The 54,920-nt window shown below is 68.9% G+C and carries 55 protein-coding genes (1 of these 55 running past the window's edge); 34 read left to right on the forward strand and 21 right to left on the reverse strand.

Annotated elements, in window-relative coordinates:
- Positions 1-9: 9 nt before the first annotated feature.
- Together dnaA and V5740_RS00010 are read left to right on the forward strand one after the other, a co-directional pair.
- Complete coding sequence (gene dnaA, locus V5740_RS00005) at positions 10-1,485, forward strand: chromosomal replication initiator protein DnaA (RefSeq protein ID WP_347304543.1); 1,476 nt, start codon at positions 10-12, stop codon at positions 1,483-1,485.
- Between the two features lie 23 nt (positions 1,486-1,508).
- Positions 1,509-2,258 (forward strand): HesA/MoeB/ThiF family protein, encoded by a 750-nt coding sequence (locus tag V5740_RS00010; RefSeq protein ID WP_347303054.1) that lies wholly within the window; start codon positions 1,509-1,511, stop codon positions 2,256-2,258.
- Positions 2,259-2,400: 142 nt separating this feature from the next.
- On the opposite strand, the gene V5740_RS00015 is transcribed toward V5740_RS00010, so the two are convergent.
- On the reverse strand, positions 2,401-3,102 hold the full coding sequence (locus V5740_RS00015; protein WP_347303055.1) for an NAD-dependent deacylase: 702 nt from the start codon (positions 3,100-3,102) through the stop codon (positions 2,401-2,403).
- Positions 3,103-3,137: 35 nt separating this feature from the next.
- Between V5740_RS00015 and dapB the strand changes: the two genes are divergently transcribed.
- From dapB to V5740_RS00035, 4 genes are all read left to right on the forward strand, one after another.
- Complete coding sequence (dapB, locus tag V5740_RS00020) at positions 3,138-3,866, forward strand: 4-hydroxy-tetrahydrodipicolinate reductase (RefSeq protein ID WP_347303056.1); 729 nt, start codon at positions 3,138-3,140, stop codon at positions 3,864-3,866.
- The gene (nth, locus tag V5740_RS00025; RefSeq protein WP_347303057.1) at positions 3,863-4,543 is read left to right on the forward strand and encodes an endonuclease III; all 681 of its coding nucleotides are present in this window, start codon (positions 3,863-3,865) and stop codon (positions 4,541-4,543) included. The genes dapB and nth overlap by 4 nt, the downstream gene beginning before the upstream one ends.
- 27 nt (positions 4,544-4,570) lie before the next feature.
- Positions 4,571-4,990 carry a hypothetical protein gene (locus V5740_RS00030; RefSeq protein ID WP_347303058.1) on the forward strand — a complete coding sequence of 140 codons (420 nt, stop codon included), beginning with the start codon at positions 4,571-4,573 and terminating at the stop codon, positions 4,988-4,990.
- A 62-nt stretch (positions 4,991-5,052) separates the two neighbouring features.
- On the forward strand, positions 5,053-6,060 hold the full coding sequence (locus V5740_RS00035; protein WP_347303059.1) for a cation diffusion facilitator family transporter: 1,008 nt from the start codon (positions 5,053-5,055) through the stop codon (positions 6,058-6,060).
- On the opposite strand, the gene thiD is transcribed toward V5740_RS00035, so the two are convergent.
- The 3 genes from thiD to glmM are packed head-to-tail and all read right to left on the reverse strand — an operon-like array spanning position 6,032 to position 8,366.
- Positions 6,032-6,802 carry a bifunctional hydroxymethylpyrimidine kinase/phosphomethylpyrimidine kinase gene (thiD, locus tag V5740_RS00040; RefSeq protein WP_347303060.1) on the reverse strand — a complete coding sequence of 257 codons (771 nt, stop codon included), beginning with the start codon at positions 6,800-6,802 and terminating at the stop codon, positions 6,032-6,034. The genes V5740_RS00035 and thiD overlap by 29 nt on opposite strands.
- Positions 6,799-7,029, reverse strand: coding sequence for a DUF1272 domain-containing protein (locus V5740_RS00045; protein ID WP_347303061.1), 231 nt, complete (start codon positions 7,027-7,029; stop codon positions 6,799-6,801). Before V5740_RS00045 ends, thiD begins: the two co-directional genes overlap by 4 nt.
- Positions 7,026-8,366, reverse strand: a complete 1,341-nt coding sequence (glmM, locus tag V5740_RS00050; RefSeq protein WP_347303062.1) for a phosphoglucosamine mutase — start codon at positions 8,364-8,366, stop codon at positions 7,026-7,028. Before glmM ends, V5740_RS00045 begins: the two co-directional genes overlap by 4 nt.
- A gap of 85 nt (positions 8,367-8,451) precedes the next feature.
- On the opposite strand from glmM, the gene V5740_RS00055 reads away from it, so the two are divergent.
- Complete coding sequence (locus V5740_RS00055; RefSeq protein WP_347303063.1) at positions 8,452-9,729, forward strand: cation:dicarboxylase symporter family transporter; 1,278 nt, start codon at positions 8,452-8,454, stop codon at positions 9,727-9,729.
- Here the strand turns inward: V5740_RS00055 and V5740_RS00060 are convergent.
- Genes V5740_RS00060 through V5740_RS00070 form a run of 3 tightly spaced genes read right to left on the reverse strand, consistent with a single transcriptional unit; the run spans position 9,726 to position 11,877 of the window.
- On the reverse strand, positions 9,726-10,901 hold the full coding sequence (locus tag V5740_RS00060; RefSeq protein WP_347303064.1) for an AI-2E family transporter: 1,176 nt from the start codon (positions 10,899-10,901) through the stop codon (positions 9,726-9,728). The two genes, V5740_RS00055 and V5740_RS00060, sit on opposite strands and share 4 nt — an antisense overlap.
- Before the next feature lie 20 nt (positions 10,902-10,921).
- On the reverse strand, positions 10,922-11,548 hold the full coding sequence (locus V5740_RS00065; RefSeq protein WP_347303065.1) for a sigma-70 family RNA polymerase sigma factor: 627 nt from the start codon (positions 11,546-11,548) through the stop codon (positions 10,922-10,924).
- Positions 11,545-11,877, reverse strand: coding sequence for a NepR family anti-sigma factor (locus V5740_RS00070; RefSeq protein ID WP_347303066.1), 333 nt, complete (start codon positions 11,875-11,877; stop codon positions 11,545-11,547). The genes V5740_RS00065 and V5740_RS00070 overlap by 4 nt, the downstream gene beginning before the upstream one ends.
- 113 nt (positions 11,878-11,990) lie before the next feature.
- On the opposite strand from V5740_RS00070, the gene V5740_RS00075 reads away from it, so the two are divergent.
- The 10 genes from V5740_RS00075 (at position 11,991) to yihA (ending at position 20,046) form a co-directional block, all read left to right on the forward strand.
- Positions 11,991-13,748 carry a CHASE domain-containing protein gene (locus V5740_RS00075; RefSeq protein WP_347303067.1) on the forward strand — a complete coding sequence of 586 codons (1,758 nt, stop codon included), beginning with the start codon at positions 11,991-11,993 and terminating at the stop codon, positions 13,746-13,748.
- 37 nt (positions 13,749-13,785) lie between these two features.
- Complete coding sequence (modA, locus tag V5740_RS00080; protein ID WP_347303068.1) at positions 13,786-14,565, forward strand: molybdate ABC transporter substrate-binding protein; 780 nt, start codon at positions 13,786-13,788, stop codon at positions 14,563-14,565.
- Position 14,566: 1 nt separating this feature from the next.
- Complete coding sequence (gene modB / locus V5740_RS00085; protein WP_347303069.1) at positions 14,567-15,262, forward strand: molybdate ABC transporter permease subunit; 696 nt, start codon at positions 14,567-14,569, stop codon at positions 15,260-15,262.
- A complete protein-coding gene (locus V5740_RS00090; protein ID WP_347303070.1) occupies positions 15,252-15,890 on the forward strand; it encodes an ATP-binding cassette domain-containing protein in 639 nt (212 codons plus the stop codon). The genes modB and V5740_RS00090 overlap by 11 nt, the downstream gene beginning before the upstream one ends.
- A 67-nt stretch (positions 15,891-15,957) precedes the next feature.
- Positions 15,958-16,755: an N-acetylmuramidase domain-containing protein gene (locus V5740_RS00095; RefSeq protein WP_347303071.1), complete on the forward strand. Its 798-nt coding sequence runs from the start codon at positions 15,958-15,960 to the stop codon at positions 16,753-16,755.
- Between the two features lie 89 nt (positions 16,756-16,844).
- Positions 16,845-16,979: a 50S ribosomal protein L34 gene (gene rpmH / locus V5740_RS00100; protein ID WP_347303072.1), complete on the forward strand. Its 135-nt coding sequence runs from the start codon at positions 16,845-16,847 to the stop codon at positions 16,977-16,979.
- A gap of 19 nt (positions 16,980-16,998) precedes the next feature.
- On the forward strand, positions 16,999-17,373 hold the full coding sequence (gene rnpA, locus V5740_RS00105) for a ribonuclease P protein component (protein ID WP_347303073.1): 375 nt from the start codon (positions 16,999-17,001) through the stop codon (positions 17,371-17,373).
- A gap of 5 nt (positions 17,374-17,378) precedes the next feature.
- Positions 17,379-17,591, forward strand: a complete 213-nt coding sequence (yidD, locus tag V5740_RS00110; RefSeq protein WP_347304544.1) for a membrane protein insertion efficiency factor YidD — start codon at positions 17,379-17,381, stop codon at positions 17,589-17,591.
- Between the two features lie 51 nt (positions 17,592-17,642).
- Positions 17,643-19,385: a membrane protein insertase YidC gene (gene yidC, locus V5740_RS00115; protein WP_347303074.1), complete on the forward strand. Its 1,743-nt coding sequence runs from the start codon at positions 17,643-17,645 to the stop codon at positions 19,383-19,385.
- A 1-nt stretch (position 19,386) separates the two neighbouring features.
- Positions 19,387-20,046, forward strand: a complete 660-nt coding sequence (yihA, locus tag V5740_RS00120) for a ribosome biogenesis GTP-binding protein YihA/YsxC (protein WP_347303075.1) — start codon at positions 19,387-19,389, stop codon at positions 20,044-20,046.
- A 9-nt stretch (positions 20,047-20,055) separates the two neighbouring features.
- Here yihA and V5740_RS00125 read toward each other — a convergent pair whose 3' ends face one another.
- Positions 20,056-21,894: a GGDEF domain-containing protein gene (locus V5740_RS00125; RefSeq protein ID WP_347303076.1), complete on the reverse strand. Its 1,839-nt coding sequence runs from the start codon at positions 21,892-21,894 to the stop codon at positions 20,056-20,058.
- 284 nt (positions 21,895-22,178) lie between these two features.
- On the opposite strand from V5740_RS00125, the gene V5740_RS00130 reads away from it, so the two are divergent.
- From V5740_RS00130 to V5740_RS00140, 3 genes are read left to right on the forward strand one after another with little or no spacing between them, the layout of a single operon-like run.
- Positions 22,179-22,838, forward strand: coding sequence for a glutathione S-transferase family protein (locus V5740_RS00130; RefSeq protein WP_347303077.1), 660 nt, complete (start codon positions 22,179-22,181; stop codon positions 22,836-22,838).
- Entirely contained in the window at positions 22,808-23,983 is a 1,176-nt protein-coding gene (gene dapE, locus V5740_RS00135) for a succinyl-diaminopimelate desuccinylase (protein ID WP_347303078.1), read from the forward strand. Before V5740_RS00130 ends, dapE begins: the two co-directional genes overlap by 31 nt.
- Complete coding sequence (locus V5740_RS00140) at positions 23,980-25,302, forward strand: dicarboxylate/amino acid:cation symporter (protein WP_347303079.1); 1,323 nt, start codon at positions 23,980-23,982, stop codon at positions 25,300-25,302. Before dapE ends, V5740_RS00140 begins: the two co-directional genes overlap by 4 nt.
- On the opposite strand, the gene mutM is transcribed toward V5740_RS00140, so the two are convergent.
- Positions 25,299-26,114: a bifunctional DNA-formamidopyrimidine glycosylase/DNA-(apurinic or apyrimidinic site) lyase gene (gene mutM, locus V5740_RS00145; RefSeq protein WP_347303080.1), complete on the reverse strand. Its 816-nt coding sequence runs from the start codon at positions 26,112-26,114 to the stop codon at positions 25,299-25,301. The genes V5740_RS00140 and mutM overlap by 4 nt on opposite strands.
- A gap of 66 nt (positions 26,115-26,180) precedes the next feature.
- Here mutM and V5740_RS00150 point away from each other — a divergent pair, with 66 nt between their 5' ends.
- The 7 genes from V5740_RS00150 to V5740_RS00180 are packed head-to-tail and all read left to right on the forward strand — an operon-like array spanning position 26,181 to position 33,482.
- Positions 26,181-27,098: a DMT family transporter gene (locus tag V5740_RS00150; protein ID WP_347303081.1), complete on the forward strand. Its 918-nt coding sequence runs from the start codon at positions 26,181-26,183 to the stop codon at positions 27,096-27,098.
- 10 nt (positions 27,099-27,108) lie between these two features.
- Positions 27,109-27,855 carry a class I SAM-dependent methyltransferase gene (locus V5740_RS00155; RefSeq protein WP_347303082.1) on the forward strand — a complete coding sequence of 249 codons (747 nt, stop codon included), beginning with the start codon at positions 27,109-27,111 and terminating at the stop codon, positions 27,853-27,855.
- 10 nt (positions 27,856-27,865) lie between these two features.
- Complete coding sequence (ubiB, locus tag V5740_RS00160; RefSeq protein WP_347303083.1) at positions 27,866-29,425, forward strand: 2-polyprenylphenol 6-hydroxylase; 1,560 nt, start codon at positions 27,866-27,868, stop codon at positions 29,423-29,425.
- On the forward strand, positions 29,422-30,588 hold the full coding sequence (locus V5740_RS00165) for a hypothetical protein (protein WP_347303084.1): 1,167 nt from the start codon (positions 29,422-29,424) through the stop codon (positions 30,586-30,588). Before ubiB ends, V5740_RS00165 begins: the two co-directional genes overlap by 4 nt.
- Positions 30,585-31,829, forward strand: a complete 1,245-nt coding sequence (gene coaBC / locus V5740_RS00170; protein ID WP_347303085.1) for a bifunctional phosphopantothenoylcysteine decarboxylase/phosphopantothenate--cysteine ligase CoaBC — start codon at positions 30,585-30,587, stop codon at positions 31,827-31,829. Before V5740_RS00165 ends, coaBC begins: the two co-directional genes overlap by 4 nt.
- Positions 31,822-32,280: a dUTP diphosphatase gene (dut, locus tag V5740_RS00175; RefSeq protein ID WP_347303086.1), complete on the forward strand. Its 459-nt coding sequence runs from the start codon at positions 31,822-31,824 to the stop codon at positions 32,278-32,280. The genes coaBC and dut overlap by 8 nt, the downstream gene beginning before the upstream one ends.
- Before the next feature lie 8 nt (positions 32,281-32,288).
- Positions 32,289-33,482 carry an NAD(P)/FAD-dependent oxidoreductase gene (locus V5740_RS00180; RefSeq protein ID WP_347303087.1) on the forward strand — a complete coding sequence of 398 codons (1,194 nt, stop codon included), beginning with the start codon at positions 32,289-32,291 and terminating at the stop codon, positions 33,480-33,482.
- Positions 33,483-33,542: 60 nt separating this feature from the next.
- Here V5740_RS00180 and V5740_RS00185 read toward each other — a convergent pair whose 3' ends face one another.
- From V5740_RS00185 to secB, 4 genes are all read right to left on the reverse strand, one after another.
- The gene (locus tag V5740_RS00185) at positions 33,543-34,244 is read right to left on the reverse strand and encodes a DUF4136 domain-containing protein (protein ID WP_347303088.1); all 702 of its coding nucleotides are present in this window, start codon (positions 34,242-34,244) and stop codon (positions 33,543-33,545) included.
- Positions 34,245-34,412: 168 nt separating this feature from the next.
- Positions 34,413-35,426: a tryptophan--tRNA ligase gene (gene trpS / locus V5740_RS00190; protein ID WP_347303089.1), complete on the reverse strand. Its 1,014-nt coding sequence runs from the start codon at positions 35,424-35,426 to the stop codon at positions 34,413-34,415.
- A gap of 25 nt (positions 35,427-35,451) precedes the next feature.
- The gene (murJ, locus tag V5740_RS00195) at positions 35,452-37,056 is read right to left on the reverse strand and encodes a murein biosynthesis integral membrane protein MurJ (RefSeq protein WP_347303090.1); all 1,605 of its coding nucleotides are present in this window, start codon (positions 37,054-37,056) and stop codon (positions 35,452-35,454) included.
- Between the two features lie 26 nt (positions 37,057-37,082).
- Entirely contained in the window at positions 37,083-37,607 is a 525-nt protein-coding gene (secB, locus tag V5740_RS00200) for a protein-export chaperone SecB (protein ID WP_347303091.1), read from the reverse strand.
- 231 nt (positions 37,608-37,838) lie between these two features.
- Between secB and V5740_RS00205 the strand changes: the two genes are divergently transcribed.
- The 3 genes from V5740_RS00205 to V5740_RS00215 all read left to right on the forward strand — a co-directional run bounded on the left by V5740_RS00205 (position 37,839) and on the right by V5740_RS00215 (position 40,451).
- Positions 37,839-38,504 (forward strand): Tim44/TimA family putative adaptor protein, encoded by a 666-nt coding sequence (locus V5740_RS00205; protein WP_347303092.1) that lies wholly within the window; start codon positions 37,839-37,841, stop codon positions 38,502-38,504.
- A gap of 27 nt (positions 38,505-38,531) precedes the next feature.
- A complete protein-coding gene (locus tag V5740_RS00210; RefSeq protein ID WP_347303093.1) occupies positions 38,532-39,092 on the forward strand; it encodes a Smr/MutS family protein in 561 nt (186 codons plus the stop codon).
- A gap of 135 nt (positions 39,093-39,227) precedes the next feature.
- Positions 39,228-40,451 carry a cation:proton antiporter gene (locus V5740_RS00215; RefSeq protein WP_347304545.1) on the forward strand — a complete coding sequence of 408 codons (1,224 nt, stop codon included), beginning with the start codon at positions 39,228-39,230 and terminating at the stop codon, positions 40,449-40,451.
- A gap of 18 nt (positions 40,452-40,469) precedes the next feature.
- On the opposite strand, the gene katG is transcribed toward V5740_RS00215, so the two are convergent.
- From katG to aroC, 5 genes are all read right to left on the reverse strand, one after another.
- Positions 40,470-42,689 carry a catalase/peroxidase HPI gene (gene katG, locus V5740_RS00220; protein WP_347303094.1) on the reverse strand — a complete coding sequence of 740 codons (2,220 nt, stop codon included), beginning with the start codon at positions 42,687-42,689 and terminating at the stop codon, positions 40,470-40,472.
- Positions 42,690-42,866: 177 nt separating this feature from the next.
- Positions 42,867-44,465 carry an alkyl hydroperoxide reductase subunit F gene (gene ahpF / locus V5740_RS00225; protein ID WP_347303095.1) on the reverse strand — a complete coding sequence of 533 codons (1,599 nt, stop codon included), beginning with the start codon at positions 44,463-44,465 and terminating at the stop codon, positions 42,867-42,869.
- Between the two features lie 121 nt (positions 44,466-44,586).
- Positions 44,587-45,153 (reverse strand): alkyl hydroperoxide reductase subunit C, encoded by a 567-nt coding sequence (gene ahpC / locus V5740_RS00230; RefSeq protein ID WP_347303096.1) that lies wholly within the window; start codon positions 45,151-45,153, stop codon positions 44,587-44,589.
- 135 nt (positions 45,154-45,288) lie between these two features.
- Positions 45,289-45,927, reverse strand: coding sequence for a hypothetical protein (locus tag V5740_RS00235; RefSeq protein ID WP_347303097.1), 639 nt, complete (start codon positions 45,925-45,927; stop codon positions 45,289-45,291).
- Positions 45,928-46,023: 96 nt separating this feature from the next.
- Positions 46,024-47,097, reverse strand: coding sequence for a chorismate synthase (aroC, locus tag V5740_RS00240; RefSeq protein ID WP_347303098.1), 1,074 nt, complete (start codon positions 47,095-47,097; stop codon positions 46,024-46,026).
- 212 nt (positions 47,098-47,309) lie between these two features.
- Between aroC and ruvA the strand changes: the two genes are divergently transcribed.
- Complete coding sequence (ruvA, locus tag V5740_RS00245) at positions 47,310-47,912, forward strand: Holliday junction branch migration protein RuvA (RefSeq protein WP_347303099.1); 603 nt, start codon at positions 47,310-47,312, stop codon at positions 47,910-47,912.
- A gap of 4 nt (positions 47,913-47,916) precedes the next feature.
- The gene (gene ruvB / locus V5740_RS00250; protein WP_347303100.1) at positions 47,917-48,948 is read left to right on the forward strand and encodes a Holliday junction branch migration DNA helicase RuvB; all 1,032 of its coding nucleotides are present in this window, start codon (positions 47,917-47,919) and stop codon (positions 48,946-48,948) included.
- Between the two features lie 59 nt (positions 48,949-49,007).
- Here ruvB and acnA read toward each other — a convergent pair whose 3' ends face one another.
- Positions 49,008-51,680: an aconitate hydratase AcnA gene (gene acnA, locus V5740_RS00255; protein WP_347303101.1), complete on the reverse strand. Its 2,673-nt coding sequence runs from the start codon at positions 51,678-51,680 to the stop codon at positions 49,008-49,010.
- A gap of 238 nt (positions 51,681-51,918) precedes the next feature.
- Here acnA and V5740_RS00260 point away from each other — a divergent pair, with 238 nt between their 5' ends.
- A complete protein-coding gene (locus tag V5740_RS00260) occupies positions 51,919-53,322 on the forward strand; it encodes a L,D-transpeptidase family protein (RefSeq protein WP_347303102.1) in 1,404 nt (467 codons plus the stop codon).
- A 121-nt stretch (positions 53,323-53,443) separates the two neighbouring features.
- On the opposite strand, the gene V5740_RS00265 is transcribed toward V5740_RS00260, so the two are convergent.
- Positions 53,444-54,001 (reverse strand): murein L,D-transpeptidase catalytic domain-containing protein, encoded by a 558-nt coding sequence (locus tag V5740_RS00265; protein WP_347303103.1) that lies wholly within the window; start codon positions 53,999-54,001, stop codon positions 53,444-53,446.
- Positions 54,002-54,182: 181 nt separating this feature from the next.
- On the opposite strand from V5740_RS00265, the gene V5740_RS00270 reads away from it, so the two are divergent.
- The gene (locus tag V5740_RS00270; protein ID WP_347303104.1) at positions 54,183-54,701 is read left to right on the forward strand and encodes a hypothetical protein; all 519 of its coding nucleotides are present in this window, start codon (positions 54,183-54,185) and stop codon (positions 54,699-54,701) included.
- Here V5740_RS00270 and V5740_RS00275 read toward each other — a convergent pair.
- Positions 54,680-54,920, reverse strand: partial view of a histone deacetylase gene (locus V5740_RS00275; protein WP_347304546.1) — the end only. The gene runs 647 nt beyond the window's last position; 241 of the gene's 888 nt are visible here — the last part of the coding sequence; the start codon falls outside the window, past its right edge; the stop codon is at positions 54,680-54,682. The two genes, V5740_RS00270 and V5740_RS00275, sit on opposite strands and share 22 nt — an antisense overlap.

A 54,920-nucleotide genomic window follows, 5' to 3' on the forward strand; every position in this document is an offset into this window, starting at 1 on the left:
ATGATCAGGATGGGACCGCAGGCAGGCCGCGCGACGGGTGCGGCCGACCGGGCGGCGAGCGGGAGAGACGCGGTGGAGGATGCCGAGGCGGTGGCGCTGGCGGCGGACTGGGCCGACATCGTCTCCGGCCTGCGCAAGGATCTGGGGCACCAGCTGTTTACGCAATGGATTCGTCCGATCGAGCTTGGCCCGCTATGCAAGGCGACCGGCACGCTGGACCTGTACCTGCCGACCGAATTCTCCGCCAACTGGGTGCAGGACCGCCTGCAGGACCGGCTGGCGCTCGCCTGGAAGATTGCCCGCGCCGAGGTGCGGACCGTGCGGATCGCGGTCCATCCGGGCCGGCGCAAGGCGGCCGACCTGGAGCTGCGCACCGGCGAGGACGGCCTGGGCCATCGCGCTGCCAATGACGGCCTGCGTCTGGTCACCCCCACCATTCCGGAAGAGCCGACGACCAACGCCCCGGTCGGACTCGATCCCACGCTGACCTTCGCCGCCTTCGTCACCGGCACCGCCAACATCCTGGCGCGCAACGCGGCTGAGCGCATGGCGGCGGCGGAGCAGCCGCAGTTCTCGCCCCTGTATCTCAAGGCCGCGACGGGGCAGGGCAAGACGCACCTGCTGCACGCGATCGGCCATGCCTTCACCCAGACCCATCCGCGCGGGCGCATCTTCTACTGCTCCGCCGAGCGGTTCATGGTCGACTTCGTCCAGGCGCTGAAGAGCGGTGAGATGATGGCGTTCAAGACCCGGCTGCGCGGGTTCGACCTGCTGCTGGTGGACGACCTCCAGTTCATCATCGGCAAAGCCAGTGCGCAGGAGGAACTGCTCTACACGATCGACGCGCTGCTGGCAGAGGGCAAGCGGCTGGTCTTCGCCGCCGACCGGGCGCCGCAGGCGCTGGACGGCGTGGAGCCGCGCCTGCTGAGCCGGCTGTCGATGGGCCTCGTCGCCGATATCCAGCCGGCGGACATCGAACTGCGCCGCCAGATCCTCCATTCCAAGCTGGCCCGCTTCGCGCCGCTGGCCGTGCCGGAGGATGTGATCGAGTTCCTCAGCCGCACGATCAGCCGCAATGTGCGCGAGCTGGTGGGCGGGCTGCACAAGCTGATCGCCTACGCCCAGCTGACCGGGCAGGACGTGTCGCTGCAGCTGGCGGAAGACCAGCTGACCGACATCCTGTCAGCCAATCGCAAGCGGATCACCATCGACGAGATCCAGCGCACGGTCTGTTCCTTCTACCGGATCGACCGCAGCGAGATGGCGAGCAAGCGCCGGGCGCGGGCGGTGGTGCGGCCGCGGCAGGTGGCGATGTACCTCGCCAAGGTGCTGACGCCGCGCTCCTATCCGGAGATCGGCCGCAAGTTCGGCGGGCGGGACCATTCGACGGTGATCCACGCTGTGCGCCTGATCGAGGATCTGCGCGCCCGCGATGCCGAGATGGACGGCGACGTGCGCAGCCTGCTGCGGCAACTGGAAGACTGATCGCGCCGCCCCACATACCTGCAATGCTGGAACCCGATCGCCTGCAGCGCTTCGCGCGCCATATCGTGCTGCCTGAGCTGGGCGGCGTGGGTCAGCAGCGGCTGGCCGATGCGCGCGTGGTGCTGATCGGGCTGGGCGGAATCGGCAGCCCGGCGCTGCAATACCTCGCCGGTGCCGGGATCGGGCACCTGCTGCTGGTGGATGACGACCGCGTCGATCCCACCAACCTGCAACGCCAGACCATCTATACCGAGCGGGATGTCGGCCATTTGAAGGTGGTCGGGGCCAAGCGCTGGACCACCAACTTCGACGCGGCGCTCGACATCGAGCTGAGTGACGAGCGGATCAGCCGTGACAATGCCGGGGCGCTGGTAGCCGGTGCCGATCTGGTGGTGGACGGGTGCGACAACTTCGCCACCCGGCTGGCCGTGTCGGACGCCTGCGTTGCGGCCGGCGTGCCGCTGCTGAGTGCGGCCGTCGGGCGGTTCCAGGGGCAGGTGGCGGCCTTCAAAGGCGCCCCCTGCTACCGCTGCTTCGTGGGCGATGCCTTCGATGCGGAGGATTGCGACACCTGCGCCGCCGACGGCATGCTGGGGGCGATGGCCGGGTGGGTCGGCACCTTCGCCGCATTGCAGGCGGTGCGTATCCTGACGGGCACGATGGGCGACCCGCAATGGGGCCGGCTGCACCTGCTGGATGGGCTGGCGCCGGGGATGCGCAGCATCGCCATCGCCGCCGATCCGGGCTGCTCCGCCTGCGGCGCTGCGCGCTGAAAGTTGACACTAACTTGACACCTGAATCGGCCCGCCGGCCGACGCGTTAATGTGCCCGTGAACCGGCGAAACGTGAGATGCGGTGGGACAAGGCATGGCATGGGCCTGCCATGACAGAGGTGAGCGATGTAGGACAGCGGCGCTATCGTCGCAGCACCCCAGCCACCCAGTCCGGCACCAGCACGCTGGCAGGACCGAGGCGCGTCTCGTCGAACAGGCGCGAGCCGAGGCTGCGATCGAGGTTCAGCTCCAGCGTCGCCGCGCCGGCGTCCCGCGCGGCCTGCACGAAGCCGGCGGCGGGGTAGACCGCGCCCGACGTGCCGATGGAGACGAACAGGTCCGCATCGGCCAGCGCGGCGAAGATGCGGTCCATTTCATACGGCATCTCCCCAAACCAGACGATATCGGGCCGGAGGGCCGGGGACCCGCAGGCCGGGCACGGCGGATCGCCCGACAGCGATGCCGTCCAGCGGTGCCGCGTGTTGCAGGCGGTGCACCACGCCGACAGCGCCTCCCCATGCATGTGCAGCACGCGCGCGGCGCCTGCCCGTTCGTGCAGATCGTCGATGTTCTGGGTCACGATCAGCAGTTCGCCAGTCCACTCCCGGTCCAGCCGCGCCAGCGCCGCGTGCGCGGGGTTCGGTTCCGCCGCCAGGACCGCCGCGCGGCGCAGGTCGTAGAAGCGCTGCACCAGCGCCGGGTCGCGGGCGAAGGCCTCGGGCGTCGCCACATCCTCCACCCGGTGATCTTCCCACAGCCCATCCTCCGCCCGGAAGGTGGCGAGGCCGGACTCGGCGCTGATCCCGGCGCCGGTCAGGATCACGATGTTGCGAATGGCTGTCATGGTCGCCATGAAGCACGGGCAAGGGAGGGACGGCAATGGCGCGGATCGGCATCATCGGCAGCGGCGGACGCATGGGGCAGGCGCTCGCCCGCGCGATCGAGGTCGCGGGGCACGAGCTTGCGGGCGGCACGGACCGCGGCGAGGACCCGGCCCGGCTGGCCGATGCGAGCGATGCGCTGGTCGACTTCTCCGTACCCGCGGCGCTGGAGGCGAACATCCACGCGGCGGTCGGCGCGGGCGTGCCGATCCTGATCGGCACCACCGGGCTGGAGCCGGTGCATCACGCCCTGATCGAGAGCGCGGCGGGGGCGATCCCGGTGCTGCAGACCGGCAATACCTCGCTTGGCGTCACGCTGCTGGCGCATCTGGTGCAGGAGGCGGCCGCGCGACTGGGGCCGGACTGGGACGTGGAGGTGCTGGAGATGCACCACCGCATGAAGGTCGATGCGCCCAGCGGCACCGCGCTGCTGCTGGGCGAGGCGGCGGCGGCGGGGCGGGGGATCGATCTCGCCGAGCACAGCGAGCGCGGGCGGGACGGGCATACCGGCGCGCGCGCATCGGGCGCGATCGGCTTCGCCGCCCTGCGCGGCGGCACCGTGGCGGGGGAGCACAGCGTGATCCTGGCGGGCGAGCATGAGCGCATCGTGCTGTCGCACAGTGCGGAGGACCGGATGATCTTCGCCCATGGCGCGATCCGCGGCGCCGGCTGGCTGATCGGGCAGCCTGCGGGCCGGTATTCCATGGCGCAGGTACTGGGCATTTGAAGCGCGACCAGATCTTCGAGTTCTTCCGCCGGCTGGCCGAGAATGACCCCGACCCGGTCACCGAACTGGAATACGGCAATACCTACCAGCTGCTCGTCGCCGTGGTGCTGAGCGCGCAGGCGACCGATGCCGGTGTCAACAAGGCGACCCGCGCTTTGTTCAAGGAGGTAACCACGCCGGAGCAGATGCTGGCGCTGGGCGAGGACGGGCTGAAGGCGCACATCAAGACCATCGGCCTGTTCAACGCCAAGGCGGCGAACGTGATGATCCTGTCGCGGCAATTGGTGCAGCGGCATGGGGGCGAGGTGCCGCAGACCATGGACGAACTCGTCGCGTTGGCGGGCGTGGGGCGCAAGACCGCCAATGTGGTGCTGAACTGCGCCTTCGGGGCGGAAACCTTCGCGGTGGACACCCATGTGTTCCGCGTGGGCAATCGCACGGGTCTGGCGCGGGGCAAGACGCCGGAGGCGGTCGAGGCGAAGCTGGAGAAGCGGGTGCCGCAGCCGTTCCGCCGCAATGCCCATCATTGGCTGATCCTGCACGGCCGCTACACCTGCAAGGCGCGTCTGCCCGAATGCTGGCGGTGCCCGGTGACCGATCTGTGCGCCTACCGCCCCAAGGTGCTGGAACGGCCGGCAAAGCGCCCCGTTGGCAAGGGTGTGGCGCAGGCCGCCTGACGCCCCGCCGCAGCCGGAGACCTGCCGATGCGACCGCTTGCCCTGTCATCCCTGCTGCTCCTTGCCGCATGTACGGTGGCGGAGGATGCCGCGACTGGAACGGCGGCCGATGCCGATGATGTGCCCGCCGCCCGCGTGCTCGGCCCGGGTGAGCGGTGCCTGCAGGCCAGCCTGATCCAGAATACCGATGTGCAGGGCGCGCAGGTGATCGATTTCCGTATGCGCGACGGGCGCACCTTTCGCAGCACCCTGCCGGCATCATGCCCCGGGCTCGCGTTCGAGCAGCGCATTGCCTACGACGTCAGCGTCGGCCGGCTCTGTCATACGGACACGGTCACCGTGCTGCACTGGGGTGGCGGTAATACGGTACCCGGCGCGCGCTGCCGTCTGGGCGAGTTCGTGCCGGTCGAACTGATCGAACCGGACCGGGACGGCACGCTGGACTGAGGGTGGCCCTGCTTGGCGGACGGCGAGATCGGCGCTAAGGGCCGCGTTTCCGGTCAGGCACCATGAACAACGATTTGGCACATCCAAACGGCGGCGAGCGGTCGCCCCTAACCGTCGCAGAGACGGCCAGCCTGACCGCGCGGATCACCTGGCTGTCCGTCGGGGTGGGCGGTACGCTGATGCTGGTCAAGGCGGGCGCCTGGTGGGTCAGCGGGTCGGTCGCGCTGCTCGCCTCCGCCGCCGATTCGGCGCTGGACTTCGTGGCGGCGCTGGTGACGTTCTGGGCGGTGCGCGTCGCCGTGCTGCCCGCTGACGCGGAACATCGTTACGGCCATGGCAAGGCGGAGGCATTCGCCAGCCTGCTGCAGGCCGGCCTTGTCTTCGCCTCCGCCGCACTGGTCGGGCAGCAGGCGATCCATCACCTGCTGGAACCGCAAGCCGTGGCGGCGGAAGGGCTGGGCGTCCTGGTCATGGCGCTGTCGATGGGGCTGACGCTGGCGCTGGTGCAGGCGCAGGCGCGGGTGATCGCGCGGACGAGTTCGGTCGCCATCAAGGGGGACCGGGCGCATTACCTGGCCGATCTGGTGTCCAATGCCGCCGCCATGGTCGGTCTGGCGCTGGCGCAGGTCACTGGTAATACGCGCTGGGATGCGCTGGCGGCGCTGCTGGTGGCGGCCTGGCTGGTGAAGGGCGCGGTCGAGGTGCTGCGCGCCGCGGCCAACGAGCTGCTGGACCGGGAGGTCGACGATGCGGAGCGCGAGGCGCTGCTGGCATTGGCGCTGGACGATCCGCAGGTGATGGGCGTCCACCAGTTCCGGTCGCGCCGGTCGGGACCGATCCTGCACGTGCAGATGCATATGGAACTGGAGCCGACCCAGCCGCTGATCGCCGCGCACGACGTGGTCGAGGCGGCGGAGCGGCGCATCCTGGCCGCGTTTCCCGGTGTGGACCTGGTGATCCATGCCGACCCGTTCGGCCATTCCGAAGACCATGACGAGGATTTCGACGGGCTGACAGTGGGTCATGCCGCCGACCGGGTGGTCAATCCGAAGGCGCGTTCCGGGCGGTAGCCCCGGCGAACAGGCCCAGCGGCCCGTTGCCGCCGCCGAGCCCTGGCGCGGCGAGCAGCGCGCGGCGGACAAAGGCCCGCGCCTCCACCGCGGCAGCTTCCAGCGGCAGGCCACGGCCGAGCAGCGTGGCGAGCGCGCTGGCCAGCGTGCAGCCGGTGCCGTGCGTGTGGAGGGTGACGATCCGCTCGTCATGCCAGGCGATGTCCGGATGACCGGGCTGCACCAGACGGTCCTCGATCATGTCGCCCGCTGCGTCGCCACCCTTGGCCAGATAGCTCACGTTGCGGGCCGTCATCCCCGCCGCGCCGCCGAGCGCCGCCAGTTCGGGCACGTTGGGGGTGGTCACGGTGGCGAGGCGCATCAGCCGTTCGAAGGCGGCGATGGTGTCGGTATCGGCCAGGATCGCGCCGGTGGTCGCCACCATGACCGGGTCGAACACGACCGGCAGGCCGCTGCCTTCCAGCCGGTCGGCGACGGCGTGGGCGATGGCGGGGCTGCCCAGCATGCCGATCTTCACCGCGTCGGCGCCGATATCGTCCAGGCAGCTGGCGACCTGCGCCATCACGAAGGCGGCGGGCATCACCTCCACGCCTTGCACGCCCAGCGTGTTCTGCGCCGTCAGCGCGGTGATGGCGCTCATGCCGTAGCCGCCCAGCAGGGTGATCGCCTTGAGATCGGCCTGGATGCCGGCGCCGCCGGAGCTGTCGGACCCGGCGATGGTGAGGATGCGCGGCGGCGTCATGCGGGCGTGTGGCGCCGGTGGGAGGAGGGGGGATGCGCGTCCAGCCAGCGCTTGGCGCGGGTCGGCCGGTCGGTCAGTTCCCCGCCGCATTCCGGGCAGCGATCGTCCAGCGCCTCCGCGCACTCCGCGCAATAGGTGCATTCGAAGGAGCAGATGAAGGCGCCGGGCGATTGCGGCGGCAGGTCGGTGCCGCAGCGCTGGCAATCGGGCCGCATCTCCAGGCTCATGCCGCGGCCGCCCGCACGGCGCCGCAGATCGCGTCCACCACCCGGTCCACCGCGCGGGCATCGTCGCCTTCGGCCATGACGCGGATCTTCGGCTCCGTGCCCGACTTGCGGATCAGCACCCGGCCGCTGCCGGCGAGCGCAGCCTCCCCATCCCTGATCGCGGCCTGCACCGATGCGTCGGCCAGCGGGTCGCCGCCGGCGAAGGTCACGTTCTTCAGCACCTGCGGCACCGGATCGAACAGATGCAGCAGGCGGCTCGCCTTCTGGCCCGTCTGCACCAGCGCGCCCAGCACCTGCAGCGCGGCGATGCAGCCGTCGCCGGTGGTGGCATGATCGGTCAGGATCATGTGGCCCGACTGCTCCCCGCCGACATTGTAGCCGCCGGCACGCATCGCCTCCAGCACATGGCGGTCGCCGACCTTGGTGCGGATCAGTTCCAGATCGTGTCGGGCGAGCAGGCGTTCGAGGCCCAGATTGCTCATGACGGTCGCCACCACGCCGCCGCCGCGCAGGCTGCCCGCCTCGTTCAGGCGGAGGCCGATCAGGGCCATGATCTGGTCGCCATCGACGGGTACTCCGCGCTCGTCGATCACGATCAGGCGGTCGGCGTCGCCGTCCAGCGCGATGCCGATGTCGGCCTTCTCGGCGATGACCCGCTGGCGGATAGCGTCCAGGCTGGTCGATCCGACGCCGTCATTGATGTTGAGGCCGTTGGGCGCGACGCCCATCGCCACCACCTCCGCGCCTAATTCCCAGAACGCCTCCGGCGCGACGGTGTAGGCGGCGCCGTGGGCGCAATCGACCACGATCTTCAGCCCGTCGAGCCGGACGTCGCTGGGCAGCGACTGCTTGATAGCATGGATGTAGCGACCGCGCGCATCCTCGATCCGGCGGGCGCGGCCGATCGCATCATTGGTGGCGAGCGGCTGGTCCGCCTGCATCGCCGCCTCGATCGCCGCCTCGTCCGCGTCGGACAGCTTGAAGCCGTCCGGCCCAAATAGCTTGATGCCGTTGTCGGCGTAAGGGTTGTGGCTGGCGGAGATCATGACGCCGAGATCCGCGCGCATCTCCCGCGCGAGCAGAGCGACGGCGGGGGTGGGCAGGGGGCCGGTCATGATGACGTCCATGCCGACGCTGGTGAACCCGGCGGCGAGCGCGGTTTCCATCATGTAGCCGGACAGGCGCGTATCCTTGCCGATCACCACCCGGTGCCGGTGGCTGCCGCGCAGGAAGTGGCGGCCGGCGGCCTGGCCCACCTTCATCGCGGTCGCCGCGTTCAGCAGCGTGCCATTGGCCTGCCCGCGAATACCATCTGTGCCGAAATATGCGCGTTCCATGCCGCTCCATGTACCGGGAGTGATTGTCAGACGGGACCGTCCATGCCGCTTGCACAAGGCATTGTCACGCCTACAGAATGGCGCGATGCCTCCCGAACCCGTCAGTGCCGGCGCGCACTCCCCCGACAATGTCGACCCGCCGATCGTGCAACTGCCCGCCGGCTGGACCTTTGCCGCACTGATCGCGGGTTTCGGCGCAGGCTGGCTGCTGTCGGACAGCGCGGCCGCCGCGCCATTGCAGGCCATCACCGGCCCGATCGGCAATCTGTGGCTCAGCGCGTTGCAGATGACGATCATCCCGCTGGTCGCCAGCCTGCTGGTCACCGGCATCACCGGCATGGTCGCGACGGCCCGCGCCGGGGCCACCGCCCGCCGCACCCTGCTGGCGTTCTGGGCGGTGCTGACCGGCGGCACGCTGGCGGCGGCGTTCCTGACCCCCATCCTGCTGGAGGTGTTCCCGATCCCCGCCAGCGCGGGGCAGGCGTTGCTGGCGGGCGCCGCCCCGCCGGGGGAGGTGCCGGGCATCGGCAGCTTCGTCGAATCGCTGGTCACGCCCAATGTGGTCGCCGCTGCGGCGGATACGGCCATGCTGCCGCTGATCGTGTTCTTCGTGGCGCTGGCCTTCGCCCTGACGCGGCTGGCGCCGGTGCGGCGGACCCCGCTGATCGAGCTGTTCGCCGGGCTGGGCGATGCGATGCTGGTGGTGATCGGCTGGGTGCTGTGGCTGGCGCCGGTGGGCGTGCTGGCGCTGGCCGTCGGGGTCGGGCTGCGGAGCGGCGGCGGCGCGCTGGCCGCGCTCGCCCACTACATCCTGCTCGTCTCGTCCCTGGGCGGGATCGTCATGGCCGCCGCTTACGTGCTGGCGCGGCTGGGCGGGGGGCTGCCGATCGGCCGCTTCGCCCGCGCCGTGCTGCCGGCGCAGACGGTTGCGCTCTCCACGCAGAGCTCGCTCGCCAGCCTGCCGGCGATGCTCGGTACCTGCCGTGCGCTGGGTCTCAGGGAAACGAGCGGCGACTTCGTCCTGCCCCTGGCGGTGGCGCTGTTCCGGGCCACGGGGCCGGCGATGAACCTGGCGGTGGCGATCTATGTGGCCGACCTCGCCGGCATTACCCTGACACCGCTGACGATGGCGGTGGGCGTCCTCGTCGCGCTGGTCACGACGGTCGGTTCGGTCAGCCTGCCCGGCGCGGTCAGCTTCGTCACGGCGATCGGCCCGATCGCGATCGCGATGGGCATCCCGGTGGAGCCGCTCGCCTTGCTGGTGGCGGTGGAGATGGTGCCGGACCTGATGCGGACGGTCGGCAACGTCACCATGGACGTGGCGGTCACGTCCTACGTCGATCGGTCAGGCGGCGATCGCTAGACCGGCGGGTCCTCCGCCACCGGATCGGTGGCGGGGAACAGCGGCTCCCCGAAGATGAAGCCGATGACATTGGGTCGACCGAGGTGGTCGAACAGGGCGGTCAGCGCCAGCAGGATCGGCACGGACAGCAGCGCGCCGAATACGCCCCAGATCCAGGTGAAATAGCTGAGCGCCAGCAGGATCATCACCGGATTCATGGTGAACCGCGCGCCCAGGATCGCCGGCGTCACCACATTCGCCTCCACCGCATGCAGGCCCAGATAGGCGGCGGCCGGCATAAGCCCCACCAGCGGCACATCCGCCGTACCCAGCCCGAACAGCGCCAGCAGCGCCATCATCGCCAGTGGCCCCAGATAGGGCACGAAGTTCAGCAGCGTGGCGAGGCCGCCCCACATGACCGGCGCACCCAGGCCCAGCACCCATGCGCCCAGCGCCACCACCACCCCGACGCCCAGATTGATGAGCGCGACTGTCAGGATGTACGCCGCGACCCGGTCCTGCACGTCGCGCATCACCCGCGCGGCCTTCAGGCTGGCGCCGAAATGCTGCCGGTCCAGCAGCAGGCGACGGCGCAGCCGTACGCGCGCCTCGATCATGAAGAACGCCATCAGGAAGGTCAGCAGGACCTCCAGCAGCACGGACGGGGTGGCGAAGGCGAGCTGTTCCAGCATGGAGGGGGTCGCCAGCACCACCTGCTGCCCGTCAGCGCCACCCACGATGGCGGCGATGCGTTCGTTCAGGCGGGAGAACCAGACGAAATTGCCCTGCAGGTGGCGGAAATGCTCGCCCACCCGCTCCACCATGGCGGGCGCCGCTTCGAACAGGGTGACGGCAGGGCGTAGCACCACGGCCAGCGCCATCGCGACCACCGCGAAGAACAGCAGCAGCGCGGCGAAGCTGGCCAGCGCGTTGGGGAGCCGCCACAAGGCCAGCCGGTCCGCCACCGGCGACAGGACGATGGTGAGCATGATCGCTGTGACCAGCGGCAGGAACACCACGGACCCGATCGACAGTACGAAGGGCAGCGCCAGGAACAGCCCGGTCGCCAGCAACACCACCAACGCGGAGATCAGCCGCAATTCCTGCGCGGCAAAGGTCATCCGGTTGCCGGTGCCATCCGCCGGGGCGAGTGATGCCGGTTCGGGCGGCAGAAGCGGATCGGTGCCGATCATGCCGCCCTGTAGCGCGGTTGCTACTTGGTGGGAACGGCGCGGCCGCGCCCGGCGGCAACTTCGTCCAGTTCCTCCAGGATGGCGCGATGGGCGATCGGGTCGCCCACTGCACGATCGGGGATGGAGCCTTCCTCGATCATGGCTGTCAATGCGGCGCGGGCGCGGCCCACGCGGCTCTTGATCGTGCCGACCGCACAGCCGCAGATCGTCGCCGCCTCTTCGTAGGAGAAGCCGCCTGCACCCACCAAGAGCAGCGCCTCGCGCCGTTCGGGCGGCAGGGTCAGCAGTGCGCGATGCATATCGGACAGATGGATCGGCTCCTCCTGCCCGGCGGGTGCGGTCAGGATCCGTTCCGCTGCGGTCTCGTCATACTCGCCGCGGAAGCGGTTGCGACGCATGTCGGTAAGATAGGCGTTGCGCAGGATCACAAAGGTCCAGGCGCGCATTGAGGTGCCGGGCTCGAACCGGTCCTGCGCGGCCCATGCCTTCAGCAGGGTCTCTTGCACCAGATCGTCAGCCATGTCGGGGCGACCGCACAGGCCGCGGGCGAAGGCGCGCAGGTGCGGGACCACGCCTTCCAGCTCCCGCTTGAAGGCCTTCTTGTCGTCAGCGCTGCGCTTGGGCAGCTCGCGTACTTCCGTATTCATTTGCTGGCGTCGTCGAGCTTGGAGAGCAGATCCTTGAAACTGTCGGGGATCGGTTCGTCCACCACTTGGTCATACAGCTGCTTCAGCCCGGTTGCCCAGACAGGATCGCCCTTGCCGCTTTTCATCGCCCGGTGCGTTCCGTCCGGCGATGCCCGATCAGCCGCAGGCATGTGCTTTTTCTCAGCGCCAACCATTCCTTCAACCACCCCGCCCCGACACAATGGACCACCCCGCGTCCCGGCGCGGATCCGGCGATCAAGCTGGATTGTACGCAGGAACGATCGGCGGAAAAACTTTCCGCAGACGTCCAGGAACGGAATGGGTGACATCCGGTTCCCATACCAATCGGGAAAGCGGTTACCGGGCTGTGGCCGGCGCTCCACCGGGTCAAGATGTTAGGGCAAGTGCTGGGGACTGCCAACACGGCGCAATGATGGGTTGGTTGAACAGCGCCCTTGCACAGCTGCAACAGCGATTTGGCCAGCCCGGCCGGGATAAAGCCGGGCGGCGCAGCAAGCTTGCCGCCGCTGCCGGGCGCCGGCAGGCGACGCAACGCTGGCTGATCCGTTATCCGCGGGCGGTGCCGGTCGCGATCTTCCTATTGATTGGCGCGATCACCATCATCGCCGTGACCGCCATCCAGCGGGGGGAGGACGGACGCGCCGCGGCGCAATTGCGCGTGCGGGCCGGCGGCATCTCCGCCGCGCTGGAGCGGCGGGCCAATTCCAGCAGTGCGTATCTGCGTGCCGGTGCCGCCCTGATGGCGAGCATGGACGATGCGGGCTCCGCCTCGCAATTCCGTCGCTTCGTCTCCGAATTGCGGCTCGATGCCGATTATCGCGGCGCCGACGGGATCGGGTGGGCACCCGTGGTCCGGCGCGCGGAGATCCCGGCGTTCAATGAGCTGGTCAGCCTGCAATCGCCAACCCCGGTGCAGCTGCATCCCGCACTTAGCCCCGACCAGCTGTTCGCCGTGCCCGTGACCTTCCTGCAGCCCGATACGGAGCGTAACCGGCGCGCGCTCGGCTTCGACATGTTCTCCGAACCGGTGCGGCGCGCCGCCATGCTGGAGGCGGAGCGGACCGCCCGGCCCACCGCGACCGACAAGGTGGTGCTGCAACAGGAACAGTCCGGATCGAAGGGGGCGGGCTTCCTGATCTACATGCCCGTGTTCGAAGGGGCGGTGGGCGGCCGGCAATTGCGCGGCTTCATTTACAGCCCGTTCAATGCGCAGGACTTCCTCGCCGGCGTGCTGGAGCAGGAGGAGGCGAGCATCGCCAGCATCCAGCTGTTCGACGGCACCGCCGCGCCCGAACACCTGCTGGCTGCCGCCGGCCCGCCGGACGCCGACGGCGAGACGGTGACGGAGATAGTATCCATCGCCAACAATCCCTGGGTGCTGGAAGTGCGTGCCGCCGACAAGCGCGGCCTGTCGCTGCTGTCCATGGCGACCATCATCTTCGGCATGATCATCGCCGGCATGCTCGTCCAGCTGGTGCGGCTGCTGACCCGCCAGGCGCTGGAGGACGAGGCGCGGCTCGCCTGGTTTGAGGAGCAGTCATCGATCCGTATGTCGCTAACGCGTGAGTTGAATCACCGGGTAAAGAACACGCTGGCCAATGTGCTGTCGATCATCGCCCTGACGCGGCGCCGCGCGACCGAGCTTAACGATTTCGCCGACGGGCTGGACGGCCGCATCCGTGCCCTGTCCGCCACGCACGACCTGCTGACCCAGTCCGAATGGGGCACGACGCCGGTGCGCGCGGTCGTGGAGGCGGAGCTGTTGCCCTATGCGGACGCCAGCGATCACGAGATCGATCTGGCCGGGCCGGACATCGCGCTGGCGCCGAACGAGGCATTGTCGCTGGGCCTTGCCATGCACGAACTGGCGACGAATGCGGCGAAGTATGGCGCGCTCAGCCGCGCCGGCGGTAAGGTGCGGGTGCACTGGCGCCTGGTGGCGGACGCGCTGATCCGGATCGACTGGCAGGAAAGCGGCGGGCCGCCGGTTGCGCAGCGGCGCAATCGCGGCTTCGGGTCGGACCTGATCGAACGGATCGTCGCGGCGGAGCTGAAGAACCCGGTCAAGCTGACCTTCGACCCGGCGGGCGTGCAGTGCATGCTGACCATTCCCGTTCGGCAACCGACCGAATTCGCACTGCGCGCCAGTCGTGCGCGTTCGCTGGCCCCGGCGGCCTGACACTGGACCGACTATATCCGGTCGAATATAGCGGGGCATGACTTTCCGCACCGCCAGCCGATCACTGCTTTCCGCTGTCGTCGGCATGCTGCTCGCCGGGTTGCTGGCCGCCTGCTCCGCCGAGCGGGACGGGACGGCGGGCGGGGGCCCCGTGGTGCTCGCCGCGGCCAGCCTGCAGGAGGCGCTGAGCGATGCGGGCGCTGCCTGGGCCGCACAGGGCCATCCGGCACCGCGCCTGTCCTATGCCGGGTCTAGCGTGCTGGCCCGGCAGGTGGAGGCGGGCGCGCCGGCCGACCTGTTCGTGTCGGCGGACGAGCAATGGATGGACTATCTGGAGGAACGGCGCCTGCTGCGCCCCGGCACGCGGGTGACGATCGCCAGCGGTGAACTGGTCCTGGTAGCTCCCACCCGGAGCATGGCGTCTGGCCTCGTGGCGCTGGCGCAGGGGCAGGTCGCCATGGCCGATCCCGTCGTGGTTCCTGCCGGTCGCTACGGCAAGGCGGCGCTGGAGCAGCTGGGCCTGTGGGCCGGCGTGGCGGATCGGGTGATTCCGGCGGAGAACGTCCGGGCGGCGCTGGCGCTGGTGGAGCGCGGCGAGGTGCCGCTGGGCATCGTCTACGCCACCGATGCCCGCGCGTCAGACCAGGTGAAGGTCATCCACCGCTTCGCGCCCGGCAGTCATCCGCCGATCCGCTACCCCGCGGCTGTGCTGGCAGGGGCAACGCATGCGGATGCGGCGGCCTTCCTGCAATTCCTGCGATCGCCGGCTGGCCAGCGGCTGCTGGCGGCGCGCGGTTTCGGCCCGGCTGCCGAGTGACATGTCCCTGACCGCCGCCGAATGGGCGGTGATCGGCCTGTCGCTGCGCGTCAGCTTGGTCGCGACCGCGCTGATCCTGCCGCCGTCCTGGGTCATCGCCTGGCTGCTGGCGCGGCGGCGCTTCCCGGGGCGGGCATTGCTGGACGCGGCGGTGCACCTGCCACTGGTGCTGCCGCCGGTGGTGACCGGCTGGCTGTTGCTGCTGCTGTTCGGACGGGCAGGCCCTGTCGGCGGCTGGCTGGAGGCGCAATTCGGCATCACGCTAGTATTCCGCTGGACCGGGGCCGTGCTCGCCGCCGGAATCATGGCCCTGCCGCTGACCGTACGGGCCATGCGCCTGTCGATCGAGGCGGTGGACCGCCGGCTGGTCGAAGCGGCGCAGACCCTTGGCGCGTCGCGCGTCCGCGCCTTGCTGACGATCACCCTGCCGCTCAGCACGTCGGGCATCGCCGCTGGGGCGACACTCGGCTTCGCGCGCAGCCTGGGGGAGTTTGGTGCCACCATAACCTTTGCCAGCAATATCGCCGGGGAGACGCGCACCCTGCCGCTGGCCATCTATACCGGGCTGCAATTGCCGGGCGGCGAAGGCGGCGTCGCCCGGCTGGCGATCGTGTCCATCCTGCTGTCGCTGGGAGCGCTGGTCCTGTCGGAATGGCTGGTGCGGCGTGCCGGCGAAGGGCGCGCCCATGCGCTTTGACATCAGCCTGCAGCACCCGTTCGGCGCGCTGGCGAGCGGCGTGAGGCTGCACAGCGATGCACGGCTGACCGCGATCACCGGCCCGTCTGGCTGCGGCAAGACGACGATGCTCAACTGCATCGCCGGCCTGGTGCGCCCGGCGGCGGGTCGGATCGTGGTGGACGGCACCGTCCTGTTCGACGCGGCGGCCGGGATCGACCTGCCGCCGCATCGCCGGCGCGCCGGCTACGTGTTCCAGGACGCGCGGCTGTTTCCGCATCTGACCGTCGCGGGCAATCTCGCCTATGGCGCCCGACTGGCAGCGCCAGGGAACCGGTGGATCGGCCAGGAAGAGGTGATCGATCTGCTCGGCATCGGCCTCCTTCTTCACCGCCGCCCGTCCGGGCTGTCCGGCGGGGAGGTGCGGCGGGTGGCGATCGGCCGGGCGCTGCTGTCCGCACCCCGCTTCCTGCTGCTGGACGAGCCGACCGCGTCGCTGGACAGCGCGCGGACCGGGGTGCTGCTGGCCCTGATCGAGCGTATCCGCGATTCGCTGCCGGTCCCCATCCTGCTGGTCAGTCACGCCGCGGCGGAGGTGGAGCGATTGGCCGGACATCGGTTTGTGCTTGGCGAACAGGCACCTGCTTAGCAGGGCAAGCAATTGCCGATAGGCGGCAACAGGCGTAAACTGGCGCTCCTTGGCGGGGAGGGCGAGCATGAGCGAGTTCATCGGCAGCGGCGACACTTTCAGCGATGGTGCGATCGAACAGGCGGCGAAGGCACTGGGCTGCCAGGTTGCTGCGGTCCGGGCGGTGATCGATGTGGAGAGCCGGGGCGGTTACCTGACGGACAAGCGGCCCAAGATCCTTTTCGAACGGCATTATTTCAGCCGCCTGACAGGACGGCGGCACGATGCCAGCAATCCCGACATCTCCCACCGGCGCTTCGGCGGCTACAAGGGCGGGGCGCGGGAATACGACCGGCTGAACCAGGCCATCGGGCTTAATCGCGAGGCCGCGCTGCGTTCCGCCAGCTGGGGCGCGTTCCAGATCATGGGCGACAATTGCAAGGCGTGCGGGTTCGACGATGTGGATGACTTCGTCTCCGCCATGGTCGAATCGGAAGACCGCCAGTTGCAGGCTTTCGTCGCGTTCGTGAAGGCGAACCGTCTGGATGACGAGCTGCGGCGACTCGATTGGGAAGGGTTCGCCCGCGGCTATAATGGCCCGGCGTTCCGGGCGAATAATTACGACAAGAAAATGGCTGCCGCCTTCGCCTTCCACGCCGCCGGGCCGCCGCGCACCTCCGCGGGGCGGCCGCTGCTGAAGATGGGCGCCACGGGCGAGGACGTGGAGGATCTGCAGGAGGCGCTGGGCCTGAAGGTGGATGGCGATTTCGGTCCGGCGACGAAGCGGGCAGTCATCACCTTCCAGCAGGCGCGCGGCCTGGAGGCGGACGGAATCGTCGGCGCCGGCACGTGGGAAGCGCTGGCCGACAAGCTGGACCGTGCTTGACTCGACCTGGCGGTTTGCGTAACCGCGCCGCCTTGTTCGGCTGCCGTTTTCGCGGCGGCCTCATCATGTTTTGACGATCGGGATTAGAAATGAAGCGCACTTTCCAGCCGAGCAACCTTGTTCGTGCGCGCCGTCACGGCTTCTTCGCGCGCAAGGCGACCCCCGGCGGTCGCAAGGTGCTGGCTGCGCGCCGTCGCCGCGGCCGCAAGGTCCTTTGCGCCTGAGATCGATCGGGCGGGCGCCATGTCCCGCTCCATCACCGTACTGACGCGGCGCGCGGACTTCGTCGCCGCCAACCGGGGCCTGCGTGTCGCGCGCCCCGGTTTCGTGCTGCTCAGCCGCCCCAATGGCGGGCACGGCATCCGTTACGGCATCACCGTCACCAAGAAGATCGGCAATGCCGTGGTCCGCAATCGCATGAAGCGCCGGTTCCGCGAATTGCTGCGGGCCGCGCTGCCGGCCGGTGGCCTGCCGGATCATGACCATGTGCTGATCGGCCGGGACGGCGGGGTGGAACGCGACTTCACCCTGCTGGGTGCCGAACTGGCCGTGGCGCTGGAACGCGCCGCCGCCGGCAAGGGTGATCCCCCGCGCAAGCCCCGCGCCGCCCGCCGGTGAGGCAGCTGCCCGCCCGCCTGCTGATCCTGCTGGCGCGTGGCTGGCAGCTCGGCCCATCGCTGATCCTGCCGCCCACCTGCCGTTACCAGCCATCGTGCAGCCAGTACGCGATCGAGGCGCTGGGCCGCCATGGCGCGATCAAGGGTGGATGGCTGGCGGCCAAGCGGCTAATGCGCTGCCATCCCTGGGGGGGACACGGCCACGATCCGGTGCCCTGATGCACCGTCAACAGGCGGCTGCCTGCCCGCAAGTGAAAGCGATTCTGCGTCTTGAACAATCAGCGTAACCTGATCATCGCCGTGGTGCTGAGCCTCGTGCTGCTGCTCGGCTTCGACTTCGCGATGGGCCGCTTCTATCCGGAGGCGCCCGCCCCCGTGACCCCAACGGCCGACACGCCGGTGCAGCGCGCCGCGGTGGAGGCCGGCGTGCCGGAGCCGACCACCGGCGAGATGCGGGTGCGCGACGTCGCGACCGCGCTGACCAGCGCCGGGCGCGTGCGGATCGACGCGCCGGAGGTTGCCGGCTCCATCAACCCGGTCGGCGCGCGGGTGGACGATATCGTCCTCAAGACGCACCGCCAGACGGTGGACCGCGACAGCGGCCCGGTGCGCCTGTTCGCACCGGCCGGCACGCCGACGCAGCAATTCGCCCAGTTCGGCTGGGTCGGGCAGGGCGTCGCCGTGCCGGGCGCCAACACGGTGTGGCAGGCGAGCGGCGGGCCGCTGGCGCCGGGTCGCCCGGTGACGCTGACCTGGAACAACGGGCAGGGTCAGGTCTTCACGATCCGCTTCGACATCGACGAATTCTACATGCTGACCGTGCGGCAGACGGTGGGCAATGCCGGCAACGGTTCTGTGGCGCTGCGTCCCTACGCCTTCGTCAACCGGACCAGCCGGACGGCCAGCGCCGACACCTGGAACGTCCATTCGGGCCCGATCGGCCTGTTCGACGGCGCGGTCGATTTTGCCTGGAACTATGACGACGTGGACGAGGCGGAGACCGCCGATCCGGCCGGAGCCACGGGCTGGATCGGCTTCACCGACATCTACTGGCTGTCGGCGCTGGTCCCGCAGGATGGCGCGCGTGTCACCGGCACCTTCCGCGCGCTGGGCGACACCGATTATCGCGCCGACCTGATCTACGACCCCGTGACGGTCAATCCCGGGCAGCAGGCCAGCCGTACCACGCGGCTGTTCGCCGGCGCCAAGGAAAGCGAGGTTCTCGACCATTACGAGGATGCCGGCGTCACCAATTTCGGCCTGGCGATCGACTGGGGTTGGTTCCGCTGGTTCATGAAGCCGATCTTCTGGCTGCTGCGCACGCTGTTCGACCTGACGGGCAATTTCGGCGTGGCCATCATCCTGCTGACCTGCATCATCCGCGGCCTGATGTTCCCGGTCGCGCAGAAGGGCTTCGCCTCCATGGCGCAGATGCGCGCGGTGCAGCCCAAGATGAAGGCCCTGCAGGAACGCCACAAGGACGACCGCGCGACCCTGCAGCAGGAGATCGGCAAGCTGTACCGCGAAGAAGGCGTGAACCCGGTAGCGGGCTGCCTGCCGCTGCTGTTGCAGATCCCGGTGTTCTTCGCCCTGTACAAGGTGCTGCTGATCGCGATCGAGATGCGGCACAAGCCGTTCGCGCTGTGGATTCGCGACCTGTCCGCGCCCGATCCCGCCACGATTCTGAACGGCTTCGGCCTGCTCGACTTCCAGCCGCCCAGCTTCCTGGCGATCGGCGTGCTGGCGGTGCTGCTGGGCTTCACCATGTGGCTGCAGTTCCGGTTGAACCCGCAGGCGCTGGATCCGATGCAACAGCAGGTGTTCTCCATCATGCCGTGGGTGCTGATGTTCGTGATGGCGCCGTTCGCGGCCGGTCTGCTGCTGTACTGGATCACCAGCAACATCCTGACCGTGGCGCAGCAGCGTTACCTCTATTCGCGGCACCCGCAGCTGAAGGCCGCGATGGAGGCTGACCGGGCGGAGAAGGCGCGCGCCGCGGCGGCGCAGAAGTAGGATGGAGACGCCCGCCCCGCCCGAGCTGCCGCCGGAGTTGGTGGAACAGGCGCGCCGCCTGTTCGCCGGCCGGGTGGAGTTCCTGCTGTCCGCCCCGCAGCTGCAATTCCTGCCGGAGCCGGACTTTCCGGAAGTCGCGTTCAGCGGCCGGTCCAACGTGGGCAAGAGCAGCCTGATCAACGCCGTGACTGGGCGCAAGGCGATTGCCCGCGCTTCCGTCACGCCGGGCCGGACGCAGGAGCTGAACTTCTTCGAGGTGGGTGACCCGGTGCAGATGCGCCTGGTCGACATGCCCGGTTATGGCTTTGCCAAGGCGCCCGTGAAGGTGGTGGAGCGCTGGAAGCAGCTGGTCCGCACCTTCCTGATGGGGCGCACGGTGCTGCGCCGGACGCTGGTGCTGGTGGACAGCCGGCACGGCATCAAGCCGCCAGATCTCGAGATGATGAAGATGCTGGACGAGGCGGCCGTCGGCTATCGCCTGGTGCTGACCAAGGCGGACAAGGTGAAGGCGAGCGAGCTGGAAGCCACCCGTGCCGCCGTCGCGGCGGAGGCGCGCAAGCATTCCGCCGCCTACCCCCAGCTCCACGTCACCAGCGCGGAGAAGGGCATGGGCATCGCGGAACTGCGCGCCGCCATCCTGGCCGACGCGCTACAGCGCTGACCGCCCGCGTCAGCGCGGCGCGCGGGTCCGGCCCGGCGTGGTCGCGAAACTCGCCACCGCGGGTTCGGCGAGGAAACTGCTGCGCAGCGACTGCGTGCCCGTTAGTGCCGGATCGCCCCGGCGGTTGACCCGCTGTGCCAGCAGCGCCGGCAGGCTGATCCGGTGCAATCCCTCCACACTGGCCTTGGCCGCGCTCTTGCCCTCCGCCAGCGCGCCGACGATCTCTTCCGGCGTCAGTTCGGGCCGGTCGGCCGGCAGATGCAGCAGCACCGCGGCGGCGCGGATCAGCGGGAAGAAGCGATGTTCGCCGAAGCGGTCCTTGGCGCGGAAACCGCCGGCGGAACGGTGCTCCTCGCTGTAATGCGCCTCCGCCCGCAGGCGGAAGGCATTGACCGTCTGCCGGGTCAGGCTTTCGGCGGCATCTTCCGTCACCGGGAAGCAGGCAAAGAAGTCGTCCCCGCCCACATGCCCGACGAAGCCGCCGCTGTCGCGTGCGGCGGCCTGCAGCACGTCGGCGAAGTGGAGGATGATGCGGTCACCTTCCGTGAAGCCATAGGCGTCGTTGAACGCCTTGAAATTGTCGAAGTCGAAGAACACCACACTGTGCGGATGACCCACGGCGGAGCGTAGCAGGAACCGTTGGATCGAACCGTTGCCGGGCAGCCCCGTCAGCGGATTGCGATCACGCGCTTCCTCCACCGCCCGCTCGCTGCTCAATTGCAGCACGTGCTGGCTGCTCAGCATTCCGGCGAGCCGGCCGTCCACCGTCAGGACGATGCCGCGCGCATCGGGCGCGGCCATCGCGCTTTCGATGATGGCCTCCACCGTGGCGGTCGCCTCGGCCGTGGGGCATGGGGCGGCGAGGTCGCCGGCGGTCTGCCGAAGGCCGCGGTTCTCCACCAGCGCGGCGCCGTATCCGCTGAACAGGAAAGCGTTGAGCGCGGCCTCGTACAGCGCGCCCATCACATGCCCGCCGGCATCCACCACCGGCAGCATGCCCAGCGCAACGCCCTGCCGGAACCGCGCCACCGCGTCGGCCAGTGGGGTGGTATGATGCAGCGGCTCCACGGCGATGACCATGTCCGCGATGCGTCGCGGAATGCCGCCATCACGGCGCAGCCTGCCGGCGACACCCGACGTGTCCGCCATTTGCGGGATCCGCGTCGGTCGCCCGGTCAGGAAACCCTGCGCCATGTCGCAGCCCAGTTCGCGCAGGGTGCGGAAATCGGCCTCTTGTTCGACCTGGACCGCCACCGACGGAATGCCCAGCGCGTGGCCGAGCCCGATCAGCTTGGCGACGACCGCCTGCGCCCGGGTGTTGCGCGCAACGCCGGATGTCAGGTCACCATCCAGCTTCAGGTAATCGGGGCTGGTGCCCAGCAGGCACGCGATGTCGCCGGCGCCGTTGCCGAAGCCGGATAGCGCGACCCGCAGGCCGTGCTTCGCCATGATGCGCAGCAGATCGGGCGAGAGGCGGCGATCGGTCCCGCACAGCTCCACCACCAGGCTGCCCGGCGCGATGCCGGCGTCGCGCGCCAGTGCCGCCAGGCGGAGCGGCAGGTGCTCCCCTTCCTGCAGCAGACGAGGGTCGATATTGCAGAACAGGCGGGTGCCGGGCGGCAGCTCCTGCTCCGCGAAGCTGGCCACTGCGGCCGCTGCCAGCGCTAGGTCGACCTCGATCAGGCGGCCTTCGCTGGCGGCAAGGTCCAGCAGATCACACGCGGTGGCCGGATCGTGCCCATCGGGCAGGCGGGCCAGCGCTTCGAAGCCCTGCGGCTCCAGCGTGCCCATGGCCACGATCGGCTGGAACGCGAACTGCAACCCCGCGGCATCGACCAGCCCGGCCATGGGGCGCTTGCTGGGGCGCGGCATACCTGACCTGTGCAAGTTCATCGACCGTCCCCGTCGCCACACCGGCCGCATGTTGCCATCGCCGGGGTAAACGGGCCGTTAGCGAACCGGCATGAATCAGCCGTTCCGCAACTTTACGGCTCCGTCACCCCGTTACGCGAACAGAGTTCCGCCTCGACAAGCTGCAATCTGACTGATTAGGAGGGGCGGCACAAGCCGGCTGGCAAGGGGTTGCCGGCCCGGATACCCGCGCGGGGGCGCACAATGCAGCGGAGGCCTGCGTGAAGCTGATTATCGGCAACCGGAATTATTCCAGCTGGTCGCTGCGTGGCTGGCTGGCGGCGCGCCAGTCCGGCCTGCCGTTCGAGGAGTTGACCGTCCATATCGACGGCGATGACTGGCAGGCGACCAAGCGGCTGGACGGCGAGTTCCAGCCTTCCGCCGGCAAGGTCCCGGTCTTGTGGGACGGCGACGGCGTGGTGTGGGATTCGCTCGCCATCCTCGAATACCTGGCGGACAAGGTCGGACGCGACCGCTTCTGGCCGAAGGAGCCGGCCGCGCGCGGCATGGCCCGGGCGATGGTGGCGGAAATGCACAGCGGATATCTTCCGCTGCGGCGCCTGTGCCCCATGAACATCCGCCGCCGCATCACGGGCCTGACCCTGACGGAGGAGGCGCGGGAGAACATCGTGCGCATCCTCAGCCTGTGGGCGGAGGCGCGGGCGCGGTTCGGCGCGGGCGGGCCATTCCTGTTCGGCACCTTCAGCGCGGCCGACATCTTCTACGCCCCCGTGGTCAGCCGCTTCGTCACCTATGGCGTCGGCGTGCCCGGCTTTGCCCAAGCCTACATGCAGGCGGTGTGGGATCACGCCTGGATGCAGGAATGGATCGCCGCGGCAGAGAACGAGGAATGGGTCATCGAACAGTTCGAGGTGGCCTGATCACCCCGTCTGCCCATCGGGGGCCTGACGCCCCGGAACTCGCCGCCCGGCTGCTCGCCTGTGCCAGCGTGACGCCGGCGCGCGGGGCCGTGTTCGATGCCCTGGCCGCCATGCTGGAACCGCTGGGCTTCACTTGCCACCGCTTCATCAGCGGGGGAGAGGTGGAAAATTGCCTCGCCATCCGGCCGGGGCCGGTCGGCAGCCGCCATTTCGCCTTCGCCGGCCACCTGGACGTGGTGCCCGCCGGTGACGGCTGGACCGGGGACGCCTTCCTGCCGGAGGTGCGTGGCGACCTGCTCTACGGCCGGGGTGCGGTCGATATGAAGGGGGCGATCGCCTGCTTCGCCGCGGCGTGCGCGGACATTCCGCCGGATGCGGGCACGATCAGCCTCATCATCACGGGTGACGAGGAGGGGGAGGCGATCCACGGCACCCGCGCCCTCATCACCTGGATGGACGAACACGGCATTTGGCCGGACCTGTGCCTAGTGGGCGAACCCACCAGCGTCCACCGGCTGGGCGACACGATGAAGGTCGGCCGCCGCGGTTCGGTCAACATTTGGCTGGAGGTGGCGGGCCGCGAGGGGCACGTCGCCTATCCGCACCTGGCCGACAATCCCGCGCCCAGGCTGGTCGCCATGCTGGCGGAGCTGAACGCGCTGGTGCTGGACGAAGGGACCGAGTGGTTCCAGCCGTCCAACCTGGAGATCACCGATATCGCCATCGGCAATCCTGCCACCAATGTCATTCCGGGCCGGGCCACCGCGCGCCTGTCCATCCGCTTCAACGACCGGCATACCGGCGACGCGCTGGCAGCGGAGGTATCCGCCATCGCCGCGCGGCACGGCGGCACGGCGCGCGCGGTCATTTCCGGGGAGCCGTTCCTGACCCCGCCGGGCGCCTTCTCGCGGCTGGTGGCGGACGCCGTCGAGGCTGAGACCGGCCTCACCCCCGAATTGTCCACCAGCGGCGGCACGTCCGACGCCCGGTTCCTGAAGTCGGTTTGCCCCGTCATCGAGCTCGGCCTGCTGAACGCCACCATGCACAAGCGTGATGAAGCGGTGGCAGTGGCGGATTTGGATGCCCTGACCCGTATATACCGGCGTGTCGCGATCGCGGCCCTGACCCTTGGAGTAGCTGAATGAGCACCGATGCCGAACAGATGGCGGCCGAAGCCGCGCCGATCGGGCATGGGAAGCTGCAATGGCGCATCCTGATCGGCTTCGTCGCCGGGTTGGCGGCGGGGCTTGCCGCCTACACGCTGACGCCGGGGGCGGACTGGATCGGCACGGTCGTCACCTACATCACCGGGCCGATCGGGCAGGTGTTCCTGCGGCTGCTGTTCATGCTGGTGATCCCGCTGCTGTTCAGCGCGCTGGTGATCGGCGTGGCGGAGATGGGGGAAATCCGCTCCCTGAAGCGCATTGGTCTGCGCACGCTGGCCTACACGGTCGTGGTCTCGGCCATTTCCGTCGCGCTGGCGCTGCTGCTGGTCAACGTGCTGCGCCCCGGTGACGGCGTCGACCCGGTCGCCGCGCGCGAATTGCTGGCGCAGGGCGGGCAGGGCGCCGCCAGCATCGTCGCCGCCAGTTCGGAAACACAGCCAGGCGTGGCGCAGCTGATCGCCATCGTGCCCAGCAACATCGTCGCCGCCATGGCCGACAACGACATCTTGGCGGTGATGTTCTTCGCGCTGGTCTTCGGCATCGGCATGCTGCTGGTGCAGACGCGCCGCACCGCCGCGCTGAAGGACGGGATCGAGGGCTTGTTCGAGATTGCGATGCGGCTGATCGGCATCGTCATCCAGTTGGCGCCGATCGCCATCTTCTGCTTCATGTTCAACCTGTCCGCCCAGTTCGGGTGGGACCTGCTTTTCAAGCTAGCCGCCTACGTCGGTGTGGTGGTGCTGGCGCTGGCGCTGCAAATGTTCGGCGTGTTTTCCGCCATCCTGGCGTTCGTGGCAAAGAAGAGTCCGATCGCCTTCTTCCGCGAGACGCGGGAGGCCAGCATCATGGCCTTTTCCACGGCCAGTTCCAACGCGACGCTGCCCACCGCGCTGCGGATCGCCGATACGGAGCTGAAGCTGCCCGGCCGCGTCGCCCGCTTCGTGCTGACGATCGGGGCCACCGCCAACCAGAACGGCACGGCCATGTTCGAAGGCGTGACGGTGCTGTTCCTGGCACAGTTCTTCGGCGTGGACCTGTCGCTGGGCGATCAGTTGTTCGTGATGCTGGTGGCGATCCTGGCCGGCATCGGCACTGCCGGCGTGCCGGGCGGATCGCTGCCGGTGGTGGCGCTGATCCTGGCGAGCGTAGGCGTGCCGCCGGAGGGGATCGGCCTGATCCTGGGCGTCGACCGTTTCCTCGACATGTGCCGCACGGCGCTGAACGTCGTGGGCGATCTCGTCGCGGCGCAGACCATCTCCTCCCTGTCGGAGAAGGATGCGGTCGCGACCGCCGACTAGCGCTGGCAGCGGGGGCAGTACCAGGTGCTGCGCCCGCCCTGCACGATGCGGGTGATAGTGCCGCCATCATCGCGCAGGCACGGCTCGCCCTCCCGGTCGTACACGGCGAAGGAGCTGGCGAAATAGCCGAGTTGCCCGTCAGGATGGGCGTAGTCGCGCAGCGACGATCCGCCTTGCTCGATAGCCAGTTCCAGGACAGCGCGGATCGCCGGGACCAGCCGCACCAGCGCCGCGCGCGACACCGCGCCCGCCGGCTTCAGCGGGCTGATCCGCGCCCGGTGCAGCGCCTCGCACACATAGATGTTGCCGAGGCCCGCCACGATCCGCTGGTCCAGCAGCAGCAGCTTGATCGCCTGCTTGCGGGTCGTGAACGCGGCGTGGAGATGCGCAGCGGTCAGGTCCGGTCCCAACGGTTCCGGTCCCATGGCGGCAAAGGCCGGGTAATCGTCCAGCCCCGCCGTGTCCGCCAGGGCGACGAAGCCGAAGCGGCGCGGATCGCACAGCGCCAGCAGGTGATCGCTTGTGCCCAGCAGCAGGTGGTCATGCGTGCCGATCGCGTCCGGGTCGATCCGCCAGCGCCCGCTCATGCCCAGGTGGAAGATCAGCGTCCGATCCCGGTCGGTGTGGATCAGGCCATACTTGGCCCGGCGGCCCAGGCCGATGACGCGCGCACCGGTCAGCGCCTGCACCAGATCGGGCGGGAAGGGGAAACGCATGTCGGGCCGGCGCGGCTCCACCCGATCCAGCCGGGCGCCGTCCAGCACGCGGGTCAGCCCGCGCACCGTCGTCTCTACTTCGGGAAGTTCGGGCATAGATCAGGCAGATAGGCGGCGGCCTGCCTGTCGCCAAGCCGTGCGCCGGGCGCTAGGGGCCACACCATGTCGTCCGCATGGTCGTCCGAACGCCGCCAGTTCCAGGCCTTCGCCCTGCTGGGCCTCGTCATGGTGTTGTGGGCGGGCAATTCCATCGTCGCGCGGGCGTTCAGGCTGGACATCCCGCCCTTCACCCTGGCGCTGGGTCGGTGGGTGATCGCGTCGGCCATCATCCTGCCTTTCGCCTGGGGTCAGTTGCGGCAGGACCGGGCGGCGCTGCTACGCAGTTGGCATGTCGTCCTGCTGCTGGGGCTGCTGGGCATCGGCGCGTTCAACGCGCTGCTCTATACTGGCCTGCAATATTCCACGGCCACCAATGCGCTGCTGCTGCAGGCGCTGACCCCGGCGCTGGTGACCGTGCTGGACCGGGTGCTGTTCGGCACGCGCACCACGCCACTCAGGGTGCTGGGCATCGTGGCCTCGATCGCTGGCGTCGCGACCATCGTGTTCGCCGGCGATCTTGCAGCCGCCATGCGGCTGGCGTTACGCCGGGCGGACCTGTTCCTGCTGGGTTCGGCGATGGTCTGGACGTTCTACACTCTGCTGCTGCGGCTGAAGCCGCCGGTGGCGGGCACCAGCCTGGTGGCGGTGACCTTCGTCATCGGCATCCTCGCCATGGCGCCACTTGCCATGTGGGAATGGGCACGGGGCCTGACGGTGAACTGGTCCGGCGGGGTGGTCGGCGCCTTCCTGTATGTCGGCATCCTGCCCTCGCTCGTCTCCTACCTCATCTACAACTGGGCGGCGGGCGTGGTCGGGCCGGCGCGCGCCACGCAGACGCTGACGCTGATGCCGCTGTTCGGCGCCATCCTGTCCGCTGCCTTGCTGGGGGAGGCGCTGCACCCGTACCACTTCGCCGGCATGGCGCTGATCGTCGCGGGCATCGGCCTGTCTGCCCTTGGCGCGCGGCCTTCGGCATCCTAGAGGACGAAGCATGAGCGATATGCCCCCCGCAGAGCAGGTTTCCTTCGGCTACCAGGATGTCGCGCCGGAGGAGAAGACCCGGCGTGTCGGCGCCGTCTTCAGCAACGTGGCGGCGAAGTACGACGTCATGAACGACGCCATGAGCGCGGGGATGCACCGCCTGTGGAAGGACCGCTTCGTGCGGCGGGTAAAGCCCCGCAGCGGGGAGGCGATTCTGGACATGGCGGGCGGCACCGGCGACATTGCCTTCCGCATGGCAGCCAGCGGCGCGGCGGTGACCGTCGCCGACATCAACCAGGACATGCTGGACGTCGGCGTGGAACGCGCGGTGGAACGCGGGATCGACACGCTGGTCTGGTCCCGCCAGGACGCATCCGCGCTGACCTATCCAGACCGCGTGTTCGACGCCTACACCATTGCCTTCGGCATCCGTAATGTGACCGACGTACAGGCGGGCCTGAACGAGGCTTACCGCGTGCTGCGCTATGGCGGGCGGTTCTTCTGCCTGGAGTTCTCGACCACCACCTGGCCGGGCTTCAAGGAAGCGTACGACCTTTATTCGCATCAACTGGTGCCACGCATCGGGCAGGCCATCGCGGGCGATGCGGAGAGCTACCGCTACCTTATCGAATCGATCCGCCGCTTCCCCTCCATGCCGGAGTTCGAGGGCATGATCCGCAAGGCGGGCTTCGTGCGGACGAAGGTGGAGCCGATCCTGGGCGGGGCGGTGGCGATCCATTCCGGGTGGAAGGCCTGACCGCCGCTTCATGACCGCACCTGCCACGCACATCCTGCGCCTGCTCGGCTGGGGGCGCACGCTGGCGCGCCATGGCGCGCTGCGCCCGATCGAGCGGAATGCGAATACGCCCGGACCGGTCCGCCGGCTGGTCCGCGTTGCGCGGTTTGGCACGCGTCAGCCGGCGGAGCCCGACTTCGCCGCGGCCTTCCGCGCGATCGGGCCGGCGGCGATCAAGCTTGGCCAGTCGCTCGCCACCCGGCCCGACATCGTGGGCGACGATGCGGTGCGAAACCTCCTCAGCCTGCAGGACAACCTGCCGCCCGTCCCGTTCGAGGCGATCCGCGCGCAGATCGAACGCAGTTTCGAGGCGCCGCTCGACCGGCTGTTCGCCTCCGTCGACCCGGTGCCGGTCGGTGCCGCCTCCATCGCGCAGGTCCACAAGGGCGTCACGCTGGACGGCCGCACCGTCGCCATCAAGGTGCTGCGCCCCGGCGTTCGCGAACGGCTGGCGCGCGATATCGACACCTATGAATGGGCCGCCGCCCATCTTGAGGCGCTGGGCGGGGAAGCCGGTCGCCTGCGCCCGCGTCTCACCATCGCGAATTTCAAACGCTGGACCAATCGGGAATTGGACCTGCGCCGCGAAGCCGCCAGTGCCAGCGAACTGGCCGAGGCGATGCGCGGCTTCGGCGGGTATAATGTGCCCGCCATCGACTGGGACCGGACCAATGGCCGGGTGATGACGGTCGAATGGATCGATGGCATCAAGATCGCCGACATCGCCGCCCTGCGCGCCGCCGGCCACGACATGCCGGACCTCGCCCGCCGGCTGGTGCTCGCCTTCCTGACGCAGGCGATCAGCGGCGGGTTCTTCCATGCCGACATGCACCAGGGCAATCTGTTCGTGCGCGCCGATGGCGGCATCGTGGCGATCGATTTCGGCATCATGGGCCGCATCGACCAGCGCGCCAGGCAATGGCTGGCGGAGATCCTGTACGGTCTCACCACCGGCAATTACCGGCGCGTGGCTGAGATCCATTTCGAGGCGCAGTACGTGCCCGGCCACCATTCGGTCGAGGAATTCGCCACCGCCCTTCGCGCGGTGGGCGAACCGATGCGCGGCAAGCCGGTGAGCGAGCTGAGCGTGGGCCAGATGCTGGACGGCCTGTTCGCCATTACCCGCGACTTCGACATGCAGACCCAGCCGCATCTGCTGCTGTTGCAGAAGACCATGGTGATGGTCGAAGGCATCGCCACCCAGCTCGATCCCGGCATCAACATGTGGGATGTCGCGGCGCCCTTCGTGCGCAGCTGGATCCGTGACGAGTTGGGGCCGGAGGCGGCGCTGGCCGACCGCATCCGCACAGACACCGAAACGCTGCTGCGCATCCCGGCGCTGATCCGCCGGCTGGAGGAGCAGTACCCGCCCCGTGGCGGCGCGCCGGAGGCGCCGCCGCTGCCCAAGGTGGGCCTCCTGTGGGAACGGCGGGGCCAAGGGCGCGGCCGGTTCTGGCCGGGCTACCTGCTGGCGGCGATCGGCGGCGGGCTGCTGGTCTGGGCCGGTGCCGTGACCGGGTGGCTCGCATGATGCTGGGCACGGTGATCGGCCCGCGCGTGCAGCCGCTGACGCCGCTTGGCCGGTGGGAGGTGCTCGGCCGTCCGCTGCGCGCCCTGCGGCCCGGGCCGGCGCTCGCCGGTCTGCTGCTGTTGCTGCTCGCCCTGGTGTGGAGCGGCGTCGCTATGCAGCGGTTCGAGGAGGTCAAGCAGGCCCGCGCCGCCGAGGTCATGAAGAAGCGCAAGATGGGCCGCAAGGGTGACATCGCGCTGTACCAGCGGATCAACGACCGCTTGGCCCGCGGGCAGGACTACTACACCGTCGCGCTGGATGAGCAGCGCAACAACCATTATCCGGTGAAGCCCTTCGTCACAGTGCGCATGCCGACGCTGGCCTGGTCTTCGCTGCTGCTGGGGCCAACGGCGTGGAAGTGGCTCGGCATGGGGCTGCTCGCCGCCGTCGCGCTCGCCTGGGCGACCCATCTGCGCCAGCTTGCCTCCGCGCCGGAACGGCTGCTGGTGCTGGGGGTGACGGTCGCCGCCGGATGGCAGGCGCTGATGCCGCAGATCGGGCTGAAGCACGACGTGGTGGCCGGCCTGCTGCTGTCGCTCGGCTTCGCGCTCTACCGCCCGCAGCGCTGGTGGCCCGCATGGTTCGCGGTGCTGCTGGCCGTGCTGGTGCGCGAACTGGCAGTTCCGTTCGTGCTGGTCTGGGCGGCGGTCGCGCTGCTGGGCCGTCGCTGGACGGAACTGCGCGCCGTGCTGCTGCTGCTCGCGCTGTGTATCGCCGCCATCGCGCTCCACGCCTGGAACGTCCATGCCGCGCAATTGCCCGGCGATCCCGCGTCCCCGGGCTGGAGCGAGCGGCTGGGCCTGCCGCTGGTCTGGGGCAGCTTCGCCGACGTCACCCTGCTGCGCTACCTTCCGGCGTGGAGCGCCGGACCGCTCGCTTTGCTGGCGCTGGTCGGCTGGGCCGGGATCGGCGGGCGCACCGGGCTGTTCGCGCTGGCGTGGTTCGGCGGGATGAGCGTCGCGGTCGCCCTGTTCGCGCGGGCCAACACCTTCTACTGGGTACTCGTCATGCTGCCGGGGTACTTCGTGGGTCTGGCGCTGGCGCCCCGCGCGCTGGCCGACTGGATACAGGCGGCGCGCGGCCGCATCCGCCGCCCGCGCCACGGCACGCTGCTGGGCGCATGAGCGGGCAGCGGCGCATCCTGCTGATCGTGGGCGGCGGCATCGCGGCCTACAAATCGTGCGAGCTGGTCCGCCTGCTGGCCAAGGCCGACGTCGCTGTCACCTGCGTGCTGACCGATGCCGGGGCCGAGTTCGTGACGCCGATGACGCTCGCCACCCTGTCCGGCAATCGGGTCCACACATCGCTGTGGGACGCGGGCGAGGAGGCGGAGATCGGCCACATCCAGCTCAGCCGCGCGGCGGACCTGGTGGTAGTGTGCCCGGCGACGGCGGACCTGCTGGCCAAGATGGCGCACGGCCTGGCGAGCGATCTTGCCACCACGCTGTTGCTGGCGACCGACACGCCGGTGCTGGCGGTTCCGGCGATGAATGTCCGCATGTGGCAGCACCCTGCCACGCAGCGGAACCTCGCCACCCTGCGCGGCGATGGCGTGACGGTTATGGAGCCGGACGAGGGGCCGATGGCCTGCGGCGAATACGGCCCCGGCCGCCTGCCGGAGCCGGAGCAGATCGCGGCGGAGATCGCCCGCCTGCTGGGCCGGGTGGTGGCCGATCCGCTGGCCGGCCAGCCGGATTTCGCCCCCGCAGCCCCGCGACCGCTGAATGGCCGCCACCTGCTGGTGACCGCCGGGCCGACGCACGAAGCGATCGACCCCGTCCGCTTCATCGCCAACCGGTCGAGTGGGCGGCAGGGCTTCGCCATCGCCGCCGCCGCCGCCGATGCGGGCGCCCGCGTGACTCTGGTGGCGGGGCCGGTCTCGCTATCCACTCCGCCGGGTGTCGACCGGGTCGATGTGGAGAGCGCGAGCGAGATGCAGGCGGCGGTGCACGCCGCGTTGCCGGCGGATGCCGCCGTGATGGTGGCCGCCGTCGCCGACTGGCGCCCGGCCGCCGCCGCCACGGCCAAGCTGCCCAAATCGGGAATCGCCGACAGCGGCATCCCGTTGGCCGCCAATCCCGACATCCTCGCCGAACTCGCCCGCGATCCGCAGCGCCCGCGCCTGCTGGTCGGCTTCGCGGCCGAGACCGGCGACCCGCTGGCAAGCGCGACCGAGAAGCGCATCCGCAAGGGCGCGGACTGGATCGTCGCCAACGACGTGTCGGGTGACGTGATGGGCGGCAGCGCCAATCAGGTCCACCTCGTGACCGACAGCGGGGTGGAAGACTGGCCGCATCTGCCCAAAGAGGAGGTCGCCCGCCGCCTCGTCGCCCGCATTGCAGAGGCACTCGCCACCGATGACTGATCCCGTTCCCGTCCGCATCCTGCGCCTGCCGCACGGCGCCGGCCTGGCGCTGCCAGCCTATGCCACGGCAGGGGCCGCCGGGATGGACGTGCTGGCGGCGGAGGACGTGACGCTGGCGCCAGGCATGCGCCATGCCGTGGGCACCGGCCTCGCGCTGGCGATCCCCGCCGGGTACGAGATCCAGGTTCGCCCGCGGTCCGGCCTGGCGCTTATGCACGGTATCACCGTGCCCAACACCCCCGGCACGATCGACAGCGATTATCGCGGCGAGCTGAAGGTCATCCTGATCAATCACGGGGCCGAACCCTTCGCCATCCAGCGCGGCGACCGCATCGCTCAACTGGTGCTCGCGCCCGTGGTGCAGGCTGCGTGGATGGAGGCGGAGACGCTGGACGAGACGGCGCGCGGCGCCGGCGGCTTCGGCTCTACCGGCGGCCACCTGCGCCTCTGACCCGGACCGTGCCAGCCGCCCCTTACGATGCCATCGTCCTCGGCGCGGGAGCGGCGGGGCTGATGTGCGCCGGGGTTGCGGGGCAGCGCGGACGCCGCGTGCTGGTGCTCGATCATGCGGCCCGGCCGGGCAACAAGATCCTGATCTCCGGCGGCGGGCGGTGCAACTTCACCAATATCGGTACCGCGCCCGATCGGTTCCTGTCCGCCAACCCGCATTTCGCCCGCTCCGCGCTCGCCCGCTACACGGCCGCGGACTTCGTGGCGCTGGTCGATCGGCATGGCATCGCCTGGCACGAGAAGACGCTGGGGCAATTGTTCTGTGACGGTTCCGCCCGGCAGATCGTCGATCTGCTGCTGGCGGAATGCGACGCCGCGGCGGGCCACAGTGGGCAGGTAGAGGTGCGCTGCGGGGACGCGATCACCGATGTCGCTCATGCGGACGGCGTCTTCCGGGTCACGGCGGGCAGGCAGGAGCATCACGCACCGGCGCTGGTGGTGGCCACCGGTGGACCATCCATCCCGAAGCTCGGCGCCACCGGCTTCGCCTATGACCTCGCCCGCCGGTTCGGTCTGAAGGTGGTGGAGCCGCGCCCGGCGCTGGTGCCGCTGACCCTGCCGGGGGAGGAGCTGCTGTTCCGCCAGCTTTCCGGTATTGCGGCGCCGGTCGTCGCCAGCACCGGGAAGACGAGCTTCGCGGAGGCTGCCCTGTTCACGCACAAGGGGCTGTCTGGGCCGGCGATTCTGCAGGTCTCGTCCTATTGGCGGCACGGGCAGGCTGTCGGGATCGACTTCCTGCCTGACGCGCCCGCCGGTTGGCTGCGCCAGGCGAAGCGCGATGCCCCGCGCCAGACGGTGCCGCGCCTGCTGGCCCGCCACCTGCCGGACCGGCTGGCGGAGGCGCTGGGCGAACGGCTCGCGCTTGGCGGCGATCTGGGGAACCTGCCCGATGCGAAGCTGGCGGCGGCGGAGCAGCGTCTGTCCGCCTGGCAGTTCACACCGTCGGGCAGCGAAGGCTATGCCAAGGCGGAGGTTACGGCGGGCGGGGTCGCCACGGCCGGCCTGTCGGGGCAGACCATGGCGGCGCGCCATCTACCGGGCCTGCACTTCATCGGGGAGGCGGTGGATGTCACCGGCTGGCTCGGCGGGTATAATTTCCAATGGGCCTGGGCCAGCGGCTGGGCCGCCGCGCAGGCACTATAGAAAAGGCGGCGAACCCTTGCCGGGCCGCCGCCTGTTTCTGTTGTCGCTGGAGCGCCGCCGTCAGCGGTTGTCGCGACGGACCGGCTGATCCTCCGGCGCGATGGAGATGCGCAGCGTCTCGCCCGAATTGCCCGGGAAGTCGGTGAACATCGCCTCGACCAGGTTGGGCACCAGGTACTGCAGCCGGTTGCTGGTCGACACGGCCTGCGCACTGCCTTCGAACAGACGCTGACCATCGGCCACGCGGTCGATCTTCACGTCGATGCCGCTGGTGTAGATGGTGTAGCTGCGGACATCGTTGCCCCAGCCGCCGCCCCAGCCGCCCCAGCCGCCGCCGTAGAAGCCCGGATGGAAGCCGTAGCCCCAGCGGCTGAACCGGCCGAAGCCGCCACCCCAACCGCCCCAGCCGCCCCACGGACCGAAGCCGGCCGACGGGTAGGAGCGGACGCGTTCCCGACCGTTGTCCACGCCATAATCGAACCGGACCAGCAGCGTCGCGCTGTCGGGGGAGGCGGCGCGGGCATAGCCAAGCTGCCCCATCTCCGCCGCGATCCGCTCGGCATAGGTGCTGAATTCGAGACTGTTGGCGAGGGCCGGATCCTCCGGCACGATGGCAAAGCTCTGGCCCGTGGGGGCAGGCAACTGCGCCTGGAAGCGGGATACATCCGCGTTGAACGGGGTCGCACAGGCGGCAACCCCGGCCAGCAGCAGCGGGGCACTGACCAGCTTGGCGCGGTGGGTTAGTCGTGACACGAACGACATGCGATTCTCTCCAGCGATGCTGGGCCGGCACGCCAGACGCGGGAATGCGACCCGTCTGGGATATAGGGGACGCCCGGCCCCAATACGATAGCCCGCGCTATATGCGCGACGCGGTGAACGGCGATTGAATGGATCGCCGTCCTAAACCGTTGCAAAACAACCGTTTGTTTATCGCACCATGCCCAGCGCCTGGTAGGTCCGCTCCAGCGTCGGTCCGGCCAGCGCGCGCGCCTTCGCCGACCCGTCCGACAGCACCGAGTCGAGCGCCGCACGATCTTCCAGCAATTGCGTGAAGCGCGTGGTGATCGGCGCCAGCACCTCCACCAGCAGCTCGCCCAGCTTCGGCTTGAACGCGCCAAAGCCTTGCCCGGCATGCTCCGCCAGCACCGTGTCCACGCTGCTGTCCGCGAGCGCGGCATAGATGGTGACGAGGTTCAACGCCTCAGGCCGGTCAGCGAGGCCGGCCTTCTCACCCGGCAGCGGCTCGGGATCGGTCTTCGCCTTCTTGACCTTCTTCATCACCTCGTCCGGCGCATCCGTCAGGTTGATCCGGCTCATGTCCGATGGGTCGGACTTGCTCATCTTGGCGCTGCCGTCGCGCAGGGACATGATCCGGGCGGCGGCTGGCGGGATGATGGGATCGGGCAGGGTGAAGACCGGCGCATCCTCCGATGCGAAGTCGTTGTTGAATTTCTGCGCGATGTCGCGGGCCAGCTCCAGATGCTGCTTCTGGTCCTCCCCCACGGGTACATGCGTCGCCTGGTACAGCAGCACGTCCGCCGCCTGCAGCACGGGATAGGTGAACAGGGCGACGCTGGCGCCCTCCCGGTTCTTGCCCGACTTGTCCTTGAACTGCGTCATGCGGCCGAGCCAGCCCATGCGGGCGGTCCCGTTCAGCAGCCACTGCAGCTCCGCATGCTGGGGCACCTGCGCCTGGTTGAACAGGATGGAACGCGCCGGATCGATCCCACAGGCGACCAGCGCGGCGGCCAGCTCCAGCGTGCCGGCGCGCAAGGCAGCGGGATCGTGCGGCATGGAGATGGCATGCATGTCCGCCAGGAAGAACAGGCATTCGCCGCCTGACGGCAGATTGTCCTGCATCCGCACCCAGTTGCGGATCGCGCCGAGGTAATTGCCGAGGTGGAGCTGCCCGGTGGGCTGGATGCCGGAGACGATACGCATGGGGCGTGCCCCTACCACATCGCCCCTACTCGGCAAGGTCGACGGGCTTCTGCGGCCGGCGTCGGCGCAGCTGCGCGATGAGATCGCGGTCGATCGCGCCGATCGCCCAGGCGACGACAAAGAACGCCGCCGCCCCGCCACCAACCAGCACCGCCAGCGACCAGACCCGCGCGCCCACGCTGCCGCCGAAATATGGGGAGAGCCAGGGCACCAGCCAGACGAGCAGCGCGCTCATCACCGCGGTCGCCACGATCTGCCGGGCAACCCGCCCGCCCAGCTTGGTGGTGAAGCGGAACCAGCCGCGCCATTGCAGCACCGCATACAGCGTCAGCACGTTCAGGGTCGCAGTGAAGGCGGTCGCCGCCGCGAGCCCGACGATGCCGTATCGCGGCACGACGTAGAAGTTGAGCGCGATGTTGATCGCCAGCGTGCCGGCGGCGCACCACACGGGGGTGCGCGTGTCCTCCCGGCTGAAGAACGCCGGCTGGAACACCTTCACCAGCACATAGGCGGGCAGGCCGCAGACCAGCGCCACCACGATGTCCGCCATGATCGCGCCGTCCGCGGGCGTCATCCGCCCGCCGACGAAGAAGGCGGTGACGAAGGCGGGCGCGCAGATGGCGAGCGCGGCGGCGGCAGGCAGGGTGAGCAGCGTCGCCACCTCCACCGCATTGGTCTGCAGTCGCTGCGCCTCCCGTGCGTCGCCGCTTTGAATATGGCGTGCCAGCATCGGCAGGATCGCGGTGCCCAAGGCGATGCCGAAGATGCCCAATGGCATCTGGTTCAGCCGGTCCGCCAGCTTCAGCAGTGTCAGCGAACCCTGCGGCAGGCTGGTGGCGAAGAACGTGTCGACCAGCTGGCTGATCTGGTAGATGCCCGCGCCGAACGTCGCCGGCAGGATTAGCATGCCCAGCCGCCGCACGTCCGGCGTGAAGCGCGGTGCCGTAACCTTGAGCCGCACGCCGGCCCGGCGCGTGGCCCAGCCCATATAGGCGAGCTGCGCCACCCCCGCGGCGGCCAGGGCGAAGGCCTGCGCATAGGCGACCGCCGCATCGTTGCCGCTGGCCTGCCGCCAATAATACCCTGTGATGATGCCTGCGATCAGTACGACATTCAGCAACACCGGCACGAAGGCGCCGGGGGCGAAGCGGCTGCGTGCGTTCAGCAGGCCCGACAGCATCGCCACCAGGCTGACCAGCAGCAGATAGGGGAAGGTGATACGCGACAGCGTGACCGCCAGCTCGAACTTGCCCGGCACGCTCTGATATTCGCGCGCCAGCAGCCAGACGATGCCTGGCATCACCAGCATGGCGAGGGCGGAAAAGCCCAGCAGCACCCAGACGAACACGGACAGGACATTACCGGCGAAGCGGTCCGCGGCCTCTTCCCCGCCCCCTTCGCTGTCGGCCCCATGCAGGCGCCGCGTGTACATCGGCACGAAGGCGACGGAGAACGCCCCTTCCGCGAATAGCCGGCGGAAGGTGTTGGGCAGGGTGAAGGCCAGCTGCCACGCATCGGCGGCGAGGCCGGCGCCCAGCACGCGGGCGACCAGCATGTCGCGGATGAACCCGAATACCCGGCTGACCGCGGTCAGCCCGCCGATCGTGCCGACGTTACGAACCAGGCTCATCCGCCGGCCCCGCCTGTGCTAGAGGATCAGGCCTCGCCCGCCGGTTCGCCGGCCAGCTGTTCCGCCTGGCTGCGCTGCTGCTGCAGCTGCTGCAGGTACAGGCCGTTAAAGTCGATCGGATCGAGCAGCAGCGGCGGATAGCCGGCATCGCGGACAGCATCGGCGATCACGCGGCGGGCGAACGGGAACAGGATACGCGGCGCCTCCGCGTAGGAGAATGCATGGCGCTGGTCGTCGTTCATGTTGCGCATGCCGACGAGGCCGCAATAAGCCAGCTCCACCAGGTAGGCGGTGCCCTGGCTGGTCTTGGCGGCGGTGGTGATCTTCAGCTCGACCTCGGTGAACTCGTCATTGATCTTGCGCGCGCCGATGTTGAACTGCACGTCCAACTGCGGCTGCTCCTGCCACTGGTAGCTTTCCGGCGCGCGCGGGTTCTCGACCGACAGGTCCTTCACATATTGCGTCACCAGCCCGGCGACGGGCGCCGTGTCGTGGCCGTTGGCGCCATTGAGATTGTCGAGACTGGTCAGCACGTCGCCTTCTTCGGCCATGATCGTAAGCGCTTTCGGTAAAGGAATGCAGGCGCGACCAGCGCGCGGGCGGATAGGAAGCGCGGCGAGTAGCATCGCGCCCGCGCCGCTGCAACGGCCAGCCCGTCGCTGGCGGGGCACCAGCCGCCCTCCGCTGCGTTGCGTATTTGTGATCCGCGCCTATTTCTGGCAGGAACCAAACTTTCTTAAGGCCGGACGGTTACAGCCGCTGGCCTGCAGCGGGACAGAAACGTGATCGAGATCGTCATCCTCGCCATGATCGCAGCCTTCCTAGGGCTGCGGCTGTATTCCGTGCTGGGCCGCCGGGCCGAGCATGAGGAGGAGCCGGTGGTGCCGACACGCTTTGATCGCGCCGACGGGGCCGCCCCCCGCCCGCTGTCCGCTCCGCAGACCGATCGCGTCCGTCCCCAAGCGGAGGCGGCGCGCCCCATCGCCGGTGTGCCCGCCGCGGCGGAAACCGCGCTGCGGCAGATCGCCATGGCGGATCGCCGGTTCGACCCGGCACAATTCGTCGGCGGCGCACGCGGCGCCTACCGCATGATCCTGGAAGCGTTCTGGCGCGGCGACCGGGAGGAACTGCGCAGTCTGTGCGACGATGACGTCTATGCCAGCTTCGCCAGCGCGATCGACGCGCGCGAGGCGGCGGGCGAGACGCTCGACAACCGGCTCGTCCGGATAGAGGATGTGCGGATCGAAGGCGCCAGCCTGACCGGCCGCACCGCGCGCATTGCGGTCCTCTTCGTGGCGGACATCGCCGCCGTCACCCGTGACCGGAACGGCAATGTCATCGCCGGATCGCTGGTCGACGCGATCGAGGCGCGTGACGTCTGGACCTTCAGCCGCGATCTCGACTCGGCCGATCCCGACTGGCTGCTGGACGAGACGGACGAGGGCTGAGGCCTGGCACTCGCGATCGCCTGACCTATGGCCCGCCCCCCGCGCGGCTTGACCGCCGGGGAACAGGCGGCATGGAGCCGGCTGGCCCATAGCGTGACCCCGCTGCCCGGCCGGCGCTTGCCGCCCCGACCGGTGCCGGCGGTGGAACCGCCCGCCACACCCTCTCCGCCGCCGCCGCCCGGTCGCGCGGCGCCGCCAGCCCCTTCATCCGCACGCGGCCACACGCCGCCACTGGCGCAGCAGCAGGGGCTGGACGCCGGCTGGGATCGGCGACTCGCAAGGGCGGCGATCGCGCCCGATTTCACCATCGACCTGCACGGCCACACGCTGGACCAGGCCTACACCCGCCTGCACATGGGCATCGGTCAGGCGCATGCGATGGGCGCGCGACTGGTGCTGCTGGTGACCGGCCGGCCGCGCCCGGCCGATCCGGCGGATCGCGGCACCAGCCGGGGGGCGATCCGCGCCAAGGTGCTCGACTGGCTGGCCGCAGGCCCACATGCGTCGGACGTGGTCGCCATCCGCAACGCCCATCGCCGCCATGGTGGCGATGGCGCGCTGTACCTTGTGCTGCGCCGCCAGCGTTAGACCCGTTTTTGCCCGCGTGCGGGTATCGGTTTCGCAGGGCACGGGGAAAGTAGCTGCACCTGCAACAATGATAACGCTATAGCCCCTGCTGCGCACCTCCGGATCGGGTGGGCAGGGGAGGGGCTGAACGTGCACATGAACCCGGCGGAGGCGTTCCTCCTGGCCATGCTGGTGATCTACACGCTGCCATGGCTGGTCTGGCGCCTGGCTCGGACGGAGCCGTGGGCGCCGCTGGTGGTGGTGCAGATCGTCGGCGGTATTCTGCTTGGCCCCGGCGTGCTGGGCGTCGCGTGGCCCGGCGCATATGCCGCGATCTTCACCCCGGCCACGATCGGATCGCTTAACGGGATCGCCATGTGGGCGGTCATGCTGTTCGTGTGGATCGCGGGGATCGAGCTCGACACGGCGGAGGCATGGCAGCGGCGGGCGGAGACGGGGCTCACCGCCGCGCTTGCCTTGCTGGTGCCGCTGCTGGCGGGCAGCGCCGCGGCATGGCTGCTGCTGCGGGCACCCGGCTGGCGGGGCGCCGCCGGGCAGGATTGGCAGGTGGTGCTGGGCATCGGCATGGCCTGCGCCGTCACCGCGCTGCCGATCCTGGTCCTGTTCCTGGAACGGCTGGAGATCCTGCGCAGCGCGCTGGGGCAGCGCGTGCTGCGCTATGCCAGTCTGGACGATGTGGCGATCTGGGGTGTGCTGGCGCTGATCCTGCTCGACTGGGATCGGGTCGGGCGGCAGGCCGGGTTCCTGCTCGGCTTCATCCCCGCCGCCCTCGCCATGCGCTGGCTGCTGGCGCGGGTGCGACCGGCCGATCGCTGGGCGATCAGCCTGGCATGGCTCGCCGCTTGCGGCTTCGCCGGCGATTGGGCTGGGCTGCACTTCATGGTCGGCGCCTTCCTGTCCGGCATGGTGCTGGATGCCAGGCTGTTCGACCAGGCGACGATGGACCGGTTCCGCGGTTTCGTGCTGCTGGCGCTGATGCCGGTGTTCTTCCTCTCCACCGGCCTGCGTACGCAATGGGGCATGGGCGGGTGGACGGTGTTTGCCGCCGCCGCGCTGCTGCTGGCCGCGGCCGTCGGCGGCAAGCTGGCGGGGGTGGGCCTGGCCGGCCGCATCCTGCGCTGGCCACGGGGAGAGGCGCTGACGATCGGCTGGCTGCTGCAGACCAAGGCGCTGATCATGATCATCTTCGCCAACATCCTGCTCGACCGGCAGATCATCAGCGCGGACACCTTCACCGCGCTGCTGCTGATGGCGCTCGGCAGCACGATGCTGACCATGCCGATGGTGCGGCGGCGCCTTTATGACAAAGCCGGCCCCCTCCCGCATGGGGAAGGAGCCGGCTCCGGCGACCCATTCTAGGGCTCTTGCTTGGGAAGATCAGACGCGGCGATCGCCCACCGGGCGGCTTTCCACGTCGAAGCGGTCGGCATCCATCACCTTGGTCCACGCCTTGATGAAGTCGCGCACGAACTTCTCCTCGTGCCCCGTCTCGGCATAAACCTCCGCCGTGGCACGCAACTGGGAGTTGCTACCGAAGATCAGGTCGGTGCGGGTCGCCCGCCACTTCTCCTGCCGGCCGGCCCGGTCATAGCCGATGAACTCCTCGTCGCTGCTCTCGTCGACCAGCTCCCACACCGTGTCCATGTCCAGCAGGTTGACGAAGAAGTCGTTCGTCAGCTGCCCCTTGCGGGTGGTGAACACGCCTTCCGGCTTGTCTCCCTGATTGGCGCCCAGCACACGCAGGCCACCGACCAGAACCGTCAGTTCCGGCGCCGACAGGCCCAGCAGGGATGCCCGGTCGAGCAGCAGCTCTTCCGTCTTCACCGACTGCCGCGTCTTCAGGTAGTTGCGGAAGCCATCAGCCTGCGGCTCCATCACCGCGAAGCTGTCGGCATCCGTCCATTCCTGCGTGGCATCGCCACGCCCACCCTTGAACGGCACGGCGACGTCGAAGCCGGCATCACGCGCCGCCTGCTCCACCGCGGCACTGCCGGCCAGGACGATGGCATCGGCCATCGACAGCGACCCGCGCAACCCGTCGATCTTCGACAGGATCTGCGACAGCTCCTCCGGGTCGTTGACCGCCCAGCCACGCTGCGGCTCCAGCCGAAGCCGCGCACCGTTTGCACCGCCGCGATGGTCGGACCGGCGATAGGTCGAGGCGGAAGCCCAGGCCGTGCGGACCAGTTGCCCGATGGAGAGACCTGCGCCCAGGATCGCCTGCTTGAAGCCGGCGACATCCGCGTCCGACGGCATCGTGCCCGCCGGCACCGGGTCCTGCCAGATAAGGTCTTCCGCCGGGACCTCCGGCCCCAGGTAACGGACCTTGGGTCCCATGTCGCGGTGCGTCAGCTTGAACCAGGCGCGGGCGAAGGCGTCCTTGAACGCCTCGTGATCGTTGCGGAACCGCTCGGAAATCTCGCGAAACTCGGGGTCCACCTTCAGCGCCATGTCCGCCGTGGTCATCATGGTCGGCACCTTCCTGCCCGGATTGTGGGCGTCGGGAGCCATGTCCTCCTCGCGCTGGTTGATCGGCTGCCACTGGCGCGCGCCGGCCGGGCTGGTGACGATCTCGTATTCGTAATCCAGCAGCAGGCGAAAGTAGTTCTCGCTCCATTCGGTCGGCGTGTTGACCCACGCGCCCTCGATGCCGCTGGTGATGGTGTGCGCGCCGATGCCGGTCTCGAACTTGCTGGTCCAGCCCAGGCCCTGCAGGTGGATCTCCGCCTCGCCCGGCGACTTGTCGACCAGGCTGGCATCGCCCGCGCCGTGCGCCTTGCCGAAGGTGTGGCCGCCGGCGGTGAGGGCGACGGTCTCCTCCGGGTTCATCGCCATCCGCTCGAACGTCACCTTGATGTCGTGCGCCGATTGCAGCGGGTCCATGTTGCCGCCGCGCCCTTCGGGGTTGACGTAGATCAGCCCCATCTGGATCGCCGCCAGCGGCGTCTCCAGGTCGAGGTCCTCTTCGGGCAGGATGCGGGTCTTGTTGTCCGCATGACCCACCATCGTGTCTTCGGAGCCCCAGTAGATGTCCCGCTCCGCCTCGTACACGTCCTTGCGACCGCCGCCGAAGCCGAACACCGGGCCGCCCATCGATTCGATGGCGACGTTGCCTGTCAGGATGAACAGGTCGGCCCAGCTGATGTGCTTGCCGTACTTCTGCTTGATCGGCCACAGCAGCCGGCGCGCCTTGTCGAGATTGCCGTTATCGGGCCAGGAATTCAGCGGCTCGAACCGCTGCTGGCCACTATTGGCCCCGCCGCGCCCGTCGGCGGTGCGGTATGTGCCCGCCGCGTGCCACGCCATGCGGATGAAGAACGGCCCGTAATGCCCGTAATCCGCCGGCCACCACGGCTTGGAATCGGTCATTAGCGCCAGCAAGTCGGCCTTCAGCGCATCGTAGTCGAGCTGCTTGAACGCCTCGGTATAGTTGAAGTCGCTGCCCATCGGATCGGGCGACACGCCGCCATAGCCCAGGATCTCCAGCGGCAGCGCATCGGGCCACCAGTCGCGGTTCGTTCGGCCGAGCAGGGTGCGCGGCTTAACGTTGTCGTTGAAGGGGCAACCGCCCGACATCTCGCCCGTCTTCATGTCCATGATCGAGTCCTCTCCTCGTATGATGGTGCGAAGCTACTCCTGCCAAACAGACTGCACCAACGCGACGTTCCGATGATGTTGAGAGAGAAAGTCGTTCAACAAACGATCGACCCCCAAACAAAACGGCGCGCCGCAGCCCCAGCCGCGACGCGCCGTGATGTTGGCCGATGAGGCGGATCAGGCGTCGGCGTAAGCCTGCGCGATCTCCTCCACCGCCTCGTTGCGGATCAGGTAGTCGAAGGCGGACAGGGCCGCCTTGCTGCCTTCGCCCATGGCGATGATGATCTGCTTGTACGGCACGGTCGTGACGTCCCCCGCCGCGAAGATGCCGGGCAGGTTGGTGGCGGCATGGGCGTCGATCACGATCTCGCCATGTGGTGACAGTTCCAGCCCGCTGTCCTTCAGCCATTCGGTGTTGGGGACGAGGCCGATCTGCACGAACACGCCCTCAAGCGCGACCGCCTGTTCCACGCCGGTGGCGCGGTCCTTGTAGCGGAGGCCGCTCACACGGGCGCCATCGCCGGTCACCTCCGTCGTCTGGGCGTTCAGCAGAATGTCGACATTGGCCATGGACCGCAGCTTGTCCTGCAGCACCTGGTCGGCGCGCAGCTTCGTGTCGAACTCCACCAGCGTGACATGGCCGACGATGTTGGCGAGGTCGATCGCCGCCTCCACGCCCGAATTGCCGCCGCCGATCACCGCCACGCGCTTGCCCTTGAACAGCGGGCCGTCGCAGTGGGGGCAGTAAGCCACGCCCTTGTTGCGGTACTCCTGTTCGCCGGGCACGCCCAGGTTGCGCCAGCGCGCACCGGTGCTGAGCACCAGCGACCGCGCCTTCAGGGACGCGCCGTTCTCGAACACCACCTCATGCATGCCGCCAGCCTGCCGCGCCGGGATGAGCTTCGTCGCGGTCTGCAGGTTCATGATGTCGACCGGGTACTCGGCCACATGCGCCTCCAGCTGCGCGGCCAGCTTCGGCCCTTCGGTGTATGGCACGGAGATGAAGTTCTCGATCCCCAACGTATCCAGCACCTGCCCGCCGAAGCGTTCGGCCGCGACGCCGGTGGCGAAGCCCTTGCGTGCGGTATAGACCGCCGCCGCCGCGCCGGCGGGACCACCACCGACGACCAGCACCTCGAACGGCTTCTTGTCGGCCAGCTTCGCCGCGGCACGGGCGGATGCGCCGGTGTCCAGCTTCGCCAGGATCTCCTCCACGCCCATCTTCCCGCTGGCGAACATCTCGCCGTTCAGGAAGGTCGCGGGCACGGCCATCACGCCCCGCTCGTCCACCTCGGCCTGGAACGATCCGCCCTCGATCAGCGTGGCGGTGATGTGCGGGTTGTAGAGCGCCATCAGCGTCAGTGCCTGCACCACGTCCGGGCAATTGTGGCAGGACAGGCTGAAATACATCTCGAAGGCGTATTCACCTTCCAGACCGGCAATCTGCTGCAGCACCTCGTCGCTCACCTTGGGCGGGTGTCCGCCGGCCCACAGCAGCGCCAGCACCAGTGACGTGAATTCGTGCCCCATCGGCAGCCCGGCGAACCGGACCCACTTGCCCGCATCGCTGGCGCGGCGGATGATGAAGCTGGGCTTGCGCGCATCGTCCCCGTCGAACGTCGCGTTGACGAGGTCGGACAGGGCCGCGATCTCGGTCAGCAGCTCGCGCGTATCCGCGCTCCGCTTGCCTTCGTCCAGCGAGGCGACGAGTTCGATCGGTTCGCGCAGATTGCCCAGGTACTGGCGCAATTGCTGCGTCATGGTGGCGTCGAGCATGGGGGAACTCCTGTGCCGTGTTCTACAGATGCGAAAGCCCGGGGCGTCCTGTCCGATAAGATCAGGATACCCCGGGCCATGCGACCCGATGCCAGGGGCTCGGGGTGTTATGGGCTAAACGTCAGAGCTTGCCGACAAGGTCCAGCGAGGGGGCCAGCGTCTCGCTGCCTTCTTCCCACGCGGCCGGGCAGACCTGGCCGGGATTGTTGCGGACATACTGCGCGGCGCGGATCTTGCGGACCAGCTCGTTCGCGTTGCGGCCGACGCCTTCGCAGGTGATCTCCATGATCTGGATCACGCCGTCGGGATCGATCACGAAGGTCGCACGATCGGCCAGGCCGCTCTCCTCGCGCAGTACACCGAAGTTCTTGGACAGCGTGTGCAGCTGGTCACCCAGGAAGGCGTACTTGATCTTGCCGATCTTCTCGGACGTGTCGTGCCACGCCTTGTGGCTGAAATGCGTGTCGGTCGACACGCCGAACACTTCCACGCCCAGCTTCTGCAGCTGTGGGTAGTGCTCGTTAAGGTCCTCCAGCTCCGTCGGGCAGACGAAGGTGAAGTCGGCGGGGTAGAAGAAGAAGATCGCCCACTTGCCCGCGATGTCGGCTTCCGTCACGTCGAAGAACTCGCGACCTTCCTGATAGGCGGTCGCCTTGAACGGCTTGATGGTGCTGCCGATGATACCCATGGGTCGAAATGCTCCGTTGTGGCGGTGTGTCTGACCGGCAGATAGTGCGGTGCAGCACATCTCGCCAACGCAACATTCCGATTGCATTGATCGATTGCGATAATGGGTGCCGCCGACGCGATGCGACGAACTGGCCTAGCGCCTTACCGTGAACAGCATCGGGCCCATGGTGGTGTCGCATCGGCCGGAGATTTCCTGCGCGTCAGCCGCGATCCGGCCCGTGCAGTCCCCGCGCGACCCGTGGATCGCGTTGATGAAGCTGTAGCGCAATTGCCGCCCATCCACCTGCCCATCGCCCTGCGCGACCAGCTGGCCCATTGCGAAGCCTTGGATCGTCACGGCGGCGCCATCCTGCTCGATCCGGTACGTGGCGCCATCCGCATCGCGCCAGTCGCCCGCGATCTGCACGATGGCCGGCTGCACCGGCTCCTCGTCCACGGGGGAAAGCTTCGTGTCATCGGCGGCCGCATCGTCCGCGCCTGTGTCGGCGAGGGTGTCCGGCGTGTCGGTGGGGGTGTCGGTCGGGCCATCGTCGGGTCCAGCATGAATCGGCACCGCCTCGCTGCGTTCGCGCAGCACCGCGCCGACCACCCCGGCCAGGCCCAGCACCAGCGCGCCGAACACCAGCAGCCGCGTCCGCTCCCCGGCATCGCGGAACAGCAGCACGGCGACGAACCCGGCGACCAGCGTGACAAGGGAAACGACGCCCAGCGGAGAGCTGGCCGCCGCGGCGATGATCCGGTCCCAGGGCATCTGCGCCGCGGCTGTTTCCATCGACTCGGCGCTGCCCCCCGGCTTCCACCCCTATCCCGCCGCCGATGTTGCGCCATGTTCCCGGCGGGCGCCAGCACCTTTGTTGATGAAAGCGCTTCAGCCCACCTGCGCGCGGTGCAGCAGCTTATGGTCGGCCAGCACCAGCGCCATCATCGCCTCCACCACCGGCACCCCGCGAATGCCGACGCAGGGATCGTGGCGGCCCTTGGTGGCAAGCTGCGTCGCGGTGCCGTCGCGCGTCACGGTGTCCTGCGGGATCAGGATGGAACTGGTCGGCTTGAACGCGATCCGCACCACCACCGGCTGCCCGGTGGCGATGCCGCCGGCAATGCCACCCGCATGGTTGGCGGTGAATTCCGGCCCGCCGCCATCGGTGCCCGGGCGCATCGGATCGGCATTGTCCTCCCCCCGCAGGGCGGCGGCGGCCATGCCTTCGCCGATCTCCACGCCCTTCACCGCATTGATGCCCATCATCGCGGCGGCAAGATCGGCGTCGAGCTTGGCATAAAGCGGCGCACCCCAGCCGGCGGGCACGCCGGTGGCGACGCATTCGACCAGTGCGCCCAGGCTCGACCCGTCCTTGCGCGCCGCATCGACCAGCCCCTCCCACCGTGCGGCAGCGACCGGGTCGGGGCAGAAGAACGGATTGCGCCCGATCTCGGCAGCATCGAAATTGGCGGGGTCGATCGCGTCGCCACCGATCGCGCTGACCCAGGCGGTGATCGTCACTTCAGGGATGACCAGCCGCGCTACCGCGCCCGCCGCCACCCGCGCTGCCGTCTCCCGCGCGCTCGACCGCCCGCCGCCGCGATAGTCGCGGAAGCCGTACTTGGCGTCGTAGGCGTAATCGGCGTGGCCGGGGCGATAGGCTTTCGCCACCTCGCCATAATCCTTGGACCGCTGGTCCGTGTTCTCGATCATCAGGCTGATCGGCGTGCCCGTAGTTCGCCCCTCGAAGGTGCCGGACAGGATGCGCACCTCGTCCGCCTCCCGCCGCTGCGTGGTGAAGCGGCTGGTGCCGGGCTTCCTTGCATCCAGGAAGGGCTGGATCGCGCCTTCGTCCAGCGCCAGCCCCGGCGGGCACCCGTCCACCACCGCGCCCAGTGCCGGCCCGTGGCTTTCCCCCCAGGTGGTGAAGCGAAGGACGCGCCCGAATGTGTTCCAGCTCATGCGGGGCAGGCTATTGCGGCAAGCTGGCGGGCCTGTCCACTTTCCTACGCCCGGCGCATCTGGCAGGGACGGCCCATGACCGATCACGGCCTCTTCCCCGCACCCTCGACCTGTCGCCGCGCCGGTGGCCGCGGCAGCCGTGGGAGGTGTCAACTTAGTGTCAACTTCCGCGGATTGGACGACACCGTGCCCACCTTGCACCGGGCCGGCCGATGATCGCCCGCCTTTCCGGCCGGCTGGCGGAAACGGGCGTCGACTGGGCGATCATCGATGTCAGCGGCGTCGGCTACATGGTCCATTGTTCCAGCCGCACGCTGGCCGCGCTCGGCAATGTGGGGGAGGGGTGCACGATCCACACCGACCTGCAGGTGAGCGAGACGGACATGCGCCTGCTCGGCTTCGCCAAGGGGGAGGAGCGGGACTGGTTCCGGCTGCTGACCCATGTGCAGGGGGTGGGATCGAAGGTGGCGCTGGCGATCCTCTCCGCCCTCGCTCCGGCCGAGCTGCGCGATGCATGCGCCGCGGGTGACGCGGCGACGGTGGCGCGGGCGAACGGCGTGGGGCCGAAGCTGGCGGCGCGCATCGTCAACGAGTTGAAGGACCGGGCCGGCGCCATGCCCGGCGGCGGCGGAGTGGCCAGCGTCGCCGCTGCGGCTCCCGGCAGCGCCAGCGGCGACGCGGTCAGCGCGTTGCAGAACCTTGGCTTCAAACCCGCGGTCGCGGCTGGCGCCGTGGCGCGGGCGCAGGACGAACTGGGCGAGGGTGCCGACCTCAACACGCTGGTGCGCGTGGCGCTGAAGCTGGCGTCGGGGTGAGATCATGAGCACCAATCCCGACCTTTCGCCGCAGCGCATGGCCGAAGACGCCGACGCCGCGCTCCGTCCCAAGTCGCTACGCGACTTCACCGGGCAGGAAGCCGCGCGGGAGAACCTGCGCGTGTTCATCGAATCCGCTCGCAGCCGGGGGGAGGCGATGGATCATGTCCTGTTCTTCGGCCCGCCGGGCCTGGGTAAGACCACGCTGGCGCAGATCGTGGCCAAGGAACTGGGCGTCGGCTTCCGCGCCACCAGCGGCCCCGTGATCGCCAAGGCGGGCGACCTCGCCGCTCTCCTCACCAACCTCGAACCGCACGACGTGCTCTTCATTGACGAGATCCACCGCCTGAACCCGGTGGTGGAGGAGGTGCTGTACCCTGCAATGGAGGACCGCGCGTTGGACCTCATCATCGGGGAAGGGCCGTCGGCGCGCAGCGTGCGGATAGACCTGCCGCCCTTCACCCTGATCGGCGCCACGACGCGGCAGGGCCTGCTGACCACTCCCTTGCGCGACCGCTTCGGCATTCCCCTGCGGCTGGTGTTCTATACCGAGGGGGAACTGACCCGCGTCGTCACCCGCGCCGCAGGGCTGCTTGGCCTCGCCATCGATCCCGATGGCGCACGGGAGATCGCCCGCCGTTCGCGCGGTACCCCCCGCGTTGCCGGACGGCTGCTGCGGCGCGTGCGCGACTTCGCCCATGTGGCGGGGCGCGACGTCGTGACCCGCGCGCTGGCGGATGACGCGCTGACCCGGCTGGAAGTGGACAGCCTCGGTCTCGACGCCATGGACCGCCGCTACCTCCAGATGATCGCCGGCATCTACAAGGGCGGCCCGGTCGGCGTGGAGACGCTCGCCGCCGGCCTTGCCGAACCTCGCGACACGATCGAGGAGGTGGTGGAACCCTACCTCATCCAGCTCGGCCTCGTCGCCCGCACCGCGCGGGGCCGGTGCCTGAACGATGGCGGCTGGAAGCACCTGGGCCTGAGCCCACCGACGGGGCCGCAGGGTGGATTGTTCGACGACGCCGAAGGTTAGGCACGAAAAAGGGCGGCCCCGTCGCCGGAGCCGCCCCTCTTCCTCAGCGCTGATCCGGCTTACGCGGCCAGCTTGCGCAGCACGTACTGCAGGATGCCGCCATTCTGGTAGTATTCGAACTCGTTGGCGGTATCGATGCGGCACTGGGCGGTGAAGGTGAAGGTCTCGCCGTTCGGGCGGGTCACCTCGACCTCAACGTCCTGCAGCGGCTTGATGTCGGCCAGGCCACGGATGGTGAACTGGTCGTCGCCGGTCAGCTTCAGGCTCTGCCGGGTGTCGCCGTTCTTGAACATCAGGGGCAGCACGCCCATGCCCACCAGGTTCGACCGGTGGATACGCTCAAAGCTCTCCACGATCACCGCGCGCACGCCCAGCAGCACGGTGCCCTTGGCCGCCCAGTCACGGCTGGAACCGGTGCCGTACTCCTTGCCGCCGATCACCACCAGCGGGGTGTTGTCCGCCTTGTGCTTCTGCGCCGCGTCGTAGATCGCCATGACTTCCCCGCCGTAACGGGTCATGCCGCCTTCGATCCCCGGCACCATCTCGTTGCGGATGCGGATATTGGCGAAGGTGCCGCGCATCATCACCTCGTGATGGCCACGACGGCTGCCGTAGGAGTTGAAGTCGCGCTTCTCCACCCCGTGCTCCGTCAGCCAGCGGCCCGCCGGGCTGTCCGCCTTGATCGAGCCGGCCGGGCTGATGTGGTCGGTGGTGATGGAATCGCCCAGGATCGCCAGCGGCTTGGCCCCGACGATGTCAGTCACCGGCGGCGGGGTCATGCTCATGCCCTCGAAATAGGGCGGGTTGGCGACGTAGGTGGAATCGGCGCGCCACGAATAGGTCTCCGACCCGGTGACGTTGATCGCCTGCCAGTGCTCGTCACCCTTGTAGACGTCGGCATAGCGCGCCTGGAACATCGGCCGGTCGACGGCGGCGCTCATCAGGTCGGCGACTTCCAGGTTGCTGGGCCAGATGTCGCGCAGGAACACGTCCTGCCCATCCTTGCCCGTACCGATCGGGGTGGTGACGAAATCCTCCACCACGGTGCCCTTCAGCGCGTAGGCGACGACCAGCGGCGGGCTGGCCAGGAAGTTGGCGCGCACATCGGGGCTCACGCGGCCTTCGAAGTTGCGGTTGCCGCTGATGACAGCGCTGGCAACCAGGCCGTTCTCGTTGATCGCCTTGCTGATCGGCTCCGCCAGCGGACCCGAATTACCGATGCAGGTGGTGCAGCCGTAACCCACCAGGTTGAAGCCGATATTGTCGAGGTGCGTCTGCAGCCCCGCCTTGTTAAGGTAGTCGGTAACGACCTGCGAGCCCGGCGCCAGCGAGGTCTTGACCCACGGCTTGGGCTTCAGGCCCAGTTCGTCCGCCTTCTTGGCGACGAGGCCGGCGGCGACCAGCACGGACGGGTTGGAGGTGTTGGTGCAGCTGGTGATCGCGGCGATCATCACGTCGCCATCGCCGATGTCGAAGTCTTCGCCCTCGACCGCCACACGCTGCGCCGACTTCTTGTAGAGTTCGGCCATGTCCTTGTTGAACACGTCGTCCACGTCCGGCAGCGCGACCCAGTCCTGCGGGCGCTTCGGGCCAGCGAGGGAGGGGACGACGGTCGCCAGATCCAGCTCCAGCGTAGAGGAGAACACGGGGTCCTCCGCACCGGGATGCATCCAGAAGCCCTGCTCCTTGGCATAAGCTTCCACGAGGGCGATCTGCTCCTCCTCGCGGCCGGTCAGGCGCAGGTAGTCCAGCGTTTTGTCATCGATGCCGAAGAAGCCGCAGGTGGCGCCGTATTCCGGGGCCATGTTGGCCAGCGTCGCACGGTCCGCCAACGACAGGCTGGCGAGACCGGGGCCGAAATATTCGACGAAGCGGCCGACCACGCCGTGCTTGCGCAACATGGAGGTGCAGGTCAGCACCAGATCGGTCGCGGTGACGCCTTCCTTCAGCTCGCCGGTGAACTTGAAGCCGACGACTTCGGGGATCAGCATGGAGACCGGCTGCCCCAGCATCGCGGCCTCCGCTTCGATTCCGCCGACGCCCCAGCCGAGCACGCCCAGGCCGTTCACCATGGTGGTGTGGCTGTCGGTGCCGACGCAGGTGTCGGGATAGGCGACCTCGTCACCGTTCTGGTCGGTGCTGGACCACACGGCGCGGGCGATGTTCTCCAGGTTCACCTGGTGGCAGATGCCGGTGCCCGGCGGCACGGCGTAGAAATTGTCGAGCGACTTGGAGCCCCACTTCAGGAAGTCATAGCGCTCCATGTTGCGCTCGTACTCAATCTCCATGTTCTGCTCGAATGCGCGGGGATGCCCGAACTCGTCCACCATCACGGAGTGATCGATGACGAGGTTGACCGGCACCTGCGGGTTGATCTTGCTGGTGTCGCCGCCCAGCGTGGCGATCGCGTCGCGCATGGCGGCAAGGTCGACAACGCAGGGAACGCCGGTGAAGTCCTGCAGCAGCACGCGGGCCGGGCGGTACTGGATCTCCTTGCCGGTGGTCGGGTTCTTCTGCCAGTCGGCGATCGCCTGGATGTCCCCGACGGAAACGGTGAAGCCCGCATCCTCGAACCGGAGGAGGTTTTCCAGCAGCACCTTCATGGAGAACGGCAAGCGCGACACGTCGCCGATCTTCTCCGCCGCCTTGGCGAGCGAGTAGTAGGCGTAGGTCTTGCTACCGACCGAAAGGGTGCTGCGGGTGTCGAGCGAGTTGTTGCCGACCTGAGTCATGGGTGATCCTTCTGCTGTGCTGGCCCTGCACGGCGGTTTCCCGCCATATTTTTCCGCTGGCGCTTGCGCGTTCGCAGGCGCAACGTCAAGCGCCAGCGGGGTGGAACGGCAATGGCGGGCACCCGTTGCTGGAAGGTACGATATGCGCGCGGCGGCTGCTTGGATTCACGCTGCAGCAAGCGCGGGGCGCGCAGGACCACGACGGATGACGAAGCAGCAGATGCGAAAGACAGGCGAGATGAATACGGCGGTACGGTTGGGGCGTGGCTGGCAGGTCGCGGTGGCGGGCGCATTGGGGTTGGTGCTGGCGGGACCGGTGTCGGCACAGGCCGGGCGGCCGCAATCGCTGCTGCCCGCGCAGCAGACCGGCACGCCGGTGACGCCGCCGGTGCAGCGCACGCAAGTGCCGACTGTGTCGCAACCCGTGGTTCAGGCGCTGACCCTGCCGCCGGTGCCGCAATACGCCGCGGTGATGCGCTGGCCGGCGGACCGTGCCCGCTCCTTGCTGGAGGTGATCGAGGGCATTGGCGCCGAGGGGCTCGACCCGGCGGATTACCAGCCGGCGGCGCTGCGCAGCGCGATCGAGGCGGGCGAGGGCGCCGCGCTGGACGAGCAGGCCAGCCGCATGTTCACCTGGCTGGTGGAGGACCTGCGGGACGGGCGCACCCCGATGGAGGCGCGCCGGCAATGGTTCGTCGTCGATCCCGATCCTGATCTGCTGCCGACCGGCCGGATCATGGAGCAGGCGCTGGCCGACGGCAACGTCGCCGGTGCCCTTGCGGAACTGAGCCCGACCAACCCCGATTATGCCGCCCTTAAGGAGGAACTGGCGAGCACGCCGCGGGCATCCACGTCGCGCCGCGCGCTGATCCGCGCCAACATGGACCGTTGGCGCTGGCTGGCGCGGGATCTGGGCAATCAGTACCTGCTGACCAATGTGCCCGAGTACCAATTGCGCATGGTGGTGAACAACCGCATCGTGCGGTCGTACAAGACCATCGTCGGCAAACCCGGTCGCACCGCCACGCCGCAATTGGCGGAGACGGTGGAAGGGGTGATCTTCAACCCGACCTGGACCGTGCCGCAATCGATCGTGCGGGGCGAAGGGCTGGGCAACCGCGTGATGGGCAATCCCGGTTGGGCGCGGGCCAACGGCTATCGCGGCACGCGGGGCGAGAACGGGTTCATCACCGTGGTGCAGCAGCCCGGACCCGGCAATTCGCTGGGCATGATGAAGCTCGACATGCCCAATCCGCACGCGATCTTCCTGCACGACACGCCCAACCGCAACCTGTTCAACAACGACAACCGCGCGCTCAGCCATGGCTGCATCCGGACGGAGCGGGCGCTGGAACTGGCCATGACCATCGCCATCCTGGGCCAGGGCGCCAGCAAGGAGGAGGCGGTGGAGATCGCCAAGTCCGGCGAATATACGCGCGTGCCGGTGACCCGGCAGATGCCGGTCTACATCACCTATTTCACCATGGCGCGCGACATCGACGGGGAACTGCGCAGCTTTGACGACATCTACGGCCGCGATGCGCCGGTGCTGGCCGCGCTGAAGGCGCCGCGAGTGGAGCAGCGGGCGCGAACGACGGACGAGGAGTTGATCGTGATCGAGGACGATTTGCAGACGACCTGATCGGGGCGATCAGGTGCCGGGCGCGCGCATCCGCGCGTCTGGCCCTCCGCCTGGCGACAGAGCGGGGACGGGTTTACAGGCGGCAGGTAGTCGCCCGTTTTTTCGCCAGCTTCCTCTCCGCTTAGCTGATGCCGAGGCTGTCGGCGTAGAGCAGGCGTCCGCCTGACAGGTTCCACAGGGCTTCGTTGAAGTCGGTCGGGTCCATGGCGAAGCAGCCATTGGACCGGCCCATGCGCCCGTAAGTGGCCACATGATCTGCCGTGGCATATTGCGCCGAATGCATGACGATGGCGCGGGGCAGGGCGTTCACATTGGTTGGATCCAGGCCGCCCAAGCGGATGGAGGTGCCGTAGCGGCCCTTGTACCATTCCCACGTGACATAGGCACCGCGGCTGGTGCAATTGGACCCTTCGACGTCCGAGTAATAGTTGAGGTAGCCGTCATGCTCCGGGTCGGAGCCGCTGCCATGGCACACCCGGAACGAGCGGACAGTGCCGTTCTCCAGATTGGCAAAGTGAAATCGCGGTACGGCAGAATGGACCGCGAAGTCGGCAATGCCCGCAATGTCGCGGCGCCACAGCACAGCGCCGGCGCGCTCCACTTCCCGCCGGGCGATATCGAGAATGGCAACATCGCGCGGGGATGCGCTGCTGGCCTGAGCCCAGACACGTGCCGGCATGGCGGCAGCACCGGCGGCGGCCAGCGCCCCTGTCAGAAGTCCCCTGCGATCCACTCTTGCGACCATGCCCCGTTATAGACGCCGGAGTCTAGCCATCGGCTGAACAGGGCAGCGCGGCGTGGAACCGATCCGTCGTGCCGAAGCGTTTGGTTTCGCAGGAGAGAGCAAGGAGAGAATGGCGATGAGACAATGGCCGCTACTCGCCGCGCTGCTGCTAGGCGCGTGCGCCACCAGCCAGGCACCCGCGCCTGTCGAGAATGCACCAATGCCGACACCGGCTACATCGCCGCCGCCGGCTTCTGTTGCCGGACCGGGGACTCGCATCATCGATCGGGCCGCTGCCGACCGGTTGCTGGCCGCCGATGGTGCGACGCTGCAATGGATCAGTTGGGATCGGCGTGGCACGGTGCGAGTGGTGGAGCAGGGCGGTACGATCCGGCTGGACGCGGCGCAGGATCAGCCCGCCGGGCCGGGGCGGCTGTCCGTGTCCGGCGTCGTACGGGAGATCGGGAGCGACTACTTCATCCTAGACGGCACGATTCGCATCACCGATGCGCCTGATCCCGGCCGGCGGTGCGAGGCGGACAAGCTGTGGCATTTCGCCGTCACCCAGAACCGTCCTTACTGGCGACTGCGCGAATTTGAATGGTGCGACGGGCTGACCGACTATGTCGACATCTATATGGCCGGTACCGGGTAGCGGGTGTTTTCCGCCGCCATCGCCAGCATCGACCGGGCGTGGCGCTGGCCGATGACCATGGGATCGGTGCCGTAGCCGCCGCCCAGAGCACTCGCCACCGGCAGTCCGCGTCGTCGCGCCTCCGCCAGCACGAAGCGGTCACGGGCCTGCAGCCCATCATCACTCAGTGCCAGTCGTCCCAGGCGGTCGTCGACATGCGGGTCAACGCCCGCCTGGTAG

The sequence above is a fragment of the Croceibacterium sp. TMG7-5b_MA50 genome (genome assembly GCF_039830145.1).
Lineage (GTDB): Bacteria > Pseudomonadota > Alphaproteobacteria > Sphingomonadales > Sphingomonadaceae > Croceibacterium.

What these genes read in the sequence shown, in the direction of transcription:
- V5740_RS00065 (WP_347303065.1), bottom strand. Translation starts at nt 11,548, where the DNA reads ATGAATACGGAAGTACGCGAGCTGCCCAAGCGCAGCGCTGACGACAAG.
- ubiB (WP_347303083.1), top strand. Translation starts at nt 27,866, where the DNA reads ATGACCGCACCTGCCACGCACATCCTGCGCCTGCTCGGCTGGGGGCGC.
- rpmH (WP_347303072.1), top strand. Translation starts at nt 16,845, where the DNA reads ATGAAGCGCACTTTCCAGCCGAGCAACCTTGTTCGTGCGCGCCGTCAC.
- V5740_RS00045 (WP_347303061.1), bottom strand. Translation starts at nt 7,029, where the DNA reads ATGAGCCTGGAGATGCGGCCCGATTGCCAGCGCTGCGGCACCGACCTG.
- V5740_RS00235 (WP_347303097.1), bottom strand. Translation starts at nt 45,927, where the DNA reads ATGGAAACAGCCGCGGCGCAGATGCCCTGGGACCGGATCATCGCCGCG.
- ahpF (WP_347303095.1), bottom strand. Translation starts at nt 44,465, where the DNA reads ATGCTCGACGCCACCATGACGCAGCAATTGCGCCAGTACCTGGGCAAT.
- V5740_RS00055 (WP_347303063.1), top strand. Translation starts at nt 8,452, where the DNA reads ATGCCTCCCGAACCCGTCAGTGCCGGCGCGCACTCCCCCGACAATGTC.
- murJ (WP_347303090.1), bottom strand. Translation starts at nt 37,056, where the DNA reads ATGAGCCTGGTTCGTAACGTCGGCACGATCGGCGGGCTGACCGCGGTC.
- secB (WP_347303091.1), bottom strand. Translation starts at nt 37,607, where the DNA reads ATGGCCGAAGAAGGCGACGTGCTGACCAGTCTCGACAATCTCAATGGC.
- modB (WP_347303069.1), top strand. Translation starts at nt 14,567, where the DNA reads ATGTCCCTGACCGCCGCCGAATGGGCGGTGATCGGCCTGTCGCTGCGC.
- V5740_RS00060 (WP_347303064.1), bottom strand. Translation starts at nt 10,901, where the DNA reads ATGATCGGCACCGATCCGCTTCTGCCGCCCGAACCGGCATCACTCGCC.
- modA (WP_347303068.1), top strand. Translation starts at nt 13,786, where the DNA reads ATGACTTTCCGCACCGCCAGCCGATCACTGCTTTCCGCTGTCGTCGGC.
- aroC (WP_347303098.1), bottom strand. Translation starts at nt 47,097, where the DNA reads ATGAGCTGGAACACATTCGGGCGCGTCCTTCGCTTCACCACCTGGGGG.
- acnA (WP_347303101.1), bottom strand. Translation starts at nt 51,680, where the DNA reads ATGACTCAGGTCGGCAACAACTCGCTCGACACCCGCAGCACCCTTTCG.
- katG (WP_347303094.1), bottom strand. Translation starts at nt 42,689, where the DNA reads ATGGACATGAAGACGGGCGAGATGTCGGGCGGTTGCCCCTTCAACGAC.
- V5740_RS00125 (WP_347303076.1), bottom strand. Translation starts at nt 21,894, where the DNA reads ATGGCCGGGCTGGTCGATGCCGCGGGGTTGCAGTTCGCGTTCCAGCCG.
- V5740_RS00095 (WP_347303071.1), top strand. Translation starts at nt 15,958, where the DNA reads ATGAGCGAGTTCATCGGCAGCGGCGACACTTTCAGCGATGGTGCGATC.
- rnpA (WP_347303073.1), top strand. Translation starts at nt 16,999, where the DNA reads ATGTCCCGCTCCATCACCGTACTGACGCGGCGCGCGGACTTCGTCGCC.
- thiD (WP_347303060.1), bottom strand. Translation starts at nt 6,802, where the DNA reads ATGACGCCGCCGCGCATCCTCACCATCGCCGGGTCCGACAGCTCCGGC.
- ruvA (WP_347303099.1), top strand. Translation starts at nt 47,310, where the DNA reads ATGATCGCCCGCCTTTCCGGCCGGCTGGCGGAAACGGGCGTCGACTGG.
- dapB (WP_347303056.1), top strand. Translation starts at nt 3,138, where the DNA reads ATGGCGCGGATCGGCATCATCGGCAGCGGCGGACGCATGGGGCAGGCG.
- V5740_RS00185 (WP_347303088.1), bottom strand. Translation starts at nt 34,244, where the DNA reads ATGTCGTTCGTGTCACGACTAACCCACCGCGCCAAGCTGGTCAGTGCC.
- V5740_RS00215 (WP_347304545.1), top strand. Translation starts at nt 39,228, where the DNA reads ATGAACCCGGCGGAGGCGTTCCTCCTGGCCATGCTGGTGATCTACACG.
- V5740_RS00155 (WP_347303082.1), top strand. Translation starts at nt 27,109, where the DNA reads ATGAGCGATATGCCCCCCGCAGAGCAGGTTTCCTTCGGCTACCAGGAT.
- trpS (WP_347303089.1), bottom strand. Translation starts at nt 35,426, where the DNA reads ATGCGTATCGTCTCCGGCATCCAGCCCACCGGGCAGCTCCACCTCGGC.
- V5740_RS00035 (WP_347303059.1), top strand. Translation starts at nt 5,053, where the DNA reads ATGAACAACGATTTGGCACATCCAAACGGCGGCGAGCGGTCGCCCCTA.
- V5740_RS00165 (WP_347303084.1), top strand. Translation starts at nt 29,422, where the DNA reads ATGATGCTGGGCACGGTGATCGGCCCGCGCGTGCAGCCGCTGACGCCG.
- V5740_RS00010 (WP_347303054.1), top strand. Translation starts at nt 1,509, where the DNA reads ATGCTGGAACCCGATCGCCTGCAGCGCTTCGCGCGCCATATCGTGCTG.
- coaBC (WP_347303085.1), top strand. Translation starts at nt 30,585, where the DNA reads ATGAGCGGGCAGCGGCGCATCCTGCTGATCGTGGGCGGCGGCATCGCG.
- V5740_RS00070 (WP_347303066.1), bottom strand. Translation starts at nt 11,877, where the DNA reads ATGTCACCCATTCCGTTCCTGGACGTCTGCGGAAAGTTTTTCCGCCGA.
- V5740_RS00140 (WP_347303079.1), top strand. Translation starts at nt 23,980, where the DNA reads ATGAGCACCGATGCCGAACAGATGGCGGCCGAAGCCGCGCCGATCGGG.
- dnaA (WP_347304543.1), top strand. Translation starts at nt 10, where the DNA reads ATGGGACCGCAGGCAGGCCGCGCGACGGGTGCGGCCGACCGGGCGGCG.
- V5740_RS00015 (WP_347303055.1), bottom strand. Translation starts at nt 3,102, where the DNA reads ATGACAGCCATTCGCAACATCGTGATCCTGACCGGCGCCGGGATCAGC.
- V5740_RS00265 (WP_347303103.1), bottom strand. Translation starts at nt 54,001, where the DNA reads ATGCCGGCACGTGTCTGGGCTCAGGCCAGCAGCGCATCCCCGCGCGAT.
- ahpC (WP_347303096.1), bottom strand. Translation starts at nt 45,153, where the DNA reads ATGGGTATCATCGGCAGCACCATCAAGCCGTTCAAGGCGACCGCCTAT.
- V5740_RS00090 (WP_347303070.1), top strand. Translation starts at nt 15,252, where the DNA reads ATGCGCTTTGACATCAGCCTGCAGCACCCGTTCGGCGCGCTGGCGAGC.
- yihA (WP_347303075.1), top strand. Translation starts at nt 19,387, where the DNA reads ATGGAGACGCCCGCCCCGCCCGAGCTGCCGCCGGAGTTGGTGGAACAG.
- dapE (WP_347303078.1), top strand. Translation starts at nt 22,808, where the DNA reads ATGGGTCATCGAACAGTTCGAGGTGGCCTGATCACCCCGTCTGCCCAT.
- V5740_RS00030 (WP_347303058.1), top strand. Translation starts at nt 4,571, where the DNA reads ATGCGACCGCTTGCCCTGTCATCCCTGCTGCTCCTTGCCGCATGTACG.
- mutM (WP_347303080.1), bottom strand. Translation starts at nt 26,114, where the DNA reads ATGCCCGAACTTCCCGAAGTAGAGACGACGGTGCGCGGGCTGACCCGC.
- dut (WP_347303086.1), top strand. Translation starts at nt 31,822, where the DNA reads ATGACTGATCCCGTTCCCGTCCGCATCCTGCGCCTGCCGCACGGCGCC.
- glmM (WP_347303062.1), bottom strand. Translation starts at nt 8,366, where the DNA reads ATGGAACGCGCATATTTCGGCACAGATGGTATTCGCGGGCAGGCCAAT.
- V5740_RS00270 (WP_347303104.1), top strand. Translation starts at nt 54,183, where the DNA reads ATGAGACAATGGCCGCTACTCGCCGCGCTGCTGCTAGGCGCGTGCGCC.
- V5740_RS00210 (WP_347303093.1), top strand. Translation starts at nt 38,532, where the DNA reads ATGGCCCGCCCCCCGCGCGGCTTGACCGCCGGGGAACAGGCGGCATGG.
- V5740_RS00260 (WP_347303102.1), top strand. Translation starts at nt 51,919, where the DNA reads ATGAATACGGCGGTACGGTTGGGGCGTGGCTGGCAGGTCGCGGTGGCG.
- ruvB (WP_347303100.1), top strand. Translation starts at nt 47,917, where the DNA reads ATGAGCACCAATCCCGACCTTTCGCCGCAGCGCATGGCCGAAGACGCC.
- V5740_RS00150 (WP_347303081.1), top strand. Translation starts at nt 26,181, where the DNA reads ATGTCGTCCGCATGGTCGTCCGAACGCCGCCAGTTCCAGGCCTTCGCC.